Below are 57,671 nucleotides of genomic sequence, written 5' to 3'. Positions count from 1 at the left end.
TCCTATTATAGATATAACTACCAATAATTCAATTAGTGTAAAACCCTTTTTATTCATAATAATCATTCCCATTAAATAAAATTATAGTGTTTAATTTAATCTGCTATACAGTAATAAAGTGTCTACATAAAGTCCTTCCAACAAAAACTCCCAAAATACTTAATGCCAAATTAAAAAATATGTTTAGTCCAAATAATATATAATTCCCACTATCAAAAAACTTTACAGTTTCGAAGCTAAAAGTAGAAAATGTAGTTAGTCCTCCCATTAAACCAGTTGTCAAAAACAATTTTAAATTATTAGAAATAGAATCTGTCCTTATACTCATTTCCATTACAAAGCCAATTAAAATTCCACCCAGAATATTGACCACCAAAGTCCCAAATGGAAACTTAGTTCCTACAAACTTTAGAGATATTAAATATCTTAATATAGCTCCTAAAAATCCACCAATACCAACATATAATACTTGAATCACATATAACACCTACCCCAAATAACTAAATCACTTCCATATTAAAATTCTATGTCTTCAACCTCTATTCCGTCAATTGCATCCTGTACTAATTTTTCAATATCAAGTGACAACTCAGATTTTTCTATTTTTTCTAGTCTAGGTTTAGTAACAGGTTTTCTAGGAGAAAATACGCTACAGCAATCTTCTTCAGGTATTATAGATGTTTCAAAAGTCCCTATTTTCTTAGCTATATCAACTATGTCTGATTTGTCCATAGCTATAAGTGGTCTAAATACTGGTAAATTTACAACAGCATTAGTGCAAGTAAGCCCTTGTATAGTTTGAGATGCAACTTGACCAATACTTTCACCTGTAATCAAAGCATCACAATGTCTTTTTTCAGAAAGTTTTTGTGCTATTCTCATCATAAATCTTCTTGAAAGAATAGTCGCTTCTTCTTCATTACCATTCTCGCCAATTGCTTTTTGTATTTCTAGTATATTTACTTTATGAAGCCTTACTCTACCACAAGATTTAGCTAATATCTTAGCTAAATCTTTAACTTTTTCTTGTGACCTTTCACTTGTGAATGGATAGCTGTGAAAATGCACTGCTTCTACTTCCATACCCCTTTTTGCGACCATCCATGTTGCTACTGGACTATCTATACCACCAGACAAAAGAGACATCGCTCTACCATTAGTTCCAAGTGGTAATCCACCGTATCCAGGTATAGTATCACTATAAACCATAGTATGAAATTCTCTGTATTCACATTTTATTTTAACTTCTGGATTTCTTACATCAACATCAATTCTATCTCCTACCTTTGATAATAAGTACCCACCTATATCCATACTCATTTCTTGAGAAGTTAATCTAAAAGATTTATCTCCTCTTCTTGACTCTACCTTAAAAGTTTTATATCCAGCATCTATTTTTTCTTCTAGCATCTTTAAAGCTATTTCTTTTAATGTATCATAATCTTTTTTAGCTCTTACTCCAGGACACACACCTACTATACCAAATACTTTTCTAACTTCTTCAATAACTTCTTCATAATCATAATCTTCTAAATCGACATATATTCTTCCATACTCTTTATATACATTAAATTTGCCAATTGGCTTTAACATATTTCTTATATTTCTTATAAGTCTATTCTCAAATATATATCTATTTTTTCCTTTTACTCCAATTTCTCCATACTTTACTATTAATATATTATACACCATTTCACCTCTTAAACTACTTTCTTCTTATTATTTATACAGTATTCTTTATTTCTTTCTCATTATTGACCTTAAATCACAAATTGATTCTTTTAATACTTTCACAGCTTCAGATATCTCATCTTCTGTATTCATATCAGATAGGCTAAACCTTATTGTTCCATTGATTTCTTCATTTGTAAGACCTATGGCATTCAAAACATGACTACCTTTTTTCTTAGAAGAACATGCAGATCCAGTTGACACATAAATTCCTTTTTGCTCTAGGTAATGAAGTAAAACTTCTCCCTTCGTACCTATAAATGATACATTTAATATATGACATACGCCATCTTCTGGAGAATTAATTTTTATACCTTCTATATTCTCAACTATTTTATTTCTAAATATGTTTTTTAAGTTATTTATCTTCAAAATAACAGCATCTAAATCTTTACTTAATATATTTACAGCTTCTCCAAGCCCATATATTCCAGGTACATTTTCTGTTCCAGACCTAATTCCAATTTCTTGTCCTCCTCCTGTTAGCATAGGCTTTAAGCGATTATTTTCCTTAATATACATAAATCCAATTCCCTTTGGACCATGAAATTTATGTGCACTTACACTCATAAAATCTATATTGTATTTAGATGGTCTAAAGTTTATTTTTCCATATGATTGAATAGCGTCTACATGGAAATATATCTTCTCTTTTAAAGACTTCAGATATTTTCCAACTTCATCTATTGGCTGTATAGTTCCTATTTCATTGTTAACATGCATCATACTTACTAAACATGTAGCTGATTTTATAGCATTTTTCAAATCTTCTATATTTATCTTTCCATCTTTTCCGACCTCTAAGTAAGTTACTTCAAATCCATCTTCTTCTAAATCTTTTAGTGTGTTTAAAACAGAAGGATGTTCTATATTTGTAGATATTATATGATTTCTTCTCTTCTTATTTAGATTGGCAATACCTCTTATTATAGTATTATTACATTCTGTTCCACCTGATGTAAAATAAATCTCTTTATCTTTCGCGCCTAGAGATTTAGCTATAATCTGTCTTACTTCTTTTATACCTTTTTCAACTTCCACACCTTTTCTATGAACAGAAGAAGGATTTCCATAATCCGTACTAAGTGCATATACCATTTTATCTATAACTTCTGGATAAGGTTTTGTAGTTGCACTATTATCTAAGTATATTTCCAACTTAATTACACCTGCCTTTATTTAAAATCTTCAACTCTAATTATTATACCATTAATTACAGTATTTTTTTTGTTAATCTTTATTAAAAAGATAATCTTAAGTTTATAGAATCTTCTTTCATAAAAATCTAGTTTTTTCACTTAACTACAAAATTTTATGCTAAAATATAATATATTTATACTATACCCTACAAAAATACGTGATAACATACAATATATGATAAAATAATATATTATATAAAATAAATATATTATATTATACATATACTTATTTTTGCTATAAAGTCTATTTTTATAAGCTTACTTGTTATAAAAATAACTTTTATAATTTATATCAAAAAAAATATTGATTTTTGTGTCGCATTTTGTTATAATAAATTAAGGTTATCCCCCTGGTAACCCTAGTTAGTTAATATATCTATTCCCAATACCCTTTCATAAGGATATATTTTATATTTATTAAAAATCGAATTAATATCGGAAACTAATTCGATGGAAAAAAAGAGCTTACCCCGAGCTCTTTTTTTTTCTGCAAAAATATAATATTAAGCTAAGATAAAGTTAATGTCAGTATAATTTTAGTTTTAAAAATTATATTAATTATCACTAAAAAAGGATGTATTGAATTTCTAATATCAATACATCCTTTTTTTATATATTATAACACTTTTGCTAAGAATGATTTTGTTCTATCGTGTTTTGGATTTCCAAAGACTTCTTCTGGAGAATCCTCCTCAAGAATACTTCCTCCATCTATAAAGATAACTCTATCTGCAACTTCTTTAGCAAATCCCATTTCATGAGTTACAATTGCCATTGTCATTCCTTCTTTAGCAAGTTCTTTTATAACATCCAAAACTTCATTTACCATTTCTGGGTCAAGAGCAGATGTTGGCTCATCAAATAACATCATATCTGGTTCCATAGCAAGAGCTCGCGCTATTGCTATTCTTTGCTTTTGCCCTCCAGATAATTGTGATGGATATGAATCTTTTTTATCTAAAAGACCAACTCTACTTAATAAAACTTCTGCTTTTTTTTCTGCTTCTTCCTTAGTCATTTTTTTTAATTTAATTGGTGCCAATGTTATATTATCTAAAATAGTCTTATGTGGGAATAAATTAAAGTTCTGAAACACCATACCTATATTTTGTCTAACTTCATCAATATTAGTTTTTTTATCAACTAAATTTTTTCCTTCAAATATTATCTCTCCACCTGTAGGTATTTCTAATAAATTCATACATCTAAGAAGTGTACTTTTACCAGAGCCACTTGGACCTACTATAACCATTATTTCGCCTTTAGCGATTTCTAAGTCTATATTTTTTAATACATTTAAATCTCCAAAAGATTTACTTAAATTTTTTATTGTAATCATATTATCACTTTCCTTTTTACTATTCTATGTTTTCCCTAAATGCTAAACATGCTCTCATCTAGTTAGACACAGATAGTTTCTTTTCTAATAATCCAACTAATCTTGATAGAGTAAATGTTATAACAAAATAAATTGCTGCTGCTACTATTAATGGCTCTAATGCTCTGAATGCTGCATTTTTTACTATATCAGCAGTACGCATTATCTCAACAACACCTATTACAGATATTATTGAAGATTCTTTTACAAGTGTAATAAACTCATTTGCTAATGAAGGTAGTATATTTTTTATAGCTTGAGGTATTATTATATATCTCATAGTTGACCAGTAATTTAATCCTAATGATCTACTTGCTTCCATTTGTCCATTATCAACTGATTGTATACCTGATCTAAGTATCTCTGCCACATATGCACCAGAGTTTACTGACAATGCAAATGCACTAGCTATAAATTCACTTGGTATACCAAATAACATAGGGAATCTTATTCCTAATTGAGGTAATCCAAACCATACTATATATATCTGTACTAATAATGGTGTTCCTCTTAAAATCTCAATATAGATTGATGATATTACTCTTAATACTTTACTCTTTGATATTTTTGCCATACAGATAATTATACCTATTACAAATCCAAAGCATAATGCCACAAGAGAAATTCCTACTGTCACACCTGTTCCTTCCAAAAAAGAAGTCCCAAATCTACTTAAAAAACTAAAATCTAAACTCATAATTTCATCTCCCACATAACTTTCTTACTAATTTGAAGCAGCTTCAGTAGATGCTTCATTTAAAAATTCTTCTATTTTTTTACCATCTTGTAATTCTTTTATTTTTTTATTTAATAATTCTATAAAGTCTTTGTTGTTATCAGCTTTTTTGATTGCTGCTGCCATACCTTCTGTTACATCTTTACCAACTTCAGTATTTGCCATTTTTATTCCATCATATTTTTTAACATTTATTAAAGAAACTGCCTCATTAGTAACAACTGCATCTATGTTTCCATTTTTTAATTCTGTAATTAAATCAGGTATTGCTTTTAAAGATTTTGTAGTTGTCATTTTTAGAGTGTTAACTACATATTCTTCTTGAATGCTTCCTGCCTGTACCCCTACTCTAAGTTTTTTCAAATCGTCTTCAGTTTTTACTTTGTCTATATCTGCATCTTTAACTATAACTGCATTTCTACTTAAATAATATAATTCTGAGAAATCAACACTCTTTTCTCTTTCTGGTGTTGGAGACATCCCTGCAAGAACCATATCAACTTGGTCTGCATTTAAAGCACCTATTAATCCATCAAATGACATATCTTTAATTTCAACCTTTACACCAAGTTCCTTTGCAAATTCTTCAGCCAACATTACATCGAATCCTTTTATTGAATCTTTACCATCTACTACTTTATGAAATTCAAATGGTGGGAATTCTGCACTAGTACCGACAACTAATTTTCCACTTTCTTTTATTTGCTCTAATTTTGTTTTTTCTTCTCCACCACTACATCCTACTAGCGATAATGTTAATCCTAATACTAATCCTAAACTTAATAATTTTTTAAATACTTTCATTTTAACTACCCCTCTCTTTTAATTATAATTTTCCCTCAAATTTTTAATACTTTAATGTTTCGAGTTACAAAAAAAGTCCCTCAGTCTTTAATGACTAAGAGACGACTTTACCGCGTTACCACTCTTATTGATAAATACTTATACAACCTTCAAAATTTGTGAATTTTAGCCTTTATAGCTACAGGGATATTTTAATTTTAAAATCAAAAAAGTCCCTTAGCTTTACAGCTAAGAGACGAATTATATCCGCGTTACCACTCTTTTTGATAAGTAAGTACTTATCCTCTCAATCCCTTAAGGCGGGCAAACCAATTATCATACTAACTAAAACTTCTGATAATTTCCTCCAGAGCTCTCTTCACATAGACTTCATTGCTAGGCTTACACCAACCCCTAACTCGCTGTAAATCCATATATGCTACTTTCTCTATCACTGGATTTGTTTCCTTAAATTGTTAATACAATTGTACTTCCTTCTAATATTTTTGTCAATAAGTTTTTTATTTTTTTAATAATTTTATTTTCTAAAATTTAGATATTGTATTACATGCTTGTTAATATTATCCATATATTTATAAATAATGTATTTCTTATTTATTTCTGTTCTTTAGGTAATTACAAATAATATACTTCTTATTTGTTTCTATTTCTTAAATGCTTATAAATAATATTTTTCTCTTTCATTTTCATTACTTAAATACTTATAAATAATATTTTTCTCTTTCATTTTCATTGCTTAAATACTTATAAATAATATATCTTATATTTATTAAATTTTATATACTAAGTTAAATAATATGGATTATATTCTTCAATAAACAAGTTTTCAAATCTAAAGTTCGCTCTCTATCTTTAAACTTTATCGTAAACATGTTTCCATCTTTTTTGATTATTTCGCCTTCGTGAAATTTTTTATGGTATACCTTATCACCAACACCAATACTATCAATTTCTTTTTTAGTTGGAGATTTTATATCATTGATAAACAATGATTTATCAACTTTTTTACCATATTTATTTAAAGTAGAACTTATACATAGTTTTTCTTCAGCTCTTGTAATAGCTACATACATAAGTCTTCTTTCTTCTTCTAATTGTTCCTCTTTTTTTTCTTCCTTACAAATATCATATGATTTTTCATGAGGTATTGTTCCTTCATTTGCACCTATAATATAGACATTCCTAAATTCTAATCCTTTTGCACTATGCATAGTTGTAAATATAACACCATCAGTCTGTTTATTCTTGTTATTTTCCATTAACTCAATCTTTACTCTCTCAATATGGTCTAAAAACTCTGTCACTGTATTGAAATTTGTAGCAGAACTCTCAAGTTCGTTTAATATCTCTACAAGCCCATTAGTCTTTATCTTTCTATTGCTACAGTAATCCAAGACATATCTATCATAATCAAGACTAGTTCTAATATAAGATATTGCATTTTTAGGATTTAAAGTATTCAAATAGCTCAAGTCTATCTCCAAATCTGTTATTGTTTTGACTTGTTTGGGATGAAGGTTACATTTGTTTATTAGTGCTGTTACAAAATCTTTTTCATCTTTAACCATATTTACATTATCTTTAGATATATATCTAAATGGCTTATTTATAATTCTTAACCAATCTTTATTTGATTTTGGATTAATACCTATTCTTAAATATGCTAGTATATCCTGACTTGCCCAATGGTCATATATTGTAATTACTGAATCTTTTACTACAAATGGAATTCTCATATCCATAAATACATCTACTAAGGCTCTTGACTGTATATTAGTTCTATAAATTACTGCAAAATCTGAATACTCTACATAATCCTTTTTTATTTCGTCAATTATTTCCTTGGCAATATGTAAAGCTTCTTCCTCTGAATCATATGGAGAAATATAACTCACAATGCCTCCCTTACCTTGACTACATTTAATAACTTTTTCATATCTATTTCTATTTTTTTCTATAAGCCTGTTTGCAGTATTTACTATTTCACTTTTAGACCTATAATTTACATCCAGCACTATTTTTTTAGTATTATTAAAATATTTTTCAAATTCAAGCAAAAAATCTGGTCTAGCTCCTCTAAAACCATATATACTTTGGTCTTCGTCTCCAACCGCAAATATGTTGTTTAGTGGATTACAAATTAACTTTAAAACCTCAAATTGCACTTTATTTATATCTTGGAATTCATCTATCAATATATATTTATATACATTCCTAACCATTTCTAAGGCTGATTTATTATTCAAAAGCAAATAATAAGTCTTTATAAGCATATCATCAAAATCAATCTTATTAACTTTTGATTTTTGCTCTTCATATAAATTATATACTTTTAAAAACTCATCTTTTGTCAACACTTCTGAGCTAAATTCATTCTTATCCATAAGTTCATTTTTTACATAAGATATTTCATTTATAACTTGACCTATATTTTCATCATCATCTGCATTTTCTATATTTAGACTTTTTAATATTGCCTTTATTGTTATCCTCTTTGACTTTTCATCAAATATGCTATCTAAATTGTACCTTTCAAAATACCTCAAAATCTTAAAAAACACAGAATGAAAAGTGCCATATGTTACCTTATTGAGTCTTATATCATCACTTAAACTCAATGCTCTATTTTTCATTTCTACTGAGGATGCTTTGGTAAAACTTATCGCCAATATTCTTGCTGGTGCTATATTTTTGTTTACTACCATATTAGCTATTCTATATGTAATTACCCTAGTCTTACCTGAACCAGGCCCTGCAAGTATCATGCAAGGCCCATCTATATGTTCAACTGCTTCTAGTTGATTTTCATTTAACTGTCTTATATCTATATTTGTTGTGATTATTACATCCACCACCTTAATTTATAATCATCCTATTTTCTTTTTTAATTATAAACTAAAAGTATCCTAAAAATACATTTAATTTTTCTTCTATTAAACTATATCATCTCTATTTTCATAACATATCTTGAGTTCCTGTTTAATTTTATCACTTATATCTTGAGGAACAAATTCTGGTTTACCAATGTAATATCCTTGAATATAATCTATTCCAATAGCTACTAATGCTTCCATTTCACTTTTGGTTTCTACACCTTCTGCTATAACTTTAATATTTCTTTCTTTAGAATATGAAATAAGGTTTTTTAGTATTTTTCTTCTATCTTCATCTTTGTCAATACCTCTTACAATAGACATATCAATCTTCACATAATTTGGCATTATGTACAGTAGTACAGCATCGCCATTGTAACCTGTTCCAAAATCATCTAAAGCAATTTCTATATTCCACTGATTTATATACACTTTCTTTTTGTCAATAAAATCTTCACTAATCTTATCATTCTCTGTTATTTCTAGCACTACCCTATTTAGATAATTACCATATAAATCTTCTATTTCTTCAAAATCAACTTTTGATAAATTATTATTTGGTATAGAGTTTAAGAACAATTTACACACTCCAAACTGTTCCCTATATCTCTTAAAAGATTTAAGTGCTTTGAACCATGTGATACGTTCGATTTGATATAACTTAGACTGTGAACGAGCCAATCTAATAACATCCATTGGAGAACTAAAAGTTTCCATTTTGGGTCTCATAAGTGCTTCATATGCAAATACTTCACCTTTACAATCCACAATAGGCTGAAATGCATATTCAACCAATTGACCATCAATTAATTTATTTAACTCTTCTCTATTATGCAACAAGAATGAATCTTTATTATATATATTGACATCAAATTCACTTACTTCACCTTTAATTGTATTTTTAATTTGATACATAGCAAAATCTGCATATTTCATTAGTTCATCATAGTTAGTTGAATCGCTAGGATACCAAGAAATTCCTGCTGATGCTCTTATTTTAAATTCTGTCCCATCATGAAGCTTTAATAAAGTATTATTCATCTGTGTCTTAACTGAGTTAATAATAGTTCTTATGCTATCTTTACTTTCATACCCATATATGAATACATAAAACTCATCCCCTGAAAGTCTAGAAACTATACCATTCCATGATATAAACTTTTTAAGTATATCTGCTGCACATCTAATATATTCATCACCAGCATCATGACCATAGGTATCATTAATATATTTTAAATTATCTAAATCCCACATTATAAATGCAGCTATTTTAATCTCTTCTTTATTTTCAAATTTTTCTCGTACTTGTGAATAAAAAGCTCTCCTATTTAGAAGATTTGTTAAAATATCAAAATCTCTTTCATACTCAATTTTCATTTTCTCAATAAACTCTTTTGTAACATCAACAACAACACCTAATATCTTTAAGTCATCTTCAACAATATTTAATCTTATCCACTTAGAAGTTTTATCTTTAGATTCAAATTTATATATGTATATATTTTCTGTCTTATAATTTTTCTGTAAATATGTATCCATTTCATTCATTTTTTTCATAAATTTACTTTTTGATATATATCCATATTCTTGAAATTCATCATCCGTAGTAAATATACTAAAAAATCCTTTTGTACAAAAAACATTATCTCCATTTTTATATAATTCAAAAGCTCCAATTGGCATATCTGCAATTTCAATAATTTGTGATAATTTTGATGAGGAATCTGCAACATTTGCACTAAGTAGCTCTATGGCTGAAGATAATTCATCTATTTCAGATATGTTTATTTTATCAAGATTTACTGGTTTTGATGGATTACTATTTCTAACTTTATTAACCAAAAGAACAATTGGTTTTGTAAACAATCTCGAAGCAATATAAATACCTATAAGCCCTATCACTAAGGAAACTGCAACAGACACTATTACCAAGGTTTCCACTCTTTTTGAAAAACACAATAAACTTTTTTCTTCAATAATTCCCAAAAGAGCCCAACGCTCATTTTCAAATGGAGTATTGGAATTGTATAAATCTAAATATTGTACACTAGCATAAGTACTTTCTTTAATTTTACCATCATCTTCATTTTTAACTTTATATACATTTTTATAAGATTCTTTTTGCTCAAGGTTCGAATGTAAACCATCCCAAAATTTGTCTTTAAATGTATAACCATTCGAAACAACATTTTCAAATGCCAAATCATCATTTCTATCTACGCCTAAAATATAATTACCTTTTTTATTTTCATTTATCTCCCCATATGGAAGCAACTCTCTTAAATAATTTATACCTAAATCTATTCCAAGTACTCCATATACAGTTCCATCTTCATAAATAAGAGGAACTGAATATGTTATAACTCTATCGCCTTCATTTGTTAATAAGAACTGACTTCCCCAGTATCCTAAATTAGAACTTGATGTATTTGGATTATCAATTGCAGCTCTAAATGGTTTATAAAAGAAATTATCTCCTTTTTCCTCATTTTCACTTTTAAAGGAAAACTTTGGAGCCCAATAACTATCCATAGATATTCCAAAACTTCTTGCTATCTCTGAGGAGCCTCTTTCAATTAGCAAATCAGAATTATCATTTGGGTTAAATTTAGGGTCTAGGTCTCTTATATACAATCCTGTCTTACTTATTTCATCTTTACTATTTATTGAATCATATTCAATATCTTTGTTATTTAAAATTATGAAAGAACCTGTAACAGAATTTTTTCTCAAAAGATATATTAAATCTTTTGATATATTTTTTATAATTTCTTTATTAATTTCTTCGTTTATACCCACATCTTTAATTGAGACATTATTTTCATCTAAAACCTTTTTTACAGATGAGTTAATAGCTAGTTCTGTCTCGCTTGTCTTTGACCATCTTTGTAACATCTCATTTTGTATATAATTTTTACGATTAATTACTCTTTCATTTAAAATATCAAATGAATTATCATTTAGTCTTTTAATAGTTCCTCCCCATAAAATTGTGGCACAAAATAAACTTGTTTGAATTAGCATAACAATAATTAGAGGAAATATCATCTTTTTCATTATTGAGTTATTCTTTTTTAGATTATTTTCCATATTTATTCCACCCATACCTTTGTGCATTTTGGTACACGTTGCCAATTCACCTACTCTTTTACAGCATTTTCAAGCTCAGTCTTAAAATTTAAAAACCATGCTGAAAAATTTTCATTATTATTAAATTGTGCTACTGCATTCTCTTTAGAGGTTCCATTTTTTATTAATTCATTTATTTTATTTAAATCTTCTTTAGCTTTATCAATCATTGAATACTCAAGGATTTGTCTGGCTTTTGTCCCACCATCAAATGCTTTATTAGTGTACAACTTACAACTATTAATCTGTTCAATAGATGAAACAATTGAACTTTCCACTTTACTTGATACCTTTAAATCGTCTTTATTCATAACATCCTTTATAACATCCAAATTATTTGTTTTTTTCTTTACTGGTAGATATCCAGAAGCAATAGAGAATTTTACATTAGACTCTTTATCTGTAAACCATTTTAAAAATTCTACTGATGCATACTCTTCTTCTTTAGTAGATTTTGTTACAGCCATTCCTGCCCCTTGTTGTACAGCATATTTTTCTTTATCTTTAAAACGTGGAGCTTGAAAGACAGATGTCTCAATTTTATAACTCTCATTATCATTTAACATTACTTCATCTGGAAAATATGATGCTCCTGAACTAGAGCCAACAAGAGCTAGTATATCTCCTGTTTTTGCATCATCAGAACGGAACTTACCATAAGATGCAAAATATCCATTTATATATGGGACATAAAAATTATCCCATAATTTTTTCATAACCTTTTCATCAAGATTCAGTGTAACTTTTCCATCTTTAACTGAAAAAATTTCTACTCCTAACTGCTTACTTCCTATAATAATATAATTTGCTAGAGCATCTCTTCCAAAAAATGCTTTACCATCATTAGGCTCTTTTGTTAAACTATCTGTCCATTCATAGTATTTCTTTGATGTCTCTACTAATCCTTCAATTGTTTGTATATCATTTATATTTGAATTTGTTGCTTTGGCAAACTTATCCCAATCTGTCTTATTTAACATCAAAATCTCAGTAGACTTTGCAATCGGAAAAAGCTTAAGTTCGTTATCAGAATTTAGTCTACCTTCATCTACATATTCTTCTATATACTCATTTAATTCATCCTTACTTATGTACTTATCAATATCTACTAGTAGTTTTAATTTATCCATTTCATATGCAGTATCTGAGTACGCTGCAAAAATATTTGGAACATCTTCAGAACCAACCTTTTTATTAGCAGAATCCAGCACCTTTTCAGATAAATCAACTACATTTCCCTGACTAAACGCTTCAACAATAATTCCTTTTTCAGCACCTACAGTGTCATTAAATTCCTTAACTAGCTTATCAAACGCCATTTTTTGCTGTCCATTATAATAATGCCAAATTTCTATTGATGTCGGATTTTCTGGATCTAGTTTATAACTCTCTTCCTTTTTCAAATCACACCCTGTAAGTAATAAAATAATCATTGATGTGATAATTAATTTTACAAATCCACTCCTATTCATAAAATCGACTCCTTCAAATGTATAAAATTTATTATAGCATTAAAACCGTAACTTAATTACTTATATTAATTATAAAATATTTACTGATATATTTAAATAGGACTAACAGTATATTTAAAAGCAACTAGAAAACAAATGATTACAAATATTGAAAATATACCTTTAGCATAATTCTTCTCTCTAAATGCACCAAATGATACCAAACCTTGTTGAATAGCCACTGTAATTACTAAAAGTGTCATTATTATATTAAGCTGAACTAACTTAAACAGATAAAGTAAAGAAAATATTACTAAAAGAACACATAATACAATACTAGATTTATTAATAATAGTAGTAATCTTATCTTCTTTTTTATGTTGTTTATTAGATTCTTTTAACTTCTCTTTATTTAAAGTTTCAACCTTTTTATTATACCTTGCCCTTGTTTTATCTTTATATTTTGTGTTTTTATTCTTATTACCCATTTATTTACTCACCTTTGATATCAATTTTAAAATTGAGTCCTTTCATAATTTAAATATTATATGTTTAAGATACCATATATTTATCACAAAAAGGTAACTTACTAATCATCTATTTTTAATTTTCGCATAAAAAAGCTATCCCTTATTAGAAATAACTCTGTATTGAGATAGCTTATTTAACTATTTATTTTCTCCAACATTTTCTACATCATCGAACTTACTATCAACCAAGACTATATCAACTCTTCTGTTTTTTGATTTGCCATCTGGAGATGAATTGTCAGCTATTGGTCTAAATTCACCATATCCTACAGCAGACAACTTATTTGGTGCAATACCTGCACTATCAATAAGAAGTTGGACAACATTGGTTGCTCTCATAACTGATAAATCCCAATTAGATTTAAATTCAGAATTTTTTATAGATAGGTTATCTGTATGACCTTCTACTCTTATATAACTATTCATTTCATTTAACATCTTACCTATTTGAATAATCTTATCTCTAGAATCATTTATTATAACAGCTTTTCCAGTATCAAATAATATAGTATCTTTAAGGCTTATTACTAGTCCTCTATCTTGAGCTTTTAATGATACCGAATTTGCCAATCCACTTTCATTTAAATACTTTTGAATATTTTCACCAACTTCTTTAAACTCAGGATTTTGTAAACTATCTAGATTATTATTGTTTTGGTCAACTACTGGTTCTATTTTATTTTGTCCACCTTCAATAACTCCAGATGAACCACCAAATGCAGAACTTAGAGATTGAGATAATTGTTTATATTTCTCTGCATCAACATTACTCATAGAATACATTATGACAAAGAAAATCATAAGTAATGTTATGAGGTCTGAATAAGTTAAAAGCCATCGCTCATTATTTTCTTCTTTTTCGTCTTCATCATGTAACATAAATATTCCATCCTTTTATATTATTCAATTCTACCATCAGCTTCTCCAAGTTCAATTAATTCTTTTGAATTTAAAAATATCTTTAATTTTTCTGTCATTAAATTAGAATTATCTCCCTCAAGTATAGATAGTATCGCTTCTATCACTAAAAGTCTTTCATTAGTTTCTTGCTGATTTATAGCTTTAAGCTTTGATGCTATTGGTAACCAAATTAAATTGGCTGAACCAACACCGTATAAAGTAGCCAAAAACGCTACAGATATCTGAGGTCCAAGTGCATCTGGATTACTCGAAAGATTTCCTAAAATATGTACTAATCCCATAACTGTACCTATGATTCCCAGTGTAGGTGCATACCCTCCTGCTGAATCGAATATTGCTATTCCTTCTTTATGTCTTTTTGATGTTATTTGTATTTGAGATTCTAATATATTTCTTATTGTAGCTGCATCAACGCCGTCTACCATAAGTTCAAGACCTTTTCTAATAAATGGGTCCAATTCATCATTTTCGCTTATTTCTTTATCAATACTAAGAAGACCTTCTTTTCTGGCCTTGATTGCAATTTCTTTGAAATAAACTATGTTTTCTATATTGTTAGGCTTTTTATTTTTAAAAGCTAACAACATTATCTTTATGGACTTTTTGAATACAGGAAATGGTGTTGAAGCACCAACAGCCCCTATAGTTCCACCAAAAACAACAAGTGCTGATGAAAATACAAATAAGGCTCCAATGTGTCCCCCATCAATAACGAAAGCAACCACTAAAGATGCTATTCCCACTATAAAGAAAATTAAAGTTGTCATATATTACCTCCTTTCTTTAATTATGTCTGCTAGGTTGTTTTTATTAATAGACATTACAAAAAAGACTACCTTCAACAAGGATAGCCTTTGATAATTGGCGGAGAAGGAGGGATTCGAACCCTCGCACCGGTTACCCAGCCTAATCCCTTAGCAGGGGATCCTCTTGAGCCACTTGAGTACTTCTCCTTATTTCTATGCAATTAAATTATATAATAAAATTATATTTTAGTCAATTAATTTATGAAATTTAAGGTATTTTAAGTCATTAAATATCTATTTTCACTTTTTTACTTAAATGTAAGTTTGAAATATGGTAAAATTATCTTGCATAACGCTTATAATATTATTTACTAAATATACACACATTAACATATAGACATAAATCCTTAATTCATCATAAGTTATGCTTAAAACTAAAATAATATTAATCCAAGGAGGATTTTCCATGTTACCACAGGAAAGATATGAGAAGATTTTAAGTATTCTCGAATCAGATAATATAATTAAAATAAATGACATAGTCCAAATGTTTGATATATCAATAGAAACAGCACGAAGAGACCTAGCACATATGGAAAGTATTGGACTTTTAAAAAGAGTTTATGGTGGTGCTATACCAGTTATAGCAAGTAGCGTAGAACTTAACTATATTAAAAGAAAAAAAATAAATTCAAATGATAAAAAACAAATTGCTCTTAAATGTAGTGAATTTATAAATACAAATGACACTATTTTTATGGATACTGGAACTACTGTTCTTGAAGTTGCAAAAAGTTTAAAAGACAAAAAAAACTTAACTGTAATAACTAACTCAATTTTGGTTGCAAATGAACTTATGAATACTAATATAAAAGTATATGTACTTGGTGGATATCTTAGAGAAACTGAAGGTTCTTTTTCTGGACCACTTACATTAGCAGCCATTGAACAATTTAATGTTGATAAGGCAATTTTAGGTGCTGGAGGTATTACACTTGAAAATGGTATTTCTGACTATCACTTAGAAGAATCACTTGTTCGAAAAAAAATGATTGAAAGGTCTAGAAAGTCAATAGTAGTTGTTGAGCCACCTAAGTTTGGAATAAATTCATTTGCTTCTGTTGCTCCTATAGAGCATATAGATACTATTATTACATCTGCTAGTATAGACCACGACATAATTATAGAATTTTCTCAAAAAGGAATACCTTTAGTCATAGCTGATAATTAGCTTATATGATTGCTTTTTAGTTCCTTATAAAATATCATTGATTAAAGTTAAGGAGCCAAATAATTATTTATTTAGCTCCATTTATACCTAAACTATACAGTGTTTTTACTATGTCACTATGTCTTTTTTTATTTACCTTATTTTTTTAACTTAACTCTATTTTTTAATTTAGCTTAACGCTTACTTTAACATTAATTCTTTTATACAACCTCTTTTTTCATTTTACTACTTTGCTCTTCTTCTGCTGTTAAATCTTTTGTCATTACCATAGCAAGTGCAATCGCCAATACTCCACCAACTAACTTTCCAATTACAACAGGTGTAATCATCTCTGGCACTACTCCTGCTGTAAATCCTAGGTGATCACCTAGTGCTGCTGTTGCACAAACTAACCATGCTGTATTTACTACTTTTCCCTTTGGGCTCATGTCTTTCATCATTTTATACACTGGAATACTATTAGCTAAAGTGAAAACTAATCCAGCTGCACTTGTTGCATCCATACCTAATTTTCCACCTATTGCTGTAAGTGGTTTATTTAAAACTTTAACTAATAAATGTAGTATAGGAAAAGTACCCAATAATACTATTGCAATACTTCCAATTACTTGAATACCCTCTCTTATAGGTGTCATTCCTTTTATAAGTACTACCCCTGTTATTTCTTGAAATGCTGCTGCACCTAATCCTATTGTTATCAATATAGATATAATTTTTCCAAAAACTAAAGACCCATTTATCATAAGTGTTGAATTTACTTTCAGACCTATTGCTAATATTACTGCTAATATTATTACTGGCACCATATTTATAATCACCATTGATAAATTAAATCCTGCTATCATTCCTCCTACAATCCCTCCAAAAGGTATTGTTATTAATCCTATTAATAACCCTTTTGCAAAAAATGGTCTGTCTTCATACTCTATAAGGCCTAATCCTACTGGGATTGAAAATACAAGTGTACACCCAAGCATTGATGATACAACTAATCCTGCAAGCATCCCTGCTTCTTTATTGTGTGCAAGTTCCATCGCTAATGGATATCCTCCCATATCATTTGCTAATATGGTTGCAAACATAGATGGGTCTGCTCCACATAAATTGAATATTGGTATTATTACTGGTCCTAATACATTTGAGATAACTGGAGCTAAACAAACTATACCAACCATCCCTAAAGCTAGTGGACCCATTGAATTAAAACCTTCTTCGAATTGTTCACCAAGACCAAATTTATTTCCAATTATCCTATCTAATGCTCCTAAAAGCACCCCTACAGCCATTATATATAATATAACTTTATCAAAGGGCATATTTAATTCCTCCTATACATGTAAATACTATGTTGTACTTTAATTAGCACACATCTTTTTGGTATCGTTTTCCCAGTTCATAGCTCTTTTTACTGCTTGATTCCACCCAAGCAAAATTTCTTCTCTTTTTTGTTTTGTCATATTTGGAGTGTATTCTTTACTTATTGTAAACTCATTTCTAATTTCATCAATACTATTCCAAACACCACAGGAAAGACCTGCCATATATCCTACTCCAAGCACTGTTGTCTCAGGATTTTCTGCAATTTCAATTGGTATATCTAATATATCGGATTGAAACTGCATTGTAAAATTATTTTTTGTAATTCCACCATCCACTCTTAGCATTTTTATATCCTTTCCTGAAGCTAAATTCATAGAGTCAACAACATCTTTGACCTGAAGTGCAACAGATTCAAGAGTAGCTCTTACTATATGCTCTTTCTTAGTACTGCCTGTTATACCAACCATTGTACCTCTTGCATATTGGTCCCAATAAGGTGCTGCAATCCCTGCAAACGCTGGAACAAAATATACACCACCAGTACTTGGTATTGAGTTAGCCATATCATCAGTTTCTGAGTAATTTTTTATAACTCCAATTCCATCTCTAAGCCACTGTATTGCAGCACCTGCTATATATACTCCGCCATCATAAGCATATGTAATTTTGTCTCCTATTTTCCAAGCAACAGTTGTTAATATACCATTACCCGCTATTTTCAACTCTTCACCTATATTCATATATAAGAAACATCCTGTTCCATAAGTATTTTTAACCATACCTGGCTCAAAGCATCCATTTCCAAATAGAGCTGCTGGCTGGTCAACCATCGAAGCAGTAATTTTTATTGATACACCACAAAATGCCCCTTTGTCTGTAGTCCCAAAATCACCACTTGTAGGCATTATATCCGCTAAAATACTTCTAGGAACTCCTATAATATCAAGTAATTCTCTATCCCAATTCATATCTCTTATATTAAAAAGCATGGTTCTTGCTGCTGTAGAAACATCAGTTAAAAAAGACTTTCCTCCTGTCATTTTCCAAATTAACCAGCTATCTAATGTTCCAGCAAGTACTTCTCCATTTTTGATTTTTTCTTTTACACCTTTTACATTATCTATTATCCATTTAATTTTTGTCCCTGAAAAATAAGGGTCTATGATTAGTCCTGTTTTATCTATTATCTTATTTTCTAATCCTGGTATATTCTTTAAATTTTCAACATAATCATAGGTTCTTCTGCACTGCCATACAATTGCATTGTATAATGGCATACCTGTATTTTTATCCCATAGCATTACTGTTTCACCTTGATTATCTATACCTATTCCCTTTATATCACTTTCATCTATTCCACTTTTAAAAGCTTGTTGTAGTACATTATTACTTACAGTTTTTGTGTTATTCCAAATTTCTATAGGGTCATGTTCGACGTATCCAGATTGTGGATAGATTTGAGTATGCTCCATATAATCACTAAAAACAAACTCTGATTTTTCATTTATTAATACTGCTCTTGTTCCTGTTGTTCCTTGATCAATTGCTAATACATATTTCACTTTAAGCGTCCCCCTTTATTTTCAGAATTAATAGATTTTTTATTATTTTTTGAATATAAAATCTATTCAACTTATTTATATTCTATATCATCTTGGGGATTTATACAATATTTATTACAATATTTTTTGTATATTTTTACTTTTTTTGATTGTTAAAGTATTTTAATTAAAATATTATTGCAATATTATTAGTTTTATTCTATAATCTAGTTAAATTAACACATAAACTTTTAATATATACACATAAACAGTCATCATAAAATTTAAATTAAACTTTAAGGAGGATTTGCAATGAAAAAAACATATCTATTTAGTCCTGGACCAGTAATGGTTACAGATAGGGTTAGAAATTCACTTCTTCACTATGATATATGTCATAGAGGAAATGAATTCATGAATTTATTTAAAGATACACAACAAAAAATCGGTAAATTATATAATGCAACTTCTGATTATTATTCTCTAGTTGTATCTGGTTCTGGAACATCTGTAAATGAATGTGTATTATCTTCTATATTTGATAAAGAAGATGCTGCTTTATTAGTTAGTAATGGTGTATTTGGAGAAAGGCTAGAAGAAATATTATCTGCTTATAGTGTTAAGACCTACAAACCAGACTTTAAATGGGCTGAATATCCAGACTTAGATATTTTAGAAAAATACTTACTTGAAAATCCTGACATAAAAGTAATTGCTATGGTATTTCATGAGACTAGTTCAGGAATGATAAATCCTGTACCTGAATTAGGAAAACTTGCAAAAAAATATAACAAAATATTTTTTGTTGATGCAATAAGTGCATCTGCTGGTGAATACATTGATGTTGATGAGTTTAATATAGATATAATAACAGGTGTTGGTGGTAAAGCCCTTGGGGCATTTCCAGGCTCTGCATATCTTTGTGCTAAAGAAAGCGTTTTACAAAATATTAAAGAAGATCAATGTAAAAATGTGTATCTTAGCCTTTACAAACATTATAAGCTTGCAAAATCATCTTCTCAAACACCAAATACACCTAATGTCACTTTAATATTTGCTCTTAATGAAGCTTTAACTGAATTTTTAGAAGATGACAGTAAGATAGAAAGATATAAAGAATGTTCTGCTATTTTAAGAAATGGTATGGAGGAACTAGGTCTAACATTTTTACTTCCAGATAAATATATGTCTAATACTGTTACGTCTGTATTTCTTCCTAAAGAAATTGATATAAATAGATTTATATTAGAACTAGAAGAAGAAAATGGTTATGTGGTATATCCAGGAAAAGGCAAATTTCTAGATGATAATATGTTCCAAGTTGCAAATATGGGAGAAATTTATCCAGACGATTGTTATAAATTCCTTGATATTTTAAAATCAAAGCTAGAAGTTAAAAAAGCCATATAAATATCTCAAGACCATAAATAAAAAAACTATATAAATATCTCAAGTTAAACTAGATTATGGTCTGTAAATAACAGCTATCTATAAATAATCACTCTATATGAACATATTCAAAAATATACTTGAACATTAAATATAGCCAGATGTTGTTTTATATTTTTTTATAAGGGTGAACTCTAATATGTAAAGTTCACCCCTATATGAAAAATTTATTTTTATACAATTCTTTTTATATTTAATTCTTTTATATTTTTGATACAATTCGGCTATTTAACTGTATAGATTGTTATAAATTTAAAATCTATACATGATACTATATACTTTTAAATCTGATTCTTTTTTTAATTAAAGGCTTTAAATATTACTTTTCAAGCTCATCAAAGTAATTATATACAATAACTTCACCTGTTTCTTTATCTGTTGTCTTTATAATCCCTTTAGCTCCATTTACCTCTTCTTTTGTGAATTCATCGTCTAGTACAACTTTAAATTTATCTTCATTTCCATATCCTTGCTGAAACTCAGCTCTTAAAATTACATTTTTTTCAGCTTTTGGTTTTAATTCAAATTCAATTCCTGATTTCATTTCATCAAAATAATTTAAAACTACAACCTCATTATTCATTTTATTAGTTGTCTTTATAATCCCTTTAGCTCCATTTACTTCTTCTTTTGTAAATTCATCATCTAGCACGACTTTGAATTTATCTTCCTTTCCATACTCTTCTTGAAATTCTTTTTTCATTTCACTGTACTTAGTCTCAAATTCTTCACTCCTGTTTAATTCCATAGCTGATACATTTATCAGTGACGTCCCAATAGTTATTATTGTTAATGCCATGACCATACCAGTTTTTAATTTTTTTAACTTCATATTTTACCTCCTAAATTAAATGTTCTTAGTGAAATTATATAAATAAAAATCTAATTTTTACAGTTTCATTCTTGTAACTAAAATTACTATTATGTAACCAAACTTTTTAATTTAACTATTCCTTAAAACCTAATTTTTTGGGGAATAGTTGAATTAAAAAAATAAAATTTTTAAACTTTTAATGAGTCTAATAGTATATTTATTGAACTTAATAAATTTTATTTTTAATAAAGTAAAATTTATCATATATATCAAACCTACTTATTTACCAAAATACTACATCCAAAAAACTAGTCTCACTATATATTTCATTGATAGCTTACTCATTTTTTACTTATAAAATTCTATAATCAATCTCCAAATAAATTAGTTAAAAATTCAAAGAATATATACCCCTATTTAGTATATATTTTTATATATTAAAAAAAAGTTTTAAATAAAGTTATATTTTTTGCAACAGTTTTGTAATTAAAAACATATTGAAGCTAAAATTAAATGTACTATATACTATAAATATGTCGACAAAATAAATTTATAAAGGAGAAAAACAGGTGAGAAAAAATTTACTAATAGCAATATTGTCTGCTATTTTAGTGTTATCAAGCATACTTACAATCTTTGCATATTCAACTATTAAAGATAATAGCAGATTAGTATACTCTAACATAATAGATAGAAAGACACAAAATCAAGTGAAAAATGTATTAGAAAAAAATAAAATAAATAAGAAAGATATTGATATTTTTATTAAATCAGTTAGGAGCTACAACAAACTTCAAATTAAAATACTTCAAAACAATGTAAATATATCTAAGTCTGGATATAGTTCAATTAACACAAAACAGGTTCCATACAATTTAGATAAATTACAAAGTAACTGGATGGAAAAGTTTCCTAACTATATGGATGTAAATTGTAGAATAACAGCATTTAGACTTTTTAAAGATTTCATCAACTCAAAAGAGAAGTTTACTGGAGATTCTATCGATTTAAGTATTGATTTAGATACTATAATGAATAATAGAGATGCAAAATTTAACTCAAAGGATGTAGAAAAATTTATTAACTTTTTCTCTGCAATACCAACTCAAGACACAGATGATATAAATAAAAATGCAGAACAAATAAAAAAAGAGTGGAAAAAAAGAAAAATATCTTTTAAAGATAATAAAAATATGTCTATTATAAGTGGCTTTCTTCGTTATCCAGAAACTAAAAATGTATTTATAGGTCATACAGGTATATGTATCAAAACTGATAAAGATATCTTATTTATAGAAAAATATGGTTCTACATCACCTTACCAAGTTACTAAGTTCAAAAGTAAAAAAGATGTGAAAAATTATATGTTCAATAGATTAAAGATGTCAGAAGGAAATGTAGAATTACTAGACCCAATAATAATGGAAAATGATAAACTTATGCAGTAATATCTCTAAACACTAAAAGCACTTTATGATTGTTAAGATAAGTAAAAATAGGCTATATCCATGAAAAAATATTAATTATAAAACTTTCATACTGAACAAATCTATAAATATTTTTCTAATTTAACAAAAAGACTGTAAGTAGATTTATTTTACATAAATCTACTTACAGTCTTTTAAATAAATACTTTAAAAATATAAATTATCATAACTTTAGGATTATAATATATACATCTTTATCCTATATCATAATTATTTATTTCCTCTGCACAGTGAGAATCTGAGCCAAGAACTAATGGAATATCATATTTTTTTGCTAATTCTAATAAGTATCCATCTACATAAGGCTCTTTACAATATTCTTTTCTGTTTCCAGAAACATTGTAATCAAGTTCATATCCTTTTTCTTTAACTAACTTTATTAATTCTTCAAGAACTTTATTTCTTTCATAATTATATGGAAATACTTGATTAAACTTTCTAACTAAATTTAAATGACCTATTCTCTTTGGTTTATATGTACCTAAATTAGCATTTACAGCTTTTATTAATGTTTCATAATACTTATTATAAACAGCTTCAATGCTTCCAAGCTTATCAATCAGATTTTGAAACTCTTCTACACTATAGTCCACACAACAATAGGCACCATCAATTTTAATTATATGTACTGATAATAGAGAATCCTCTAATTCATCACCATATTTATCTAAATTGTTTTTTATGCCTTCTTCATAACCTTCAAGAAAATCTACTTCCGCTCCTACATTTATCTTAATTTCGCTCTCATATTTATGCTTGAAATTTTTAACATCATTAAGGTAATTTGATAAATTTTCAGGATTCATGCAACTATCATTTTCAGGTGCAGGGTCTTGAAATCCATTTGGATATGGAAAATGCTCTGTAAATGTCATTTCTGTTAGACCAACATCAATTGCCCTTTGTATATATTTTTCAAAATCATCCTTACTTCCATGAGGACAATAAGGTGAATGTATATGACCATCTTTCATAACTAATTCTCTCCTTTTATTAAATTGAACTACTCCTCCTTAACTATCTCCAGTAATATTTGAAGCCGAAGATATATTAAATAACTCAGTTTTATAATAAATTTCCTCATTAAAGTATAGTACATACTCATTAGAAATTTCAATAATTAAATATAAATAAGGCATAAAAAATCGCCTATATCAAAATATATAAGCGATTTTAACAATCATATTTACATATGTTTTTTAGCCTCTAATAACATTTTATTTGCTTCTTCCATACATTCTATAGCTTTTTCAATACTCTTTGCAGTTTCTTCTTTTCCAATAGCTCTAGCCTTTTCTACCCATTCTCTAAATCCTTCTTCATGAGTCTCATTGTGATTTATCCAATGTACTAAAAGTATTTTTAAAGTTTTCTCATCTTTAGACTCTGATGATTCTTCATGATTATGTTCGTGGTCATGGTCATGAGCATGGTCGTGTGGATGTTCATGGCACATATCTCCATGAGTATGTTCATGGCAATGGTCGTCATGGTCATGGTGCCCATGGTGGTATCTTATAATCTCTCTATCAAACATCATTAGTTATTCCCCCTGTTATTTTATATTAAATTCTTTTTTTATAACATTAACAGAATCTTTTACAAGTAGTGCTAATGGTTTACCTTCTAATCCAACTAACTCTATATTTTCTGGCATAATAGGTAAAAGTATCTTAAGTGCCTCACTATCTGCAATAGCTTCACTTATATTACAAGTGACTTCCCCCATCATAGAATTAGGTATTATTACAGAAATAGGTGCAACTATTATATTGGCTTTTCTAGCTGATACTACTATAGCATTTTCCCCTGTAGCTCCTTTATTAGCATGAGCCTTCATCATAGAACTAGTTGCTATAGAATTAGTTCCTAGTGCATAAATTTCTACATATGTAGGTAATTCTTCTCTCAGAGAAGAAACTATCTGGGCTCCTATACCTCCACCCATTCCATCTATCACTGCTATTATCATATGAAATTCCCCTATTAATTAATTTTCTTGTATTATTATCTTATGGTCCATCAATCTTATTTCTTTAATTATTCCATCTATTATTTTTTGTTCTCCTAATAAATCAGTTAAATAAATCTTTCCATCACAAGGGTCTATATTAACCACATTCTCCATAACCTTTTCTAATTCATTGTTATTCTTACAAATGAAAGCTGATGATTCACACATATAAATCTCCTCCTAATATGATTTTTATTAAAAATCAAAAAAAGACTTCCTCAGGTATTTCAATACACCAAAGAAACCTTCATGATTTCAATTTTCGTATATTATTATACCTTAAGTATATCACTTTAATTTACTTAAAGTCAATTAAAGTTAACGCTTTTTATTATACTCTTCATCCTTGTATTTTTTATATAATTCTTCAGCTAATTGCTTTTCATAATCAGTCAAGTCTTCTTCTACAAACTCAACATTAAATTGACTAGCCAGTCCTTTTATTAGATTAGCTTGTAGAATATCTATGTCTATTTTTTTACCAATTTCATTCTCTATTCCACTGGCCTTTTTAGCTGTGAATTTCATTGCTCTTTCTTTTAGTTCTGGTGTTTTAGCCTTTATTAATTTAAACAATTTTTCTACATCAAAATCCATTATTATTGAACCGTGCTGTAACAAAACACCATCTTTTCTACTTTGAGCACTTCCAATTACCTTTTTATTATTAATAGTAACTTCATATGATGCATGTGCATTAAAGCATGCAGCTGATAAATTTTCTCTACCTATTCTCTCTCCACTATTTAAGTTATCTGTTTCTATACCACTTAAATTCAATCCTCTAACTAAACCTTCACTTATATATCTATAAGATAGATTTATACTTTTATCAATTAAAGGATTATCTTCTCCTATAATTATACTATAAGTTAGCTCATTATCATGTAATACAGCTCTTCCTCCTGTGATTCTTCTGACATAGTCTATATTCATGCACTTACACTTATCTAAATCTACCTCATCTTCAAGTTTTTGAAAATATCCTACACTCAAGCAAGCTGGCTTCCAAGTGTAAAATCTAAGTGTTGGCTTCACACATCCTTTTTTATATGCAGTAAATATAGCTTCATCAATTGCCATATTCATTGCACCATCATATGATTTATTATGTATAACTCTCCACTGATTCATGATTATTACGCCCCAATCTTTAGTATAAATATATTCAAGAAATCATTTACAGATTTAGTTCTCTTATAGCCAAATCTATCTCATCTTGATTTAAAGGTCTTGAATAATTATATATAGTACTTCCTGGTCTTTCATTATAATATGGTCTATTACAATCCTTACAGCCTCTTATCTCAAAAGGGTAACCCCTGTTTATATCTGATACAGTCTCATCATCTAGTTTTATATTTTCCAAGTATCCATTTTTGAATTCAAAGTATTCTTGTGAATAACCTTTATTTATCATATAGGACATTAGCTGTACTCTTCTGTAACTTTCTATATTTGGTTGACTTATTTTTTCCATTTTAGTTCCTCTAACTGGAGTAAACGCAAATAAACTAATAGTTATATTGTTCTTCTTTAAATAAGTATATAGGTTGTATATGTCTTCATGACTTTCTCCCATACCAACAATTATATGTGTGCTGATTTTATTAGGATATAACTTTGACATTTTTGTTATAAAATTCAATTTTTCATCATAATTATATCCTTTTATTTTTTCATATAAGTCTTTACTTGCTGCATCTATCGCTATTCCTATTTTATCTACTCCAGCAGAAAAAAACTTGTTTATTTCTTCATCACTTTCTAATTTTGCAGACAATGAAATAGGCATATCTATTTTACCATTTATGTAATTTATAAAATCTAAAACAGATTTATGTGCCTCTTCACTTGCCATTGATTGTATACATATTCTCTTTATATTTTTCCCGTTATATGCTCTCAAAGCATTCAATATTTCCTCTTTAGAATACTCTGGCCAAACTACTCTTGATAATTTATCTTTTCTAGTACTGCTTTCTATTGATTGAGAACAAAAACTACATTTGTTTATGCATTTTTCCCCAATCATTATATATGCTGTAGTAGGAGGTATATCGCTTTTTTTATTTAATATTCCAAGTTCTATTGCTGTCCCTGATGATAATCTAATCATAAAACGCAACACTCCTTACATTCAGTTATTGTCATATTCATATCTATAGCCTTATTCTTAGCAGATTTTGATGGAAGAACTATTCTATTAATTCCACACATTATAGCTAATTGGTCTAGTTCTTTTCTATACACACCTCTAGGTCTCATACAACCTAGGTTAATCTCGGTATTTGGTAAACTAATTCTAGCTTCACATAAAACATCTGTTACTTCTTTCAAATTAGGAGGTTCTACATCTTCATATTCAGTACCTTTTGTAGGAATAAGAACTATAAATGTCAGTTTATTAGGAGGATTTTTTTGTAAGTATTCTATAATCTCATACTCACCTTTTACTTTTCCTCCTTTTAAACCAATACATATATGTGGTGCTACTTCTGTATTTTCTCTTATTGTATTGTAAGCTTTAATATAATCTTCTTTGCTTTTATCCATTTTATAAACTTCTTTTATAGTTTCTTTATCGAATACCAAGTCGAAAGAAACTATATCTAAATACTTACATAATTCTATAATACTCTCTTTATCCATAAGCCCTAAATGAGCATTTAATCTGTATCCTTGTTCCTTTAACTTTTTAATGGTCTGTATATGGGTATTTATTGGGACATCACCTTCATAACTACAACCACCACTTAATAAAAAACTAGTTATATTTCTTGATTTAACTTTTTCTTTATAGTCCTCAATTGGTATCATATTTTCTAAATAATGACCATTACAATGAGCACATTTAAGACTACACTTATTACTTGTAGTACTAAGAGCTAGAGTCTGATTCGGATAAGCAAACTCTATCTCAGTTCCGAAATTTCTTAATTTAATGTCAAACGCAGTTCTCATTTTCTCAGACAAATCCTTATACATAATTTAATCCTCTACATTTATGTTTTTATGCTCTACCTATGCATTTATATTTTGATATTTTACTCTTCTAGTAGTTGCTTTGCAGTTGGGAACTGCTCTATATTTGTATGTGGTAAGAAGCATGCAGAAATAAATTCGTCCATGTAACTTGGATAAACACTAAGTTCAACATAAGTTATTTGTTTACCTATTTCTTCAAGTTTATTTTTGGCATCTTTACTTATAAGAGCCAAGTAAGAACCTACAAGTGAACTATTTCCTATATAAGTAAATTTCTCTCTATCGATATCAGGAAGTAATCCTATAATTATTGAATTTTCTATGTCTAGGTTATTTCCTATACCACCTGCTATATAAACTCTATCTAATATACTAAAATCCATACCCAAGCTATCTACAAGAGTATATGCGCCTGAATATATAGCTCCTTTAGCTCTAATAAAATTATCTATGTCCACTTCATTTACTACTATATCATTTTCCAAATCAAATTCTTCTTTAAATGCTAATACATACTCTCCTATTTCATGTTCATTAAATCTTACTCTCTTATTATTTAAATCTCTATATATCTTACCTCTTCTATCTATTACACCCTTAGTAATCATTTGGCAAATTAAATCAATTATACCAGAACCACATATACCAACTGGTGCACATTCATCTATTATTTTTAATGTAGGCTCTAAAGTTCCTTTATCAATAGCCACCTTCTCTATTGCTCCTGCTGATGCTCTCATTCCACAGCTTATGCCTCCACCTTCAAATGCAGGACCTGCTGAACATGCACAGCTCATCATATAGTCTTGATTTCCAAATACTATCTCTCCATTGGTACCTAAGTCTATAAATAAAACATTTTCTTCACTTGACCATATACCAGCTGATAATACCCCTGCTGTTATATCTCCTCCTACATAACTTGCTACAGATGGAGCTAAGTACACATATGCACTATCATTTACAAAAAGACCTACATTTTCACCCATAAGTTTTGGAGATTTTAAAAATGGTGGTATATAAGGTTCTTGTCTTAAAAAGTCTGTATACACCCCTAAGAATAAACTTGTCATAGTTGTATTTCCAGCAGCTACTAAAGTGACTACATCCTCCTTATTTATGCCATTTCTTTCATATAATGTTTTTAATAGAGGATTTATAGTTTCATCAACTATAGCTTTGTGTAAAGTTTCTAATCCGTTTTTCTTAGTCGAATATATAATCCTATTTATAACATCTGCTCCATATTTTATCTGAGCATTTCCAGATGATGCTTTATCTACTACTTCTTTTGAATATAAGTCTACTAAACATACAACTACCGAAGTTGTACCAATATCTATTGCAACTCCATACAGAGAATTTTCCTTATTTCCTTCTTCTATATTTATGATTGTAAGTTTCTTTTGTTTTTGAACATATGTTATTGTAACTTTGAAATCGCTCTTTCTAAATATCGTTGGCATCTTTCTAAGTATATCTAATCTAAAATCTATTTCATTGTACCCCAAATGATTTCTAACATGTCTTTCTAATCTATCTACATCACTTATATTGTCATCTAAGTTTGGTTCTTCCATTTCTATGTATTTCTTTTTTATATTTGTCTTAAATTGTAAGTTATGCTTTTCTATTATTTTTTTAGCTCTCTCAAAAATTTCTCTATCTTTTTGTTTATTGCTACCTTCAATCTTCATACCATACATAGAAGATGATACTTTAGAAGGAACTTCAATTTCTATATCTGAGATTACTTTTGTACAACAAGCTAATATATAACCTTGCTCCCATTCGTCATCTGTTATATGTCTCGTTTTTTCTGTATCAACCTTACCTTTTAACAACTTTACCTTACATTTACCACAAGACATATTTCCATTACAAGGAGCATCTATAAATATATCAGCATTTCTTGCAACTTCTAGCAATATATCCCCCTCATTACAATAAACTTCTTTATTGTTTGGCATAAAATTTACCTTTATCATGATATCCCTCCCAATTTGTTCTATATATTATAAAAGGAAAGTATAGCTAAATTTGCGTGCACTCAAATTTTACTATACTTTCCCCAATTATAATAACATCCCTAGTCTTTAATTATTCTAATCCAGCCTCGTATTCTTTATCACTTAATAATGTATCAAGCTCAGCAACATCAGCTAGTTTTACTTTTAATATCCAGTTTTCGTATGGGTCTTCATTTATACATTCTGGTTCATCTTCTAATTTTTCATTAACTTCTAATACTTCACCATTAACAGGAGATATTAAATCAGAAGCTACTTTAGAAGATTCAACTACTCCAAAATCTACTCCCTTAGTTACAGTATCTTCTACTTCTGGTGTTTCAACAAATAATATTTCTCCTAATTGATCTTGAGCATAATCTGTTATACCTATATATACAACATCTCCATCAATTACTTTTACCCATTCATGATCTTTAGAGTATTTTAATTCTGGTAATAATTTCATTTCGATAGACCCCCAATATTATATTATTGATTAATTTATTTAAATCATATTAATATTATATCACATTATTTTAAATTTTCCATCAATTACATTACACTTTCCATAGCTAATGCTGGATGACCTTTTTCTTCTAAGAAAGCTAATACTCCTTCAGAATCGTCAGCTATAGTTTCATCACAAATCATATCACAGAAGTTCTCTATTCCAGTCATTTCTTTAACTGTAGCATTTAATTTATCAGCTACATAATCTTTTAATTCTTTTGGCATCCAAACTATTCTTTCTGGTCCACCTTCTGCATAAGCGAATTTTTTAGAAGATATGAAATGTCTTCCGTGTCCCATGAATCCTGGAGTTTGAACTCCTCCACCTGTCATAGAAGCAAGTTCTCCGAAAGTCATACCAACTGGAGTAACGCTTGGGAATTCTCTGTTAACTACAACAAATCCATTTGCTTCTGGCATTATACCACAGATACACTCGAAGCATCCACAAGAAGTCATAGGGTCTTCTAATATAGAGTATAATGTAACAGCTTCAACTGCACCTTGAGATATTTGGTTTACAGTTTCATTTACAGAGTTCCATACACCTGTTCTATCGTCTAAACATTCACCTTTTTCTATTGGTTGACAAGGACCTGTAGGGTCTAATTCTTTAGTAGCTTTAGCATCTAACCAGCTAACTGCTCCACAAAGACCAAGTCTTTCAGGAGTAACAACACAAACGTGAGCTGGTGCAAATGATTGACATAAGTTACAAGAATAGAAAGTCTCTACACTTTCATCAACCAATGAAGCTAATCTCTCATCTCTAGCATTGTATTTAGCTATTGCTTCACCTTTTAATTCAGAAACTTTTTCTGCATCTGTAATTATAGTTATTTCACACTTATCAACAACTGATTCAAATTCATCTAACATCTTAGCATATAAAACTTCTCCTATATGCTCAAGTCTAAATCCTTTATCAAATGCATCTTTAGAGATTCTTACCCAAGCCATATCTCTTTGTCCAACGTGCATTACACCTTCTATATAGTTTAAGAAGTAGTGGAAACGTCTTTCAAGAACTGGTTCGAAATCTTCTTGCATGTTTTTACCAGCTATTTTAACTATTACAGCAAGTGGTAATCTTAATACACCATCTGCTTCAACTTCATCTATGTTTGGTCCTATTATTTCTATCTTATGGTCTTCAACTTCAGCAGCTTCTTTCTTAACAACAAGCTCCCAAGCTTCAGTTTTATTTCCACCAAATTCAGCAAACATGTCGCTCTTTCTAATTCTTTCACCTTCAAATGCTGCTGCAAATGAAACTGGTATAGGTATTTCAGTAACTTTTATTTTTATTCCTCTAGCTTCTAATGAAGTAGCTACTATCTTATCATAATCTTTTTGAGTTAATAAATTCATTGGAACTTCAAGAACAGTTTGGTCAGTTACAACTGGGAATCCTAAAGCTATTGCTCCAGCACCTGCAGATACAACTAATTCACTTAATGGTCCAAAAGCATTAACAAATGCAGGAACTCTATTAGCTGTGTATTCTAATAATCCGTTTAAATCACCAGGAGTTAATCCACCGAATATTAATGCTGCTCTTACTGCAACAGATACAACGTGGATAACAGAAGTTACATCATATCCTAGAGGTATAACTCTTAGTTCAAGACCCATTTTTACTCCAGCTTCTATAGCTTGGTCTATAACCTTACCAACTAAGAAAGTTAATAAACCTTTAGATTGGTAGTCTTTTATAACTTTTGCTGCTGATTCAGCATCAGGACATTCTCCAAGAACAACTGCAACACCAGGTATATCTCCTGTAACTAGTGGTACACCAAGTGATCTGATTATAGGGTCAGTTATATGACCTGCACATGGCTCACTATATGGAGCATCCATAGTTGAGTATTTTAATGCTTCAATTACTTCTGCAGCTAAAGCAGTAGCTAAACCAGCATTAAAAGCATGTTCTAATAAATGAGTTCTATTGATTAAAGATTTTACTACTTCTAAAGCACCTTCTAAGTCCCCTAAAGTGTTCATTTTTTGTCCTGTTGCAGCATATATACAAGGTAATGAATATGCTGTATCAGGGAAAGCTACTTTATGTTCTTTTCCGTTTTTTTCTATAGCTTCATTTAACATAGCTTGAGCTGCACCCAAAGCTTGTTCTGACCCTGTAAAGATTATATTATATAGATTCATTCTATTTCCCCCTTTAATATTTACACCTATTTTTTATTAACTATACCCTAAAAACCCTAGAAAGCAAATCCACCTTCATTTAACTCTAAGAAAGAGTCTGCATATAAAGATGCCCCGTTGATTATGTCACAAGATTTTACAGTTTTCATTAATTCTGGGTCACATGGATTCATTATAGCTGAACTAAATCCATTAGCCATTGCCATTGCTAAGAATGCACTATCTAAAACAGGTCTAACATGTTTAGGACATCCATTAGATACATTAGATAATCCTCCTGTAGTTAAAAGTCCCATTTCAGTCATCATCTTTATAGCTTCTAAAACTTCTACTTGTTTTTCTTGCATACCTTTTATAACTAAGCATAATGGGTCAAATAATATATCAGTTGGCTCCATTCCTAGCATTAAGCCTTTTTCTAGTATCTCTTGGCAGTAAGCCATACGTTCATCATTATCTCTTGGGATACCTTCTTTTGCACATAAACCTATAACCATTGATTCATATTCAGCTGCTATATCTATTAAATCAAATCTTGAACCAGCATCAGCAGAGTTTATTATTGGTTTTGCATTAGTTCTATCATAAACCTTAAGTCCAGCTTCGATAGCTTTTTTATTAGCTGTATCTAATGCTATAGGAACATTGTTAAATTCAGATTGAAGTAGCTTAACTCCCCATGTCATTATCTCTTCGCCATCTCTTTCAGCAGGCCCTATATTGAAATCTATATAGTGTGCTCCTGCTTCTAATTGTTCTTTTGCTCTTTTTAATATTGGAGCTGGATCTCTTTCTGCTAATGCCTTTCTTATTGAAGGTGAGATACAGTGTATTCTTTCACCTATAATCATAAATTTTTCCATTTATAATGTCCCCCTTTAAATTTAATATTAATAGTTAGTTAATATTTTATTAGTTTGTTTGGCATGCTTTTTCTTGGTATCCTTTTAAGAACTTAGGTAATTCCATAGATTCTTCTGGTCCTATAACTACATTCCATCCTGGTAAGTTATCTTCTATATCACCTTTAAGTACTGCAACTTTTCCTGGAATGATAATGTCTTTACAATTAGTTACTTCTTCTACTTTACTTTCTTTGATGAAAGCAGAGATTGAATTTCCACCAAATTTACCAGCAGCCCAAGATGTAAGAACTGAATATCCACCTGCATCTGGTATTACTAACCATACTGGAACTTTTGATCTTTCTATATCTCCAGCAACTATGAAATAAGTTAATGCAAAGTCAACAGTAACTAATACTGGAGAATTTTCATCTGGGTTATTAATTGGGTAAATCTTTGGTTCAACTCTCATTGGTCTTTGTGGGTCAGTGTATATATTTTGTCTTAATGCAAATAATGGTAATGCTTTAGCATAACTAATATCATCTATTACTATTATAGAACCATATTTTATAGTAAATATTGATGATAAAGCAATTTCCATCATAGGATTTGAGTTAGATAATCTATTTGCAAATACTATTGAAGGATATCCAAATGTTCTATCTTGTTCTTTTAAAGCTATTCTTCTAACTTGCACAGCATTAGTGTAAGTATCTTTTATATTTTCTCCAGTTACATCTAATACTAATTCTTTATATCCAGCAGATTGAACTAATTCAACTGTTTCATATAATTCTTCTAAGCTAGCTGCTTTTACTCCTAATGGTAGGTTTGCTCCTTTAACTACTTCTATCATATCTTTGTAGTTATCTTTAGTTGCTCCATATACCATTGGTCTAGCATCTTTTAATACTTCAACAGCTTCTTTAACTGCTTGTGCATCATCACAAGCTAAAATATAAGCTACTTCTAATCCGCTACCTTTTATTTTGTCTATTAGTTTTAAATATGCATCTTTGTCTCCACAGTATTCTAAAACAACCATTTCAACTTTCATTTGTTCACCAATTCTTATATAGTCAACTTTTTTCATGTTAGCTATTTTAGCGTCTACTGCTTCATCACTCATACAAGTACAGAATGAAACTGCATATCTATTTCTACTTACTAATGTTTTTTCATGTCTAAATAATACTGTTTCCCCGCCTAGTTCATATTCAGATGCTCCAGTACCAACTTTTAATGCTTTCATTAAAGGTGCTGTAGCTTCTGATAGTTTTGCTATAGCGTCATCAGACATATGTGGGCATTTGCCTACTTCTACAGCTCCTGAAGCAACCTTCATAGAGAAAGCCATACAAGTTGGGAATCCACAATCCTTACAGTTTTTCTTTGGTGTTAATTTAAATATATCTAAAGCTTTTAATGCCATTATTTTCTCCCCCTAACCTTAACAATTTAATTAAGCTAATGCGTTAACCAATTCTTTTATAGTTTCTATTGATTTTGGATGACGAAGTATAACTGCGTTTGAACCACCTACTAAAACACTTGCTGCAGTTGAAACTTCCATTGCTATAGTTCTTTCTTCTGGACAACCCCAATCTGGCTCATCTTCTACTGGAGCTATAGCTTCTTTAACATGACCTACTTCGAAAGCTACTGGTGTTATGATAGGCATTTGTAATGTCTTATCATTTTGACCAAATGCTGCAAGTCTAATTCTATCCATAGTAGATGCAACATATTCATATCCATAACCAACTGCTGAACATCCAACATTCATAACTATATTTTCACCTTTAACGCCTAATTGAGTTAACAGTACGTTTAATTGTTTTGCTAGGTTTATATCAACAGAAGATTCTGCTCCAACTTTGTGTGAATAAGCCATTCCAGCTGATGCTCCTACTCCTTTGTAGTTATCTTCTACTGCTGACATAAATAGACAGTTATGCCCATCCAACGCTTGAGCTAATTTTTCAAACAGTTTACCATCTTTTTCATGATTTCCTGAACCAGCTACTACTAAAGGCAATGTTATTGCTTCAACTACTGCTTTAGCAACTTCAGCACAGTCATCAACTGATTTATCTAATCCATTTGGGTCAGAACCATCAAATTTTAAACAAATAAAATCTGCTTGTGTATTAGCTTCAACATATTTAGCCCATTCTACTGGACAATTAGCTACATCTTTATATAACTCTTTATATGAATCAGTCCAGCTTTCAGGATAAACGTCTGATATTTCTATACCTATTTTTGGAGTATTCCCTACTTCTCCATCAAAACTATAAAAAGGTAATACATTTTCCCCACCTAATTTAATTGCTTTTTCCCCTATTCCTACTTCAACTTCTGATATTTTTCCAGAATATTTTTGAGTAGACATTTTAAATGCCATATTTTTTTCCCCCTTAAGCCTATTTTAATTCTAATTTAGCAAAAATCTCTTTCATAGCCACTTTAGATTTTGAATCTTCAGGTAAATTAACTAAAGGAATACCTGTAGAATCATATTCATATATCAATTCATCCATAGGTACAACACCAATTAGCTCTAGGTTATGTTTTTCTATTTCCTCTTTAACACCATCATTCATAACCCCATTTGGAACCTTATTTACAATTAGAAGTATTCTTCCAACATTTAATTTTAGTTCCTCAGCTAAATCTCTTATTCTAGCAACAGCTTGTATGCTACGTCTTGAGCAATCACTAACCAATAAAAGTGTATCAACATGTCTAGTAACTTTTCTGCTTAGATGTTCCATACCAGCTTCGTTGTCCATGACTAAGTATTTGTAGTGACCAGATATTTTGTTTACTTGTTCTCTAAGTATCCCATTTACAAAACAGTAACATCCTTCCCCTTCTGATCTCCCCATTACTAACAAGTCATATCCTTCTCCTTCTTCAATTATAGAATTTAATCTAAATTGTAGATATTGTGCTTTTGTCATACCACCTGGGAATGCATTGCCTAACTTTTCTCTTTGATTTACTTCTTCTCTTATTTCTCCTATTGTTGCTTCAACTTCAATACCTAATACTTCATTTATGTTAGCATTAGCATCAGCATCTACAACTAATACTGGTCCCTTATTGTCCTTAACCAAATAATCAATCAAAAGCCCTGTGAGACTTGTTTTACCAGTTCCACCTTTTCCTGCAACAGCTATATTGTATCCCATTTTAAGACTTCCCCCTTAAATCTAGCCACAGAGCCTTATGTACTCTGTTTACTTATTATAATTTAGGTACAGAATGAACACATTCTCCATGTACATCATGAAGTGCTTCCATTAGTCCTTCAGATAAACTTGGATGTGGATGTATTGCATCCCCTACTTGTTCTACAGTTAATCCTAGATGAACAGCAAGTGATAACTCTGTTAATAAATCTGTAGCATGAGGACCTACTACTGCTGCACCTATTATTTTATCTGTTTCTTTATCAGCTATTATTTTTACAAATCCTTGGAAATGTCCTATAGCCTGTGCTTTTCCAAGTCCTCTAAAATCAAATTGACCTACATTGTATTCTACACCTTCAGCTTCAAGTTGTTTTTCAGTTTTACCAACACCAGCAACTTCAGGTTCAGTATAAACACATCTTGGAATTGCTCTATAATCTACTACTTTAGTTTTTCCTAAAGCATTTTCAACTGCAACAATACCTTCTTTAGAAGCAACATGTGCTAAGAAAGGAGTATCTATTATATCACCTATTGCATATATACCTTCTACATTAGTTTCAAGATGCTCATTAACTACTACTTTTCCTCTTTCCATTTCAATTCCTATATCTTCTACTCCAGAATTATCAAGGTTAGGTCTTCTACCAACACATACTAATGCATATTGTGCTTCTATAACCTTTCCATTAGAAAGAGTTGCAACAGCTTTACCATCAACTACTTCACAAGTTTGTACTCCAATACCTGTAATAACTTTAATCTTATCTTTCTTAAATTGTCTAAGTAGTTGTTTTGCTACATCTTTATCTTCATTTAATAGTATCTGGTCAACCATTTCAACTATAGTTACTTCTGTTCCTAAGGCTCTAAAGAATTGCCCTATTTCACATCCTATAACTCCACCACCTACTATTAACATAGATTCAGGTATATCTTCAAGTCCAAGAACTTCATCACTAGTTATTACAATCTTTCCATCATATGGGAACATTCTTGGTACAACTGGAACAGAACCATTAGCTAGTATTATCTTATCAGCTTTTATAGATTCTACTGTTCCATCATCTTTTGTTACTTCTATAGTATTTTTATCAATTAATTTTCCAAAACCATTAACTAGTTTTACTCCTCTTTTCTCAAATAGGAATTCTATACCACTTATTAATTGATTTACAACTTTATTTTTTCTTTCCATTATGGCAGTGAAATTTGGTGTAACTGTACCATCTATCTCTATACCAAAATCCTTTGCTTCCTTCACAGTATTTAATACCCCTGAAGAAGCAAGAAGTGCTTTAGTTGGTATACATCCTGCATTTAAGCAAGTTCCTCCAACTCTTCTTTTTTCAACAACTGTCACCTCTGCACCAAGCATAGAAGCTTTTATAGCTGCTACATATCCTCCTGGTCCACCACCTACTACTACTATTTTCATCCTTAATTCCCCCAAACCTTATAATCTACAATCTTGTAATACTATAAACCTGCGGCATCTAGTATAGCAGGTATATTTTCTTCTGCCCCAATTGCCATTATATGAACACCATCACATAAATCTTCTTCTTTTAATTGTTTGATAAGTTCTCCTGCCATTTTTATTCCTTCACTTACCCAGTTTTCTTTTCCAGCTGCTCTTAATCTTTCGATTTGTTCATCTGGCACAAATATTCCTGGTACATTTGCAGTCATAAATTTAGCCATTCCTGGAGATTTTAAAGGTACTATCCCTGCCAATACCTTGCAATCCATATCTCTTGTTAGTTCTCTAAACTTTCTCATTGTATTTATGTCATAAAGTGCTTGAGTTTGGAAAAATTTAGCTCCAGCTTTTATTTTCTTTTGCATTTTTAATAATTGAACTTCTATTGGAGAATATTCTGGAGTTACTGATGCTCCTAGATAAAAATCTGGAGAACCTTTTAATTTATTACCAGCCATATCCGTACCTGCCATTAGAGTTTCAGCAGTTTGAAGTATCCCTACAGAGTCTAAATCAAATACACCTTTAGCTTGTGGATGGTCTCCTACGCTAGTATGGTCTCCTGTTAATGCCAACAAGTTGTTTATCCCAAATACACCTGCTGACAACATTTCTCCTTGTATAGCTATTCTATTTCTATCTCTCCCTGTTATTTGAATCACTGGCTCTAATCCAGCATCTTTTAGTAATTTACATGTAGCAAGAGAAGTTGCTCTCATAACTGCTGATTGAAAGTCTGTCACATTTGCTGCATGAACTCTTCCAACTAACGGCTTTGCACATTCAATTAAATGTGAAAGGTCAGTCCCTTTTGGAGGAGCCATCTCAGTAGTAACTGCAAATTTTCCACTCTCTAATGTTTCTCTTAATAAGCTCATCTCTAATCCCCCTTTTAACCTTCTAAAAAAAACTTTTATGAATTGGCTGTTGCTTCTTTCTTTTTCTTTGCACTTAAGCTTCTTGGATTATTTTGCTTAGAATAGTCTTTTGGCGGTCTTATTTCTGCTAAATTATCTAATTGCCCTATAGATTCCAATCTTTCATATATTTTTATCCAAGCACAATCATTTTCTGGATTTACTTCACATTTACCATTTTTAGCTCCACCACAAGCCCCATTCATAAGACCTTTAGCACACATAGTTACTGGACATATTCCACCTGTCCAACCAAGTTCACAGTCTCCACAAGCCTTACAGGCTTCCTCATATTCTCCAACCCTTTGTACTTCCCCTATAAACAAAGTGTTGTTAGCTGGATAAACTGGTTTATTTTTTAGGTTTTTAACTATTGTTTGTGTCCCATCTCCACATGCTAAAGATAAAACTGCATCAGCTTCTTTAGTTTCTTCTTTTAGAGCCTTTAAGTCCTTTTTAGACTTTAAAAGGTTACAAGCAGGATCAAGCATTACATATCCTAAGATTTTTTTGCCCTCACCTTCAAGAGTTTCCTTCATTTTTAGAACTTCTTCTTCTCCACCACTCTTACAAGTCGCTGCACATTGATTACAACCAACTAAAACTAGCTTGTCAAAATTCTTTAAGTACCCTAGCACTTCTTCCAATGGTTTATTTTCAGAAATTATCATATCTACTTCCCCCCTAAACCTTCCACAATATCTATCTATTTATTGTTTTGCAACTTACAAGCTTTAACTACATGTTTTGCAAGTATAGATGTTGTAACTGAACCAACCCCCGCTGGAACTGGAGTTATCATCGATACTTTATTTAAAACTGCATTTGTATCAACATCTCCACATAAATTTCCTTCTTCATCAACATTTATACCAACGTCTATAACTACTGCTCCATCTTTCACAAAACTTTCATCTACCATCTTAGCTCTACCAATAGCTGCTATCAATACGTCCGCTTCTGCAGCTACATCTGATAAGTTTTTAGTCTTTGAATGGCATATTGTAACAGTTGCATGTTCACTTAATAAAAGCATTGATACTGGCTTCCCAACTACCATTGATCTTCCAAGAACTGTTACCTTACTTCCTTTTAAATCAACATTATAATGTTTTAATATTTCTACTACTGCTGTAGGAGTACATGGTGGGAATCCACTCTTATCTCCTTCCATGACTTTAGCAGAGTTTATTGGGCTAAAACAATCTACATCTTTTTCTGGTGCAATGACATATTTTATAACTTCTTCATTTAAGTGTTTTGGAAGTGGTCTAAAACATAATATACCATTAACATCCTTGTCATCATTAACTTTCTTTAAAACATCAATATATTCTTCTTGAGTTATATCTTCAGCTAATTCCAACACTTCAGTTGTTATACCAATGTTTTGACATCTTTTTAGTGCTCCTCTTTCATATGATAAATCATCGCTTCTTGCTCCAACTCTAACTATTGTTAGCTTAGGATTTATACCTTCTTTAACTAGTAACTCGACTTCTTTTATTAAGTCTTCACTAATCTTATCAGCTACAGGTTTTCCTTTTATAATCTGTCCTTTAGTTGACATTACTTCCATATATTCACAACTCCCCTACAAGCAAACTTAAATTAATTTATTCTATATACCACATATTAATAACATAGTATCTACTTTCGTCATTTAAAAATTATTTTCCAAGCGCTTTTTCAACTTTAGCATAAACTTCATCACAAGTTTTAACGCCATCTTCAACTAATTTATCTACTTCTGTTTTTACTTTACTAACATACTCTTGATCTTGTATAGAATTTATATTTATAACTACATTTAATTGTCCACCAAGTATAGCAGCTCTTAAACATTGAACCCCTACACCAACGTCGCTTATAGCAAGTCTTGAACCTTTATCAACTAAATCTTCATGTAACTTAATAGCTTCATAACAAACTCTTACTATATTTAATGGTACTTCACAAGCAACTTTTAGCGCTTTTTCCATTGTTTCTGCTTTTATTCTTTTTTCCTCTTCTGTTTCTTTAGGAAGCCCATAAGCTTTTGATAATGGTAAGAAACATTCTGCATCATCATCTATCATTTTTAATAAATCTTTTTCTAATTTTCCTGCTTTATTTAATATATCTTTTACACTTTCTTCATACTCAGCATACTTTTTCTTTCCTATTGTAAGATTGCATACCATACTCCCTAAAGCCATACCAATTGCACCAACTAGTGCGGCAGCTCCCCCGCCACCTGGTACTGCTTCTTTAGAAGATAGTACTTCTACAAAATCAACACAAGTTTTATCTGCTATTTTCATGAGAATCCTCCTTAAAAGGATGTAGGAAAATATCCTAAATTATCTTAGAGATATTTCCTACTCTTTATTTATAAATTAATACACTTAGAATAATCCAGCTATTACTCCATTTTCATCAACATCTATTTTTTCTGCTGCTGGAACTTTTGGTAATCCTGGCATTTTCATTATTTCTCCAGTAAGTGCAACTATAAATCCAGCTCCTGCTGAAATTGATGCTTGTCTTACAGTTATTCTAAATCCTGTTGGTCTACCTAATTTAGTTTGGTCATCAGTTAAAGAATATTGAGTTTTAGCCATACATACTGGAACTTTAGTAAATCCAAGTTTTTCTAAGTTAGCTATTTCTTTATCAGCTTCTGGAGTATAATCTACACCATCTGCTCCATAAATCTTAGTAGCTATAGCATTTATCTTATCTTTTATAGATAAATCATCTTCATAGCAGAATCTAAAATTATTTTCTTCTTCATCTAATAATCTTAAAACTTCTTTAGCTACTGCAATTCCACCTTCTCCACCTTTTGCCCATACTTCAGAAAGAGCAACATTAACGCCTAATTCTTTACACTTGTCTTCAACAAGTTTAAGTTCAGCTTCAGTATCAAGTGGGAATCTGTTTATTGCAACAACTGCTGGTAATCCATATACTTGAGTTATGTTTTCAACATGTTTTAATAAGTTTGGAAGTCCTTTTTCAAGAGCTTCTAGATTTTCTTCGTTTAAGTCTGCTTTAGCAACTCCACCATTGTATTTTAATGCTCTTACAGTAGCAACTATTATAACAGCATCTGGTTTTAAGTTTGCCATTCTACATTTTATATCTAAGAATTTTTCTGCTCCAAGGTCAGCACCGAAACCAGCCTCAGTTATTACATAATCTGCAAAGTGCATAGCCATTCTTGTAGCTATAACAGAGTTACATCCATGAGCTATATTTGCAAATGGTCCTCCATGTACAAATGATGGTGTTCCTTCAAGAGTTTGAACTAGGTTTGGTTTTAAAGCATCTTTTAATAATGCAGCCATAGCACCATTAGCTTTTAATTGTCTAGCTGTTACAGGTGCACCTTCGTAGCTATATCCAACTATTATGTTTCCTAATCTTTCTTTTAAGTCAGCTATATCACTTGCCAAACAGAACGCTGCCATTATTTCAGAAGCAACAGTTATATCAAATCCATCTTGTCTAACTGCTCCATCGCCTTTTTTACCCATACCATCAACGATATTTCTAAGTTGTCTATCGTTCATGTCTACACATCTTCTCCAAGTTATTTTCTTAGGGTCTATTCTAAGTTCATTTCCTTGATGAATATGATTGTCAAGCATAGCAGCTAAAAGGTTATTAGCAGCTCCTATAGCATGAAAGTCTCCTGTGAAGTGTAAGTTTATATCTTCCATAGGAACAACTTGTGCATATCCTCCACCAGCTGCCCCACCTTTAACACCAAATACTGGTCCTAGAGATGGTTCTCTTAGAGCAACTAATACATTTTTATCTAATTTTGCAAATGCATCAGCAACACCGATAGTAGTAGTAGTTTTTCCTTCACCTGCTGGAGTTGGGTTTATAGCTGTAGTTAATATTAACTTAGCTTTTTTCCCAGTTTCTCTTTTTAGTAGATTGTAGTCAACTTTGGCTTTGTATTTACCATATAGTTCTACATCTTCTTCACCTAGTCCTAATTTTTTTGCAACCTCTCTAATATCTTGAGGTTTAGCTTCTTGAGCTATTTCAATGTCAGATTTAAATCCCATAACTGAATCTCCTCCCACAACCTAAATAGATTTAAAATATAATTTTTGTATAAATTGTATTAATATGTAAAAATTATATTTTATAAGATAATTATACATGTAAAATTGCTTAAAAACTAGCTACTAAGCTATTAAAATATCTTTAACTTAATAGCTAGTCATTTATCTAATTAATCATTTATTACCTATCTAATACCTATTTATTGCCTTTAACCAACAACCCAATTATAAATCAAAATTTCTATTTATCTTTAAGTGACATTAATTTCTCTTTTATTTCTTTAATTTGTGCCTTTGTTGTTTCACTAGAATCATATGGAGATTGATTAGCTCTATCAGAATCTATAACATCTTGATTGTAATAGATAAATCCTAAAGATTCCCCATCTTCTAAGTTTTGTATTATAAATTCTTCATCTTCTTTATTTCTGATTTTGTTACCTACAACAAATACCTTATTTACGCCTATATCATGACCAAGTTTTTTAACTTTTCTATATGTTTGGAGACTTCTTTCTCCTGGCTCTACAACTACTATAAAAGCATCTACACCTTGAGCTGTTCCTCTTCCTAAGTGTTCAATTCCAGCTTCCATATCCATAACAACTACATCTTTATTTTGTAGTATTAAGTGTGAACAGAGTCTTTTTAAAAGAACGTGCTCTGGACATACACATCCAGTGCCACCAGAATCCACTGTTCCTAATGTAAGTAATCTCACTCCGTTGTATTCTTTACAGAAATTTTCAGGTATATCGTCTACTTTAGGATTCATCTTAAACATTTTTCCAAATGAACCTACAGAAGCAGCTGTTCTATCTGAAACTAACTTTTTCATTTCTGATATAGGTACTATTGATTCATATACTTCTTTTGGAAAACCTAGTGCTAAAGCTAAATTAGCATCAGGATCGGCATCAACAGCAACAACTCTGTATCCGTCTTCAGCAAACATCCTAGAGAGCATTGAAGAAAAAGTCGTTTTACCTACTCCACCTTTACCTGTTATTGCTATCTTCATAATCCCTACCACCTTTATTACTATTTGCTTTTTATTTTATTTATGTTTTAGTGTAGTTATCTATTTTTTAAACACTAAAAATAAACTACAGCTAGTCCTTACAGGAACCAATTACATTTACCCTACTAGCTTTTCAAAGCAGCATGTATAGTTTTAGTATTCTTCATTATATTGTTTATATTTTATTTATTCAGTATATTCATTGTATTTTGATGTTCTTTTCTTTAATATTTGACTTCATTCAACTATAAAACCTTTATTTAGATATAAAATCGTTTTTTCTAAGGCTTTAGCCATTTTCTAAGCTTCTGCTTCAACACCCATTTTTTCTTCAACTAATGCTTCGAAGTGAACACGTTTCTTTTCTATATCTTCTATTATTGTAGCTGCTAACTCTTTTGGATTTGTATTTACAGTAAATGTTGCACCAACTTTATCTTTTAATTCGCTAGTTAATATATCTACTGCTCTTGAAGAACCAGCTATTGGAGGCATTATTCCTAAGTAAGTGTCTATACCAGAAGCTACAACATAGCATCCTATAGCAACTGCTTTTTCTGACATCCACTCTGGAGCTATACCTACAACTGGAAGGTCACACATATCCATATCTAAGTAATTAGCTGCTGCTCCAACTAAATCTAATATACGGCTTATATCAACGCAAGAACCCATATGTAGTACTGGTGGGATTCCTACTAATTTACAGACAGTTGCAAGACCTTTACCTGCATATTTTTCAGCTGCATCAGTTTCCATTAAACCAAATTTAGCTGCTGCTGAAGCACCACATCCTGTAGTAACTACTATTATGTCGTTTTTAATTAATTCTTTCATTATTGTTACGTGAGCCTCATTTGAAACTCCTTTAGCATTGTTACATCCAACTACACCAGCTGCTCCTCTTAATACTCCAGATTTTAAACAGTCTGTTAATGGCTTAACTGTTCCTGCTGGATCTATATGAGAGTTTACAACTCTGTCTAATTGATTTACTACTGCTTCTACACTATACCCAACTGTTGCCCCTGATTTTAATTCAGGTATAAGTACTTTTGATTTATCTCTATTTTTAAAGTTTAAGATAGCTTCTTTAACTATTGATTTAGCATCATCAAGAGCTTGTTCTTCTCTAAATTCAATATAAGTTGAACCTGTTATTTTAGCTTTTGGAGAAGTTGTTACAAATTTAGTGTGGTAACAATCTGCTACTCTAGCTAGTGCAGGGAATATACATTGAACGTCAACTATTACAGCCTCAACTGCTCCAGTTACTATTGCAAGTTCTTGTTGATGGAAGTCTCCTGCTATTCTTACACCATGTCTCATTGTAATTTCATTACCTGTACAACACATACCAGCTAAGTTTATTCCATCTGCTCCAACTTCTTTAGCTAAAGCTATTAAGTCTGGTTCTTCTGCAGCTAAAACTATCATTTCTGATAATGCTGGCTCATGTCCATGTAATATTATATTAACTTTATTTTCTTCTAATACTGCTAAGTTAGCTTCTGTTCTTCTTGGTACTGGAGTTCCAAATAAGATATCGCTTAAACGAGTACCTATCATAGAACCACCCCAACCATCAGCCATAGAAGTTCTTAGACTCATGTGTATTAAACTATCTATATCACCAGTACAACCTATATGAGTAGAGTGCATTATTGTTGCAATTTCTCTATCTATAGCTCTTGGTTCTATAGCATATTCTTTCCATATTTTTTGTCTTGGTTCTGGCGCATTTTTTATAAATCTTAATGTCCCAAAAGGTTTACCAAATTCCATTAATGCAATTTCTGCCACTTCATGTGCTACATCATAGATATCTCTACCTTCTGTTTCTACATCCCATTCTTTAGCTAAAGTAATTAATTTAGCTTCGTCTCTTATTTTATAGTTTCCATTTGGATCAGCTAATGCTAATGTATGTGCTATATCTCTAGCATGGTCTGAATGGGCAGCTGTCCCACCAGCAACCATTCTTGCAAAGTTTCTACCTACTATAGTGTGTTCGTCTGCTCCACATAACCCTCTTGGAGTTTTAGGACTTATTCTACATGGTCCCATTCCACATATTCTACAGCAAACCCCTTGAAGACCAAAACCACATTGTGCTTTAAAGCCTTCTTTTCTATCATACATTGTTTCTACGCCTTCTTCTCTAGCTTTTGCTATCATCTTCTGGCTGTTTAAATCAATTGTTAACATTTTTTCATCCATATTCCTATCCCCTTTTTTTGATTTTTAAAATCCCCCAGGTGACTGACTTCATGTCATAAAATAATAAAATAAATGCTTTCTAAGTTGATTATATACTAATTTTCAGCACTTTGCTTTAGATTTAAATATTTTTTTAACAAAATTAGATAATACATAAAAATTTTATTTTTAATACCTAATTTAAGTTAATTTAACTACTCATTTTTGGCTATTTTTTAATACTTGAGCCTACTTTTTTGATACTTTAGTTTAATTAAATTATGTTTTGATTTTTTTAAATCAATTTTGAATTATTTCTAGTCAATTTTTTGATATTATATCTTATTTGTGTGTTTATTATTTCTCACTACTTTTTTGGACTTGTTACAGATTTTTACTCCCTATACCATAATTAGTAAAAACTTCTTAGAATAGCATTTTTTGGACTAATTTTTTGAAATTTTTTTATTTTTCTTACTTTAATATTAATTATAGCTTCAAATTGAACATTTGTATATATTCATTTGAAGCTATAATTATTTTTTATATAAAATTTTTTTAATATTGCATTAATTTAGATATTATGACTACATTTTATCTTTTAACGCATTTATTTTACACACTTAATGTTTTTATTTCATACTTTTAGCTACAATAGCTCCATACGCAATAGAGTACAATTTAGATTCATGTGAATCAGCTCTTGATACTAAAACTATAGGAGCTTTTGCGCCCATAATTATACCTGCTGATTTAGAATCTGCCATGTATGTAAAGGCTTTTCCTATGCCATTACCAACTTCTATTGTTGGAACCAACATAATATCTACATCTCCAGATACTTCACTTTTAAATCCTTTTATCTCACTAGCTTCTTTTGAAACTGCTAAGTCAAAAGCTAAAGGACCTTCTACAATTACATTATCTCCAAATTCTCCTGATTGACAAGCTTTTGCTAGCATATCTGCATCTACAGTAGCTTGCATTTTAGGATTTACTTTTTCCTTAGCTGCTAAGCATGCAACTTTTACAGTTTCCATACCTAAAGCTTTTGCTGCTTTTATAGAATTTTTTAATATCTTTGCCTTTTGTTCATAGTCAGGAGCTATATTCATTCCTCCATCTGTAGTTATCAATAGCTTATGGTATCTTTCTAACTCATATACCATAACATGACTTAATAAACTATCAGTTCTAAGACCATAATCTTTATTTAACACTTCTTTCAAGATAACGGATGTATCTAATAAACCTTTCATTACAAAATCAGCTTCTTTACTTGATACTAATTTAACTGCTATTTCAGCACAGTCTTTAATATCATCCTTGTCAATAATTTTAATTCCACCCAAATCAAATTCTATTTCTTTTGATATTTCTCTTATCTTTCCTTCATTTCCAACCAATATAGGAGTAATTATATTTCTTTCTACAGCATCCTTTATAGCCATTAAAACTTCTTTATCGTGAGCTGCTGCTACAGAAAGTACTATTTTTTCTCCTCCTTTAAGCTGCTCTAAAATATCATCTAATTTCTTTATCAAAAGTAACCCCTCCCTTATATATATTTAACTAAATAATACCATATTTGATATGTCTTTTATCAATTTATTTTTTATGTTACAAAAAATTTGTACAACTAAAATCTGCTTTAATATTTAATTATTATAAATTCAAGATACTTATGAAATATAATATTACAAATAGTAAATAAGAGTAAAAATACTTAGACAAAGTAAATAAAAAAAGTGGTACAACATAATAAATGTTCTACCACTCTTAATTAATAAAATTTAATAGCATCAGATAAAACTCGCTAGCATCAAGTCCAACCTAATAAAGTAAAACCTAATAGAATCTAATACAATCTAATAACATTCTTACTTATTTATACCAAGCTCTTTTAAACAAGCAATCGTAATCTCATCCTGTGGATTTAATTCATAAGCTCTTTCTATATAGTAAGTTGCATCATCAATTTCACCATTGTTTAAGTAAGCCATACCTAAATTACAAAGAATTTCTGGATCCTCTTTTATCTTAGCAGCTTGCTCAAAATACTCTATTGCTTTATCTAAATTATATTTAGAAGCTTCACAAAGCCCTAATTCAACTATAGCATCTACTTGCTTAGGTTTTATTACTAATATCTTCTCAAAATACATCTTAGCCTGCTCTATTTCGCCCATACCCTTATATCCTAGCCCTATCATAAACAGCAAATTCCACCAATCCATATGTTCTTCTTCCAGTGGCAGTAATTTTTCTAATCCCTCTTTAAACTTACCATGGAATATAAGTGTATATCCTTCTTCATACTGTACTTTAAAATCCATCTTTCCTAAATTTTCTTGTATCTCAGCCACTAAGTCAGCATCTAAACCTAATCTTAATGCATCTTCCCATGTCAATTTAGTCTTCAAATATTGACCTTGATTATAATAATGATAACCTAAATGATAATAACCTAATGCAAAATCATTATCAATATCTATTATCTTTTCAAGTTTGCTCATTGCCTCAAGTAAAAATGCATTCATAGCCTTATCATCTAGGTCTTTTTGATATTGTTTTGCTATCTCTTGGCACACAATTGCATAATTATACATTGCATCTAAATCATCTGGATACATAGTTATAAATGCTTTTATATATATTAAAGAATCTGTATGCTCTCCAATCTCAAAGTATTTTCTAGACATGTATCCCATATATGCTTTTAAATCTAAGTTAATATCCTTAGACAAAGCATCTAAAAACTTTTCATATTCTCCATTATTTTTAAATTTACTATCTATACCAATTATATATATCATTGCATCTGCTATAGACATTGAGTTTAACTTATCTTGAGCAGTTTTTTCTTTTATACCTTTTACTAGTACCTCATTTTTTATAGGTACATCTAGCCCACCTTTTGGCACATCATAACTCTTTAATTTAAATTCTCCACCATGCTTTATAGTTATAAAAGCTAGTTCTTCTGCCTTCTTCAGTAAATACTTTTCTATTTTAAAATCCATTGTTTCCTCCTAAATACTTAAATTTCTACTTTATGAGTTTTAGATTTCTCAAATATTTTTTTATCATCATATTCAAATAAAACTATATTTTCTTCTTCTCTTATTTCTGTATTTATATTATTTTTTAAATCCACAATATTAAATTTAAATGGTTCAAAATGAACATATTTTATTATATGTTTTGCTGGTTTATCAACAAAATTAGGTAGATATGTTGATAAGTTATCATTATCTTGTAAAAATACATGACATCTATTCTTAAAGTCATCCACATCTAACTTATTAAAAAACTGTGGTATATTTGATGTCTTACCTAGTGAAATGTAGTCATACTTTAATATATCATTAAATACATCATTGTCTATATTTATTTTTTCATTATAGAAATCCAATAATATTTTGTATAATTGATTTTTCCCCTGTGCCAAGTCAAAATACCTATTTTCATCAAAGTACTTAGCAAAAGTTTCAAAAAATTTAAAAGGACTTTGTTTATAAAATTTGCCTATAATATATCTCATGGACAACACAAAGTTTTTAGAATTGTAGTATCTTTCAAGTACATCTTCTATATCCTTTAATTTCAATGTTTCTTCATAGCTTATATAATTATTGTATAAAAACTCATATGGAGCATAATCCTTATATTTAAATCCATGCTCATCTGCTACCTTTCTCATACCTGTACCCTTAATCATCTTTAAGAAACCTAATTGTAAGTGTTCTATCCCTAGATTAAATACATCATTAAATGAGTTCTCAAAGCTTTCATAATCCTCATAGGGAAGTCCTGCAATTAAGTCTAAATGTTGATGTATATTTCTATAAGATGCTACTGTCTGAACAACATGAGATAACTTTTTGAAATCATCTCTTCTTCCTACTGCATCAAGTGTTTTTTCATTTGTCGACTGTACTCCTATTTCAAACTGGAAAAGTCCTTCTTTACAGTCAGCCAAAAACTCTAGCATCTTGTCATCTATCAAATATGCTGTAACTTCAAAATGATAGGTTGTATATCCATTATCATTTTTCATAAGAAAATCCATAATTTCCATAGCTACTTTTTTATTTGCATTAAAAGTTCTATCAATAAATTTAATTTGTGAGACTCTTGCATCTATTAAAGCTTTTAAATCTCTTTTTATTCTATCTAAGCTGAAATATCTAAGACCAGGAATGGTAGAAGATAAGCAGTATTGACAGTTAAATGGACAACCTCTTGACGACTCATAATATACTATTCTATTTTCATATTCCTTTGGATTTAAATTTTCATAAGGACTAGGAATCTCGTCCAAATTTTGAAGAAGTTCCATAGGTTTATTTACTATTATCTCGCATCCTTGTCTATATACCAATCCGTCTACACTTTTTATTTCTTTTTTTCCTTTAAGATGAAGCACTAACTCTCTAAAGATTAATTCTCCTTCTCCATAAAGTATATAATCTACAAAATCGTATTTCTTCATTGCCTCATAGCTATCATAACTCACTTCTGGCCCGCCCAAAGCTATTTTAGTATTTGGTCTAATTTTTTTTAGATTATCACAAAGTTTAACTATATCTCCTATATTCCAGATATATGTTGAGAATAAAATTATATCATATTCATTTTTGTATATATCTTTTAAAATATAATCTAAGTCATTGTTTATCGTATATTCTTTCATGTCAACTTCTAGCAAATTCCTTACAAATTCTTTTAGGTATCTTATAGCTAAATTTGTATGAATAAACTTAGAATTCAACGTTGTTAATAAAATTTTCAAATATTTCTCACCTCTTTTTAATATTATACTGCTTTTTGTACCCCTTATAGGTTAAAATAGTATATGTAAAGTCTATATAACATTTATATAATTAGATTATTAATTTCAAGTAATGTGAGGAAAGGAAGTTTTTTATGGAATTAATTGAAAAAGTATCTATCAACTCTTTATCAAAAAGAGATTTACTGCTTATTATAAAGTCTCTTGAATACACTAATGAAAATACCCAAATTAGTGATTTTATCGACCTTAGAAATAATATAGTAAAAGAATTATGTTTCTTAACTGACACTAAAGAAAAAGATTTTTTGGATTACTTAGAAAAAAACAGTAATCTCTAGTAACCTAAACCTTTTTAAACTTTAATATATAAATACCTGATTTAGAATGTATCTTTATGCTTAATATATTATCACTAAAGGTTTTCGACATAACTGTTATTTGATTAAATATGGGGTCTATTGTAGTATCGCCTTCTTCAAGGCTTATAAGACTTCTTGGTTCTATTTTTTTATTATACATTTTAACCCCAATTTTATATTTTCTCAACTTAACAACATATTCTGACATAGAAAGAATAAAATCTATATTATCTTCGTTTAATTCAGTCTCTTCACCTAAAATAGATAATATAGATTTTTTCATGCTTTTAATTCCTTCATTTTCTACATTTCTGTCTTCTATATAAATATCATATAAAATATTTAAAACACTTGATAGAATACTTTCTTCATCATAATCTTCATATTTTAAATCAATATATTTATCAATTAATTGTATTGTACCTATCCTTGCCATCTGAAACTTTACAATATCAGACTTGTCTAATTCTATAGAAAAATCTATTATCTTGTCTTTAATATTTTGTAGTAATTCGACATATTCAATTTTACTGTTATTTATAAGATTGTGCATAACAGAATTATATGCTACAGAACTTAATAAATAATCAAATAAGAATTCCTCTTTTCTAAAGTAACTCACATATTTTTTTATTAATTTAACAACCTCATCTTCACTTTTTTGAATATTAGTATTTGATAAAATTAATGGTAATAAAATATTTAAAAAATTGACATTACCTATTTTTTCTCCATAAAATCTAAAGTAAATAAGTTCATCTTTCAATCTCTTTTCGTCTATATATACACATCTTTGAGTTTTATCATCTATTAAGGATTTTGTATTTATTATAATTAAATCTTTAAGAGTCTTACTTCCATTATTAAAAGAAGATGTGTAGACTTTTTTTATTAATACGTCATTCATAAATATATCCTTTCTCAAAAACTTAATTTAAATATCCTGCTATTAAAAAAAAAGAGACAGCCCGTTAAGAAGCTGTCATATATAGGGGGATAGTAGTGTACAAAAATCATTGTAATCTACTATCTATATATTATTATACGATACTACTTTTTTATATGTAAAGCATCAGTTTTCGACATCCCTATATTCTACAGTTATACAAATTGCGTACTAAGTTCAATTTTATTCTTTTTATTTCAACATTTTGTTGTATTACATTCTTTCTGGAGCGTGCATTCCCAACAGCTTCAGAGAATTTTCTAAAGTTTGTTTTGTGGCTTGTACCAAAGCAAGTCTCGATTTTCTAATCTCTAAATTTTCCACTAAAATTGGATTGTCATGATAAAATTTATTAAACGCTTGAGCTAAATCTAGCATAAATCTTGTAACTATATGCGGTTCATTCTTCTTTAGAGCAAGTAAAATATTTTTATTAAATGACTCTATAACTCTAAGAACTTCTGCACTATCTTCATCAGCCAATAGACTATAATCTATATCAGAAGTGATTTCTTCTTTTGCTTTTCTTAAAACTGCACAACATCTAGCATGTGTATATTGAACATATGGCCCAGTCTCTCCATCAAAGCTTAATGTTCTTTCCCATGAGAAAGTATAGTCTTTTATTCTACTATTAGATAGTTCTTGGAATACTACAGCTCCAACACCTACTTGTTTAGATATTTCATCTACATTTTTAGCATCTGGGTTTTTAGTTAGTATAATATCCTTAGTTTTATCTATAGCTTGATTTAATGCATCTTCTAAAAATACAACTCTTCCTTTTCTAGTTGACATAGTCCCTTCTTCAAGAGCTACCATACCAAATCCAACATGCACTAAGTCTTTTGCCCATTCATATCCCATAAGTTCAATTACTTTAAACCATTGTTGGAAATGTAGGTTTTGTTGAGAACCAACTACATATATACACTTATCAAAATCATAAGTTTCTTTTCTATATATTGCTGCAGCTAAATCTCTTGTCATATATAATGTTGAGCCATCATTCTTAGTAATAAGAGCTGGTGGCATCTTATATTCTTCTAAATCAACGATTCTTGCACCTTTAGACTCTTGTAAAAGATTTTTCTCTTCTAACAACTCTATTACTCTGTCCATCTTATCAGAATAGAAACTTTCACCTGCTAAAGAATCAAATTCTATATCTAAAAGTTTATATACTCTACTAAATTCTTTTAGACTTTCATCTCTAAACCATTGCCATAATTCTTTTGCTTCTTCGTCACCATTTTCTAATTTAGTAAACCATGCTCTTGCTTCATCTTCCATTTCTGGATGTTGTTCTGCTTCCTCATGGAATCTTACATATAATTTTAATAATTCTGGGATTGGATTAGATTCTACTACTTCCTTTTCTCCCCACTTTTTAAAGGCCACTATTAACTTACCAAATTGAGTTCCATAGTCACCTAAATGATTTATTCTTATAGTTTTGTATCCTTGTGATTCATATATCTTATATAGAGCATTACCTATTACTGTAGTTCTTATATGCCCTATATGGAAAGGCTTTGCTATATTTGGAGAAGAGTATTCAACTATTACAGTTTTATCTTTTCCAAAATCACTACGACCATAATTTTCTTTTTCATCTAATACTTTTTTGATTACAGTTTCTGCTAATTGAGATTTGTTTACAAAGAAATTCACATATCCGCCTAATTGTATTACTTTTGTTATCTCTCCACTAGCTTCTATACTTTCTGCTAATTCACTTGCTATCATGTTTGGAGCTTTTCTAAATACTTTAGCTAATTTAAAGCATGGAAAAGCATAGTCACCCATGTCCTTGTTTGGTGGAACTTCTATAAGTGCCTCTATCTCTTCTATCGACAGTTCTTCTATTTTCTCTTTAAGGCAATTTGATATTGCTACCTTGAAATCTTGCATCTTGTTGCTCCTCTCTACATTGTTCCTGGTTTATATTGTGCTTATCTCTTTATGTTAAATCAAATTTAGTGTTTTTTCAAGTATTTCATTACAGGGCAAAACACTTTAATAATTATGTTTTCTGTATATATTAAAAATACTATAATTACAGTTTTTATCTATACGATTATTGCTTTTCTATAAGTCTTTTTCACTCTTGACTTTTATTCCTTCTTCTTCCAGTAACTTTGCTGTGATACCTTTCCCTGGTATTTTTTTGCCTGAAAAACTACCATCATACACTAGATTACATCCACAAGAGGGGCTACCCTCTTTTAGTATTGCTTCGCTACATACATATAATCTTGCTATTTTTAGAGTTTCTTCAGCCCCTCTTACAAAGTTTTCTGTTACATCTTTATTATCTTCTTTTGTGATTACTTTTCCATCAACTATCTCAGCAGGAGGTCTTGGTGTAGATAAACCACCTAACTGTTCTGGACATACAAGAGTAAAATCTTTACCTTTTAGGTATTCTTTTACTTCTTCATTTTCATTATTATCGCCACTATATTTACAATTTATTCCTATTAAACATGCAGATACTAATATCATAAAAATGTGCTCCTATACAAATTATTTTAGTTTAACAATTGTTACTCCTGCTCCACCTTCTCCATACTGTCCACCTCTTTGTGATTTTACATGTCTATTTTTTCTTAAAATGTCTTGTAGTCCTGATTTTAGCACTCCTGTACCAATTCCATGTATTACTGTTACAGATTCTAGACCTGCTACATATGCATCATCTAGATATTTTTCGACTTCCATTATAGCTTCTTCTAAATTTAAACCTCTAAGGTCAACTTCACTTTTTATATTTCCAGATTTTGCCCTTATGATATTTCTTGTTGATTTAGTAACGTGTTTTGAAACATCCTTGTGAGATTTTTGTAAAGATTTAAAAGGTAGAGTCATCTTCATTATACCAATTTGCACTACTGCTTCTTTTCTCTTTTTGTCTACAGAAACCACACTACCATTTTGATTTAAAGTTATTACTCTAACTTCTTCCCCTGGTTTTAGGTCTTTTATTTCTTTACTTGAAACTTTTGGAACTATCATACTTTTTACTGTTGGTTGAAGACTTCCCATAGAACTAGTCAATTCTTTTCTAAGTTCTTCTATTTTACGATTTTTTTCTTTAGAAGCTCTTTCTTGTTCTAAACTTCTAAGTTCCTTTATTATAAGGTCTACTTCTTCCTTAGCTTGTCTTGTTATTGAAAATGCTTCTGATTTAGCCTTTTCAATCATCTTATCTCTTTGAGTAACTAATTTTTCAAGTTTTTCGTCGTATTCTACTTTTAGTCTTTCTATCTCTTCCTTCAATCTCTCAGCTTCTTCTCTATCTTCAATAGCTTTGATTCTGTTCTTTTCAACATTTTGTAATACATCTTCTAAAGCTATGTTATCTGTGTTTATATATTCTTTGGCACGTGAAATTACATAGTCACTAAGTCCAAGTTTTCTGGAAATCTCAAACGCATTTGATTTTCCAGGAACACCTATAAGTAACTTATATGTTGGACTTAAAGTTTCTATATCAAATTCAACTGCTGCATTTTCTACACCAGATTTAGTAAGAGCATAATTTTTAAGCTCACTATAGTGAGTAGTTGCTATACATTTCGCTCCTACAGAGTTTATATCTTCTAATACTGCTATTGCAAGTGCAGCTCCCTCAACAGGGTCTGTTCCTGCTCCTAATTCGTCAAATATAACTAAAGAGTCTGCTGTTACGGTTTTTAGTATTGATACTATATTTGTCATGTGAGATGAAAATGTAGATAAACTTTGCTCAATACTTTGTTCATCTCCTATATCTGCAAATACATTATCATATACACACATACTACTTCCATAATCAGCAGGTATGTGAAGTCCACTTTGTGTCATAAGTGCAAATAAACCTACAGTTTTTATTGTAACTGTTTTACCACCTGTATTTGGACCTGTTATTACCAATGTGTGGAAGTCTCTTCCTAAATAAATAGTATTTGCCACTACTTTTTTCTTATCTAATAGTGGATGTCTTCCATTTTTTATATTTAAATATTTATCCTCATTTAATGTAGGCTCTATACCTCTCATCTGTATAGAAAGTTTTCCTTTTGAAAATGCAAAGTCTAATCTTCCAAGTATCTCTTGATTGGATATCAAATCTTCACTTACTTCTCCAACCATTGCAGAAAGTTCTGATAAAATTCTCTCTATCTCTTCTTGCTCTCCTAATTTTAGCTGTCTTAACTCATTGTTCATCTCTACTATAGTCATTGGCTCTATAAAAAGTGTCGCACCAGAAGATGACTGGTCATGTACTATACCAGCTACTTGCGACCTATATTCAGATTTTACAGGTACTACAAATCTATCACCTCTTAGAGAAATTATGGCATCTTGTAAGTATTTTTGATAAGTAGTTGAACTTATTATTGAATTTAATTTAGACCTAATGGATTGATTTTTTTGAGCTATTCTTCTTCTGATATCTCTAAGTGTACTTGAAGCATTGTCAGATATTTCTACTTCACTTATTATCGCATTGTATATCTGTTCTTCTATATCTTTATATACATATAGAGAATTTGATAGAGATTGTATTATTGGATAATTAAAATCTTCTTCATCACTGCTAGATAGACTATTTTTTAATCTTCTAGCTACTCTTAAAGTATCCGCTATCATAATTAAACTTCCTGGGTCAAGAGATGCACCTATATAGGCTCTTTTAACCTTATCTTCTATATCATGAATACCATCCAAACCTACTGAACCTCTCTTTATAATAATTGATTGAGCTTCACTAGTTTCTTCTAGCATGGACTTTACTTCTACAAAATCAGTATTTGG

General features: G+C 29.9%; 49 protein-coding genes, 1 tRNA gene and 1 other annotated feature (2 of these 51 only partly in view). Of the genes, 4 read left to right on the top strand and 46 right to left on the bottom strand.

Going from position 1 to position 57,671, the window contains the following annotated elements:
* From IC758_RS21125 to IC758_RS04105, 14 genes are all read right to left on the bottom strand, one after another.
* Positions 1-57, bottom strand: partial view of a prepilin-type N-terminal cleavage/methylation domain-containing protein gene (locus tag IC758_RS21125; RefSeq protein ID WP_285894571.1) — the beginning only. 753 nt of this gene lie to the left of the window's left edge; only the first 57 of its 810 coding nucleotides appear in the window; the start codon lies at positions 55-57; the stop codon falls past the left edge of the window.
* Positions 58-103: 46 nt separating this feature from the next.
* Positions 104-478: a fluoride efflux transporter CrcB gene (gene crcB, locus IC758_RS04165; RefSeq protein ID WP_227433417.1), complete on the bottom strand. Its 375-nt coding sequence runs from the start codon at positions 476-478 to the stop codon at positions 104-106.
* 38 nt (positions 479-516) lie between these two features.
* Positions 517-1,692, bottom strand: a complete 1,176-nt coding sequence (gene thiI, locus IC758_RS04160) for a tRNA uracil 4-sulfurtransferase ThiI (protein ID WP_227860780.1) — start codon at positions 1,690-1,692, stop codon at positions 517-519.
* 45 nt (positions 1,693-1,737) lie between these two features.
* Positions 1,738-2,889, bottom strand: a complete 1,152-nt coding sequence (locus IC758_RS04155) for a cysteine desulfurase family protein (protein ID WP_227482996.1) — start codon at positions 2,887-2,889, stop codon at positions 1,738-1,740.
* 657 nt (positions 2,890-3,546) lie between these two features.
* Positions 3,547-4,269, bottom strand: coding sequence for an amino acid ABC transporter ATP-binding protein (locus IC758_RS04150; RefSeq protein ID WP_227433420.1), 723 nt, complete (start codon positions 4,267-4,269; stop codon positions 3,547-3,549).
* 58 nt (positions 4,270-4,327) lie between these two features.
* Complete coding sequence (locus IC758_RS04145) at positions 4,328-5,005, bottom strand: amino acid ABC transporter permease (RefSeq protein ID WP_227433421.1); 678 nt, start codon at positions 5,003-5,005, stop codon at positions 4,328-4,330.
* Positions 5,006-5,032: 27 nt separating this feature from the next.
* A complete protein-coding gene (locus tag IC758_RS04140) occupies positions 5,033-5,848 on the bottom strand; it encodes a transporter substrate-binding domain-containing protein (protein ID WP_227831276.1) in 816 nt (271 codons plus the stop codon).
* 228 nt (positions 5,849-6,076) lie between these two features.
* Positions 6,077-6,291 (bottom strand) — a binding site (T-box leader).
* A gap of 345 nt (positions 6,292-6,636) precedes the next feature.
* Entirely contained in the window at positions 6,637-8,703 is a 2,067-nt protein-coding gene (locus tag IC758_RS04135) for an ATP-dependent helicase (RefSeq protein ID WP_227824733.1), read from the bottom strand.
* 78 nt (positions 8,704-8,781) lie between these two features.
* Positions 8,782-11,811, bottom strand: a complete 3,030-nt coding sequence (locus tag IC758_RS04130) for an EAL domain-containing protein (RefSeq protein WP_227835910.1) — start codon at positions 11,809-11,811, stop codon at positions 8,782-8,784.
* 50 nt (positions 11,812-11,861) lie between these two features.
* Positions 11,862-13,322, bottom strand: coding sequence for an extracellular solute-binding protein (locus IC758_RS04125; protein ID WP_227824731.1), 1,461 nt, complete (start codon positions 13,320-13,322; stop codon positions 11,862-11,864).
* A gap of 92 nt (positions 13,323-13,414) precedes the next feature.
* Positions 13,415-13,789, bottom strand: a complete 375-nt coding sequence (locus tag IC758_RS04120; RefSeq protein WP_227433426.1) for a hypothetical protein — start codon at positions 13,787-13,789, stop codon at positions 13,415-13,417.
* 180 nt (positions 13,790-13,969) lie between these two features.
* Positions 13,970-14,710, bottom strand: a complete 741-nt coding sequence (locus tag IC758_RS04115) for a flagellar motor protein MotB (protein WP_227433427.1) — start codon at positions 14,708-14,710, stop codon at positions 13,970-13,972.
* Positions 14,711-14,730: 20 nt separating this feature from the next.
* Entirely contained in the window at positions 14,731-15,519 is a 789-nt protein-coding gene (locus IC758_RS04110; protein ID WP_227433428.1) for a flagellar motor protein, read from the bottom strand.
* 95 nt (positions 15,520-15,614) lie between these two features.
* Positions 15,615-15,705 (bottom strand) — tRNA-Ser (locus tag IC758_RS04105).
* Between the two features lie 259 nt (positions 15,706-15,964).
* On the opposite strand from IC758_RS04105, the gene IC758_RS04100 reads away from it, so the two are divergent.
* Positions 15,965-16,729: a DeoR/GlpR family DNA-binding transcription regulator gene (locus tag IC758_RS04100; RefSeq protein ID WP_227433429.1), complete on the top strand. Its 765-nt coding sequence runs from the start codon at positions 15,965-15,967 to the stop codon at positions 16,727-16,729.
* Between the two features lie 200 nt (positions 16,730-16,929).
* Here IC758_RS04100 and IC758_RS04095 read toward each other — a convergent pair whose 3' ends face one another.
* Together IC758_RS04095 and glpK are read right to left on the bottom strand one after the other, a co-directional pair.
* On the bottom strand, positions 16,930-18,045 hold the full coding sequence (locus IC758_RS04095) for an ethanolamine utilization protein EutH (protein ID WP_227433430.1): 1,116 nt from the start codon (positions 18,043-18,045) through the stop codon (positions 16,930-16,932).
* Positions 18,046-18,084: 39 nt separating this feature from the next.
* On the bottom strand, positions 18,085-19,611 hold the full coding sequence (glpK, locus tag IC758_RS04090; protein WP_227433431.1) for a glycerol kinase GlpK: 1,527 nt from the start codon (positions 19,609-19,611) through the stop codon (positions 18,085-18,087).
* Between the two features lie 291 nt (positions 19,612-19,902).
* Between glpK and IC758_RS04085 the strand changes: the two genes are divergently transcribed.
* Positions 19,903-21,000 carry a pyridoxal-phosphate-dependent aminotransferase family protein gene (locus IC758_RS04085; protein WP_227433432.1) on the top strand — a complete coding sequence of 366 codons (1,098 nt, stop codon included), beginning with the start codon at positions 19,903-19,905 and terminating at the stop codon, positions 20,998-21,000.
* A 358-nt stretch (positions 21,001-21,358) separates the two neighbouring features.
* Here IC758_RS04085 and IC758_RS04080 read toward each other — a convergent pair whose 3' ends face one another.
* On the bottom strand, positions 21,359-21,871 hold the full coding sequence (locus tag IC758_RS04080) for a hypothetical protein (RefSeq protein ID WP_227433433.1): 513 nt from the start codon (positions 21,869-21,871) through the stop codon (positions 21,359-21,361).
* A 551-nt stretch (positions 21,872-22,422) separates the two neighbouring features.
* On the opposite strand from IC758_RS04080, the gene IC758_RS04075 reads away from it, so the two are divergent.
* Complete coding sequence (locus IC758_RS04075; RefSeq protein ID WP_227433434.1) at positions 22,423-23,301, top strand: DUF4300 family protein; 879 nt, start codon at positions 22,423-22,425, stop codon at positions 23,299-23,301.
* A gap of 233 nt (positions 23,302-23,534) precedes the next feature.
* On the opposite strand, the gene hisJ is transcribed toward IC758_RS04075, so the two are convergent.
* From hisJ to IC758_RS03950, 25 genes are all read right to left on the bottom strand, one after another.
* Positions 23,535-24,314 (bottom strand): histidinol-phosphatase HisJ, encoded by a 780-nt coding sequence (gene hisJ / locus IC758_RS04070; RefSeq protein WP_227860779.1) that lies wholly within the window; start codon positions 24,312-24,314, stop codon positions 23,535-23,537.
* Between the two features lie 212 nt (positions 24,315-24,526).
* Positions 24,527-24,880: a zinc transporter gene (locus IC758_RS04065; RefSeq protein WP_227433436.1), complete on the bottom strand. Its 354-nt coding sequence runs from the start codon at positions 24,878-24,880 to the stop codon at positions 24,527-24,529.
* Between the two features lie 15 nt (positions 24,881-24,895).
* Entirely contained in the window at positions 24,896-25,312 is a 417-nt protein-coding gene (locus IC758_RS04060; protein WP_227433437.1) for a DUF3842 family protein, read from the bottom strand.
* A gap of 18 nt (positions 25,313-25,330) precedes the next feature.
* Positions 25,331-25,522 carry a CooT family nickel-binding protein gene (locus IC758_RS04055; RefSeq protein ID WP_227433438.1) on the bottom strand — a complete coding sequence of 64 codons (192 nt, stop codon included), beginning with the start codon at positions 25,520-25,522 and terminating at the stop codon, positions 25,331-25,333.
* Positions 25,523-25,672: 150 nt separating this feature from the next.
* Complete coding sequence (locus IC758_RS04050; protein ID WP_227433439.1) at positions 25,673-26,488, bottom strand: biotin/lipoate A/B protein ligase family protein; 816 nt, start codon at positions 26,486-26,488, stop codon at positions 25,673-25,675.
* Between the two features lie 46 nt (positions 26,489-26,534).
* Complete coding sequence (locus IC758_RS04045) at positions 26,535-27,473, bottom strand: radical SAM protein (protein ID WP_227433440.1); 939 nt, start codon at positions 27,471-27,473, stop codon at positions 26,535-26,537.
* A complete protein-coding gene (locus IC758_RS04040) occupies positions 27,470-28,342 on the bottom strand; it encodes a radical SAM protein (RefSeq protein WP_227860778.1) in 873 nt (290 codons plus the stop codon). The genes IC758_RS04045 and IC758_RS04040 overlap by 4 nt, the downstream gene beginning before the upstream one ends.
* Positions 28,343-28,401: 59 nt before the next feature.
* On the bottom strand, positions 28,402-30,330 hold the full coding sequence (acsV, locus tag IC758_RS04035; RefSeq protein ID WP_227860777.1) for a corrinoid activation/regeneration protein AcsV: 1,929 nt from the start codon (positions 30,328-30,330) through the stop codon (positions 28,402-28,404).
* A 112-nt stretch (positions 30,331-30,442) separates the two neighbouring features.
* The gene (gcvH, locus tag IC758_RS04030; RefSeq protein ID WP_003418363.1) at positions 30,443-30,820 is read right to left on the bottom strand and encodes a glycine cleavage system protein GcvH; all 378 of its coding nucleotides are present in this window, start codon (positions 30,818-30,820) and stop codon (positions 30,443-30,445) included.
* Positions 30,821-30,906: 86 nt separating this feature from the next.
* A complete protein-coding gene (acsB, locus tag IC758_RS04025) occupies positions 30,907-33,033 on the bottom strand; it encodes an acetyl-CoA decarbonylase/synthase complex subunit alpha/beta (RefSeq protein WP_227433443.1) in 2,127 nt (708 codons plus the stop codon).
* 56 nt (positions 33,034-33,089) lie between these two features.
* Positions 33,090-33,896 carry a carbon monoxide dehydrogenase/acetyl-CoA synthase methytransferase subunit gene (acsE, locus tag IC758_RS04020; protein ID WP_227433444.1) on the bottom strand — a complete coding sequence of 269 codons (807 nt, stop codon included), beginning with the start codon at positions 33,894-33,896 and terminating at the stop codon, positions 33,090-33,092.
* A gap of 49 nt (positions 33,897-33,945) precedes the next feature.
* Positions 33,946-35,313 (bottom strand): acetyl-CoA decarbonylase/synthase complex subunit gamma, encoded by a 1,368-nt coding sequence (gene acsC, locus IC758_RS04015; protein WP_227433445.1) that lies wholly within the window; start codon positions 35,311-35,313, stop codon positions 33,946-33,948.
* Positions 35,314-35,343: 30 nt separating this feature from the next.
* Complete coding sequence (gene acsD / locus IC758_RS04010; RefSeq protein WP_227433446.1) at positions 35,344-36,288, bottom strand: acetyl-CoA decarbonylase/synthase complex subunit delta; 945 nt, start codon at positions 36,286-36,288, stop codon at positions 35,344-35,346.
* A 19-nt stretch (positions 36,289-36,307) separates the two neighbouring features.
* Positions 36,308-37,078, bottom strand: a complete 771-nt coding sequence (locus tag IC758_RS04005) for a carbon monoxide dehydrogenase accessory protein CooC (protein WP_021383511.1) — start codon at positions 37,076-37,078, stop codon at positions 36,308-36,310.
* A gap of 55 nt (positions 37,079-37,133) precedes the next feature.
* Positions 37,134-38,519 carry a dihydrolipoyl dehydrogenase gene (lpdA, locus tag IC758_RS04000; protein ID WP_227433447.1) on the bottom strand — a complete coding sequence of 462 codons (1,386 nt, stop codon included), beginning with the start codon at positions 38,517-38,519 and terminating at the stop codon, positions 37,134-37,136.
* Between the two features lie 41 nt (positions 38,520-38,560).
* On the bottom strand, positions 38,561-39,442 hold the full coding sequence (locus IC758_RS03995) for a methylenetetrahydrofolate reductase (protein ID WP_003432262.1): 882 nt from the start codon (positions 39,440-39,442) through the stop codon (positions 38,561-38,563).
* A 35-nt stretch (positions 39,443-39,477) separates the two neighbouring features.
* The gene (locus IC758_RS03990) at positions 39,478-40,152 is read right to left on the bottom strand and encodes a methylenetetrahydrofolate reductase C-terminal domain-containing protein (RefSeq protein WP_227433448.1); all 675 of its coding nucleotides are present in this window, start codon (positions 40,150-40,152) and stop codon (positions 39,478-39,480) included.
* A gap of 35 nt (positions 40,153-40,187) precedes the next feature.
* Complete coding sequence (locus IC758_RS03985) at positions 40,188-41,060, bottom strand: bifunctional 5,10-methylenetetrahydrofolate dehydrogenase/5,10-methenyltetrahydrofolate cyclohydrolase (RefSeq protein WP_227433449.1); 873 nt, start codon at positions 41,058-41,060, stop codon at positions 40,188-40,190.
* Between the two features lie 91 nt (positions 41,061-41,151).
* A complete protein-coding gene (locus IC758_RS03980) occupies positions 41,152-41,784 on the bottom strand; it encodes a cyclodeaminase/cyclohydrolase family protein (RefSeq protein WP_227433450.1) in 633 nt (210 codons plus the stop codon).
* Between the two features lie 84 nt (positions 41,785-41,868).
* Positions 41,869-43,545: a formate--tetrahydrofolate ligase gene (locus tag IC758_RS03975; protein WP_227433451.1), complete on the bottom strand. Its 1,677-nt coding sequence runs from the start codon at positions 43,543-43,545 to the stop codon at positions 41,869-41,871.
* A gap of 241 nt (positions 43,546-43,786) precedes the next feature.
* Entirely contained in the window at positions 43,787-44,566 is a 780-nt protein-coding gene (locus IC758_RS03970; RefSeq protein ID WP_227433452.1) for an AAA family ATPase, read from the bottom strand.
* 300 nt (positions 44,567-44,866) lie between these two features.
* A complete protein-coding gene (gene cooS / locus IC758_RS03965) occupies positions 44,867-46,786 on the bottom strand; it encodes an anaerobic carbon-monoxide dehydrogenase catalytic subunit (protein ID WP_227433453.1) in 1,920 nt (639 codons plus the stop codon).
* 611 nt (positions 46,787-47,397) lie between these two features.
* Positions 47,398-48,309 carry a bifunctional enoyl-CoA hydratase/phosphate acetyltransferase gene (locus tag IC758_RS03960; RefSeq protein ID WP_227860776.1) on the bottom strand — a complete coding sequence of 304 codons (912 nt, stop codon included), beginning with the start codon at positions 48,307-48,309 and terminating at the stop codon, positions 47,398-47,400.
* Between the two features lie 336 nt (positions 48,310-48,645).
* Positions 48,646-49,788 (bottom strand): tetratricopeptide repeat protein, encoded by a 1,143-nt coding sequence (locus IC758_RS03955; protein WP_227860775.1) that lies wholly within the window; start codon positions 49,786-49,788, stop codon positions 48,646-48,648.
* Between the two features lie 17 nt (positions 49,789-49,805).
* Positions 49,806-51,560, bottom strand: coding sequence for a B12-binding domain-containing radical SAM protein (locus tag IC758_RS03950; RefSeq protein WP_227860774.1), 1,755 nt, complete (start codon positions 51,558-51,560; stop codon positions 49,806-49,808).
* Between the two features lie 134 nt (positions 51,561-51,694).
* Between IC758_RS03950 and IC758_RS03945 the strand changes: the two genes are divergently transcribed.
* The gene (locus IC758_RS03945) at positions 51,695-51,901 is read left to right on the top strand and encodes a hypothetical protein (protein ID WP_227433457.1); all 207 of its coding nucleotides are present in this window, start codon (positions 51,695-51,697) and stop codon (positions 51,899-51,901) included.
* A gap of 4 nt (positions 51,902-51,905) precedes the next feature.
* Here the strand turns inward: IC758_RS03945 and IC758_RS03940 are convergent, their stop codons facing one another.
* The 4 genes from IC758_RS03940 to IC758_RS03925 form a co-directional block, all read right to left on the bottom strand.
* Positions 51,906-52,829 carry a hypothetical protein gene (locus IC758_RS03940; RefSeq protein ID WP_227860773.1) on the bottom strand — a complete coding sequence of 308 codons (924 nt, stop codon included), beginning with the start codon at positions 52,827-52,829 and terminating at the stop codon, positions 51,906-51,908.
* Positions 52,830-53,081: 252 nt separating this feature from the next.
* The gene (argS, locus tag IC758_RS03935; protein ID WP_227433459.1) at positions 53,082-54,782 is read right to left on the bottom strand and encodes an arginine--tRNA ligase; all 1,701 of its coding nucleotides are present in this window, start codon (positions 54,780-54,782) and stop codon (positions 53,082-53,084) included.
* Positions 54,783-54,959: 177 nt separating this feature from the next.
* On the bottom strand, positions 54,960-55,376 hold the full coding sequence (locus IC758_RS03930; protein ID WP_227433460.1) for a DUF523 domain-containing protein: 417 nt from the start codon (positions 55,374-55,376) through the stop codon (positions 54,960-54,962).
* Between the two features lie 21 nt (positions 55,377-55,397).
* Positions 55,398-57,671 carry the 3' portion of an endonuclease MutS2 gene (locus IC758_RS03925; RefSeq protein ID WP_227483008.1) on the bottom strand. Its footprint extends 105 nt past the window's final position, so the window shows 2,274 of its 2,379 coding nt (coding positions 106-2,379); its start codon lies beyond the right edge, outside the window; it ends in the stop codon at positions 55,398-55,400.

The organism is Clostridioides sp. ES-W-0016-02, from assembly GCF_020641035.1.
Lineage (GTDB): Bacteria > Bacillota > Clostridia > Peptostreptococcales > Peptostreptococcaceae > Clostridioides.
The sequence above is the reverse complement of the archived record's forward strand: the minus strand, read 5'-3'. Positions and strand labels throughout refer to the sequence as shown.

Excerpts from the sequence above, each read along its gene's own strand:
- IC758_RS04050 (WP_227433439.1), bottom strand. The coding sequence starts at position 26,488 with ATGAATCAGTGGAGAGTTATACATAATAAATCATATGATGGTGCAATG.
- IC758_RS04145 (WP_227433421.1), bottom strand. The coding sequence starts at position 5,005 with ATGAGTTTAGATTTTAGTTTTTTAAGTAGATTTGGGACTTCTTTTTTG.
- IC758_RS03990 (WP_227433448.1), bottom strand. The coding sequence starts at position 40,152 with ATGATAATTTCTGAAAATAAACCATTGGAAGAAGTGCTAGGGTACTTA.
- IC758_RS04115 (WP_227433427.1), bottom strand. The coding sequence starts at position 14,710 with ATGTTACATGATGAAGACGAAAAAGAAGAAAATAATGAGCGATGGCTT.
- IC758_RS04095 (WP_227433430.1), bottom strand. The coding sequence starts at position 18,045 with ATGCCCTTTGATAAAGTTATATTATATATAATGGCTGTAGGGGTGCTT.
- IC758_RS04110 (WP_227433428.1), bottom strand. The coding sequence starts at position 15,519 with ATGACAACTTTAATTTTCTTTATAGTGGGAATAGCATCTTTAGTGGTT.
- IC758_RS03945 (WP_227433457.1), top strand. The coding sequence starts at position 51,695 with ATGGAATTAATTGAAAAAGTATCTATCAACTCTTTATCAAAAAGAGAT.
- acsC (WP_227433445.1), bottom strand. The coding sequence starts at position 35,313 with ATGGCATTAAAAGCTTTAGATATATTTAAATTAACACCAAAGAAAAAC.
- IC758_RS04040 (WP_227860778.1), bottom strand. The coding sequence starts at position 28,342 with ATGTATAAGGATTTGTCTGAGAAAATGAGAACTGCGTTTGACATTAAA.
- thiI (WP_227860780.1), bottom strand. The coding sequence starts at position 1,692 with ATGGTGTATAATATATTAATAGTAAAGTATGGAGAAATTGGAGTAAAA.
- IC758_RS04130 (WP_227835910.1), bottom strand. The coding sequence starts at position 11,811 with ATGGAAAATAATCTAAAAAAGAATAACTCAATAATGAAAAAGATGATA.
- IC758_RS04055 (WP_227433438.1), bottom strand. The coding sequence starts at position 25,522 with ATGTGTGAATCATCAGCTTTCATTTGTAAGAATAACAATGAATTAGAA.
- IC758_RS04125 (WP_227824731.1), bottom strand. The coding sequence starts at position 13,322 with ATGAATAGGAGTGGATTTGTAAAATTAATTATCACATCAATGATTATT.
- IC758_RS03980 (WP_227433450.1), bottom strand. The coding sequence starts at position 41,784 with ATGAAAATAGCAGATAAAACTTGTGTTGATTTTGTAGAAGTACTATCT.
- acsE (WP_227433444.1), bottom strand. The coding sequence starts at position 33,896 with ATGGAAAAATTTATGATTATAGGTGAAAGAATACACTGTATCTCACCT.
- IC758_RS03970 (WP_227433452.1), bottom strand. The coding sequence starts at position 44,566 with ATGAAGATAGCAATAACAGGTAAAGGTGGAGTAGGTAAAACGACTTTT.
- IC758_RS04140 (WP_227831276.1), bottom strand. The coding sequence starts at position 5,848 with ATGAAAGTATTTAAAAAATTATTAAGTTTAGGATTAGTATTAGGATTA.
- argS (WP_227433459.1), bottom strand. The coding sequence starts at position 54,782 with ATGCAAGATTTCAAGGTAGCAATATCAAATTGCCTTAAAGAGAAAATA.
- acsV (WP_227860777.1), bottom strand. The coding sequence starts at position 30,330 with ATGATAAAGGTAAATTTTATGCCAAACAATAAAGAAGTTTATTGTAAT.
- cooS (WP_227433453.1), bottom strand. The coding sequence starts at position 46,786 with ATGGATGAAAAAATGTTAACAATTGATTTAAACAGCCAGAAGATGATA.
- IC758_RS04005 (WP_021383511.1), bottom strand. The coding sequence starts at position 37,078 with ATGGGATACAATATAGCTGTTGCAGGAAAAGGTGGAACTGGTAAAACA.
- IC758_RS04065 (WP_227433436.1), bottom strand. The coding sequence starts at position 24,880 with ATGATGTTTGATAGAGAGATTATAAGATACCACCATGGGCACCATGAC.
- IC758_RS03940 (WP_227860773.1), bottom strand. The coding sequence starts at position 52,829 with ATGAATGACGTATTAATAAAAAAAGTCTACACATCTTCTTTTAATAAT.
- IC758_RS03995 (WP_003432262.1), bottom strand. The coding sequence starts at position 39,442 with ATGAGCTTATTAAGAGAAACATTAGAGAGTGGAAAATTTGCAGTTACT.
- lpdA (WP_227433447.1), bottom strand. The coding sequence starts at position 38,519 with ATGAAAATAGTAGTAGTAGGTGGTGGACCAGGAGGATATGTAGCAGCT.
- IC758_RS03975 (WP_227433451.1), bottom strand. The coding sequence starts at position 43,545 with ATGGGATTTAAATCTGACATTGAAATAGCTCAAGAAGCTAAACCTCAA.
- IC758_RS04085 (WP_227433432.1), top strand. The coding sequence starts at position 19,903 with ATGAAAAAAACATATCTATTTAGTCCTGGACCAGTAATGGTTACAGAT.
- IC758_RS04045 (WP_227433440.1), bottom strand. The coding sequence starts at position 27,473 with ATGATTAGATTATCATCAGGGACAGCAATAGAACTTGGAATATTAAAT.
- acsB (WP_227433443.1), bottom strand. The coding sequence starts at position 33,033 with ATGAATCTATATAATATAATCTTTACAGGGTCAGAACAAGCTTTGGGT.
- IC758_RS03985 (WP_227433449.1), bottom strand. The coding sequence starts at position 41,060 with ATGGAAGTAATGTCAACTAAAGGACAGATTATAAAAGGAAAACCTGTA.
- IC758_RS04120 (WP_227433426.1), bottom strand. The coding sequence starts at position 13,789 with ATGGGTAATAAGAATAAAAACACAAAATATAAAGATAAAACAAGGGCA.
- IC758_RS04080 (WP_227433433.1), bottom strand. The coding sequence starts at position 21,871 with ATGAAGTTAAAAAAATTAAAAACTGGTATGGTCATGGCATTAACAATA.
- IC758_RS04060 (WP_227433437.1), bottom strand. The coding sequence starts at position 25,312 with ATGATAATAGCAGTGATAGATGGAATGGGTGGAGGTATAGGAGCCCAG.
- IC758_RS03955 (WP_227860775.1), bottom strand. The coding sequence starts at position 49,788 with ATGGATTTTAAAATAGAAAAGTATTTACTGAAGAAGGCAGAAGAACTA.
- IC758_RS03930 (WP_227433460.1), bottom strand. The coding sequence starts at position 55,376 with ATGATATTAGTATCTGCATGTTTAATAGGAATAAATTGTAAATATAGT.
- IC758_RS04100 (WP_227433429.1), top strand. The coding sequence starts at position 15,965 with ATGTTACCACAGGAAAGATATGAGAAGATTTTAAGTATTCTCGAATCA.
- gcvH (WP_003418363.1), bottom strand. The coding sequence starts at position 30,820 with ATGAAATTATTACCAGAATTAAAATACTCTAAAGATCATGAATGGGTA.
- acsD (WP_227433446.1), bottom strand. The coding sequence starts at position 36,288 with ATGGCATTTAAAATGTCTACTCAAAAATATTCTGGAAAAATATCAGAA.
- IC758_RS04150 (WP_227433420.1), bottom strand. The coding sequence starts at position 4,269 with ATGATTACAATAAAAAATTTAAGTAAATCTTTTGGAGATTTAAATGTA.
- hisJ (WP_227860779.1), bottom strand. The coding sequence starts at position 24,314 with ATGAAAGATGGTCATATACATTCACCTTATTGTCCTCATGGAAGTAAG.